General features: G+C 64.5%; 41 protein-coding genes. 24 read left to right on the top strand and 17 right to left on the bottom strand.

The window, feature by feature from the left end:
- Positions 1–118: 118 nt before the first annotated feature.
- On the top strand, positions 119–334 hold the full coding sequence (locus U4Y90_RS33375; RefSeq protein ID WP_321801197.1) for a hypothetical protein: 216 nt from the start codon (positions 119–121) through the stop codon (positions 332–334).
- On the opposite strand, the gene U4Y90_RS33380 is transcribed toward U4Y90_RS33375, so the two are convergent.
- The 7 genes from U4Y90_RS33380 to U4Y90_RS33410 form a co-directional block, all read right to left on the bottom strand.
- Complete coding sequence (locus U4Y90_RS33380) at positions 318–1,007, bottom strand: hypothetical protein (protein ID WP_321801134.1); 690 nt, start codon at positions 1,005–1,007, stop codon at positions 318–320. The two genes, U4Y90_RS33375 and U4Y90_RS33380, sit on opposite strands and share 17 nt — an antisense overlap.
- Positions 988–1,971: a type VI immunity family protein gene (locus tag U4Y90_RS33385; RefSeq protein WP_321801135.1), complete on the bottom strand. Its 984-nt coding sequence runs from the start codon at positions 1,969–1,971 to the stop codon at positions 988–990. The genes U4Y90_RS33380 and U4Y90_RS33385 overlap by 20 nt, the downstream gene beginning before the upstream one ends.
- Positions 1,884–2,732 carry a DUF4150 domain-containing protein gene (locus U4Y90_RS33390; protein WP_321801136.1) on the bottom strand — a complete coding sequence of 283 codons (849 nt, stop codon included), beginning with the start codon at positions 2,730–2,732 and terminating at the stop codon, positions 1,884–1,886. Before U4Y90_RS33390 ends, U4Y90_RS33385 begins: the two co-directional genes overlap by 88 nt.
- Before the next feature lie 16 nt (positions 2,733–2,748).
- Complete coding sequence (locus U4Y90_RS33395; RefSeq protein ID WP_321801137.1) at positions 2,749–3,810, bottom strand: beta-ketoacyl synthase N-terminal-like domain-containing protein; 1,062 nt, start codon at positions 3,808–3,810, stop codon at positions 2,749–2,751.
- A 4-nt stretch (positions 3,811–3,814) separates the two neighbouring features.
- On the bottom strand, positions 3,815–4,834 hold the full coding sequence (locus tag U4Y90_RS33400; RefSeq protein ID WP_321801139.1) for a DUF2169 domain-containing protein: 1,020 nt from the start codon (positions 4,832–4,834) through the stop codon (positions 3,815–3,817).
- Positions 4,835–5,042: 208 nt separating this feature from the next.
- On the bottom strand, positions 5,043–6,413 hold the full coding sequence (locus U4Y90_RS33405; protein WP_321801140.1) for a hypothetical protein: 1,371 nt from the start codon (positions 6,411–6,413) through the stop codon (positions 5,043–5,045).
- 17 nt (positions 6,414–6,430) lie between these two features.
- Entirely contained in the window at positions 6,431–6,934 is a 504-nt protein-coding gene (locus U4Y90_RS33410; protein ID WP_321801141.1) for a DUF6484 domain-containing protein, read from the bottom strand.
- Positions 6,935–7,474: 540 nt separating this feature from the next.
- On the opposite strand from U4Y90_RS33410, the gene U4Y90_RS33415 reads away from it, so the two are divergent.
- The 4 genes from U4Y90_RS33415 (at position 7,475) to lhpH (ending at position 12,189) form a co-directional block, all read left to right on the top strand.
- Positions 7,475–8,374 (top strand): LysR substrate-binding domain-containing protein, encoded by a 900-nt coding sequence (locus U4Y90_RS33415; protein WP_321801143.1) that lies wholly within the window; start codon positions 7,475–7,477, stop codon positions 8,372–8,374.
- A 143-nt stretch (positions 8,375–8,517) separates the two neighbouring features.
- Entirely contained in the window at positions 8,518–9,813 is a 1,296-nt protein-coding gene (locus tag U4Y90_RS33420; RefSeq protein WP_321801145.1) for an MFS transporter, read from the top strand.
- 9 nt (positions 9,814–9,822) lie between these two features.
- The gene (locus U4Y90_RS33425; protein ID WP_321801147.1) at positions 9,823–11,082 is read left to right on the top strand and encodes a metal-dependent hydrolase family protein; all 1,260 of its coding nucleotides are present in this window, start codon (positions 9,823–9,825) and stop codon (positions 11,080–11,082) included.
- 99 nt (positions 11,083–11,181) lie between these two features.
- Entirely contained in the window at positions 11,182–12,189 is a 1,008-nt protein-coding gene (gene lhpH, locus U4Y90_RS33430) for a trans-3-hydroxy-L-proline dehydratase (RefSeq protein WP_321801149.1), read from the top strand.
- 37 nt (positions 12,190–12,226) lie between these two features.
- On the opposite strand, the gene U4Y90_RS33435 is transcribed toward lhpH, so the two are convergent.
- The 6 genes from U4Y90_RS33435 to U4Y90_RS33460 all read right to left on the bottom strand — a co-directional run bounded on the left by U4Y90_RS33435 (position 12,227) and on the right by U4Y90_RS33460 (position 18,614).
- Complete coding sequence (locus U4Y90_RS33435; protein ID WP_321801151.1) at positions 12,227–12,721, bottom strand: MaoC/PaaZ C-terminal domain-containing protein; 495 nt, start codon at positions 12,719–12,721, stop codon at positions 12,227–12,229.
- Between the two features lie 51 nt (positions 12,722–12,772).
- Entirely contained in the window at positions 12,773–13,930 is a 1,158-nt protein-coding gene (locus tag U4Y90_RS33440) for a dihydrodipicolinate synthase family protein (RefSeq protein ID WP_321801153.1), read from the bottom strand.
- 5 nt (positions 13,931–13,935) lie between these two features.
- On the bottom strand, positions 13,936–14,787 hold the full coding sequence (locus U4Y90_RS33445; protein WP_321801154.1) for a shikimate dehydrogenase: 852 nt from the start codon (positions 14,785–14,787) through the stop codon (positions 13,936–13,938).
- Positions 14,788–14,795: 8 nt separating this feature from the next.
- Positions 14,796–16,400 (bottom strand): acyl CoA:acetate/3-ketoacid CoA transferase, encoded by a 1,605-nt coding sequence (locus U4Y90_RS33450; protein WP_321801156.1) that lies wholly within the window; start codon positions 16,398–16,400, stop codon positions 14,796–14,798.
- 50 nt (positions 16,401–16,450) lie between these two features.
- On the bottom strand, positions 16,451–17,794 hold the full coding sequence (locus U4Y90_RS33455; protein WP_321801158.1) for an MFS transporter: 1,344 nt from the start codon (positions 17,792–17,794) through the stop codon (positions 16,451–16,453).
- A 61-nt stretch (positions 17,795–17,855) separates the two neighbouring features.
- Positions 17,856–18,614 (bottom strand): enoyl-CoA hydratase/isomerase family protein, encoded by a 759-nt coding sequence (locus U4Y90_RS33460; protein WP_321801160.1) that lies wholly within the window; start codon positions 18,612–18,614, stop codon positions 17,856–17,858.
- A 323-nt stretch (positions 18,615–18,937) separates the two neighbouring features.
- Here U4Y90_RS33460 and U4Y90_RS33465 point away from each other — a divergent pair, with 323 nt between their 5' ends.
- The 16 genes from U4Y90_RS33465 to U4Y90_RS33540 all read left to right on the top strand — a co-directional run bounded on the left by U4Y90_RS33465 (position 18,938) and on the right by U4Y90_RS33540 (position 34,771).
- Positions 18,938–19,585 (top strand): TetR/AcrR family transcriptional regulator, encoded by a 648-nt coding sequence (locus tag U4Y90_RS33465; RefSeq protein WP_321801161.1) that lies wholly within the window; start codon positions 18,938–18,940, stop codon positions 19,583–19,585.
- 78 nt (positions 19,586–19,663) lie between these two features.
- Entirely contained in the window at positions 19,664–20,710 is a 1,047-nt protein-coding gene (locus U4Y90_RS33470; RefSeq protein ID WP_321801162.1) for a Gfo/Idh/MocA family oxidoreductase, read from the top strand.
- Positions 20,707–21,522, top strand: coding sequence for a shikimate dehydrogenase (locus U4Y90_RS33475; protein ID WP_321801164.1), 816 nt, complete (start codon positions 20,707–20,709; stop codon positions 21,520–21,522). Before U4Y90_RS33470 ends, U4Y90_RS33475 begins: the two co-directional genes overlap by 4 nt.
- 64 nt (positions 21,523–21,586) lie before the next feature.
- Positions 21,587–22,615: a LacI family DNA-binding transcriptional regulator gene (locus U4Y90_RS33480; RefSeq protein WP_321801166.1), complete on the top strand. Its 1,029-nt coding sequence runs from the start codon at positions 21,587–21,589 to the stop codon at positions 22,613–22,615.
- 187 nt (positions 22,616–22,802) lie between these two features.
- Positions 22,803–23,789, top strand: a complete 987-nt coding sequence (locus U4Y90_RS33485; protein WP_321801167.1) for a TRAP transporter substrate-binding protein — start codon at positions 22,803–22,805, stop codon at positions 23,787–23,789.
- An 82-nt stretch (positions 23,790–23,871) separates the two neighbouring features.
- The gene (locus tag U4Y90_RS33490; protein WP_321801169.1) at positions 23,872–24,375 is read left to right on the top strand and encodes a TRAP transporter small permease; all 504 of its coding nucleotides are present in this window, start codon (positions 23,872–23,874) and stop codon (positions 24,373–24,375) included.
- Entirely contained in the window at positions 24,372–25,637 is a 1,266-nt protein-coding gene (locus U4Y90_RS33495) for a TRAP transporter large permease (protein ID WP_321801170.1), read from the top strand. Before U4Y90_RS33490 ends, U4Y90_RS33495 begins: the two co-directional genes overlap by 4 nt.
- The gene (locus U4Y90_RS33500) at positions 25,613–26,407 is read left to right on the top strand and encodes a 3-ketoacyl-ACP reductase (RefSeq protein ID WP_321801172.1); all 795 of its coding nucleotides are present in this window, start codon (positions 25,613–25,615) and stop codon (positions 26,405–26,407) included. The genes U4Y90_RS33495 and U4Y90_RS33500 overlap by 25 nt, the downstream gene beginning before the upstream one ends.
- 32 nt (positions 26,408–26,439) lie before the next feature.
- On the top strand, positions 26,440–27,606 hold the full coding sequence (locus U4Y90_RS33505) for a dihydrodipicolinate synthase family protein (RefSeq protein WP_321801174.1): 1,167 nt from the start codon (positions 26,440–26,442) through the stop codon (positions 27,604–27,606).
- 10 nt (positions 27,607–27,616) lie between these two features.
- Positions 27,617–28,375, top strand: coding sequence for an enoyl-CoA hydratase/isomerase family protein (locus tag U4Y90_RS33510; protein WP_321801175.1), 759 nt, complete (start codon positions 27,617–27,619; stop codon positions 28,373–28,375).
- A gap of 12 nt (positions 28,376–28,387) precedes the next feature.
- Positions 28,388–29,206, top strand: a complete 819-nt coding sequence (locus tag U4Y90_RS33515) for an aldo/keto reductase (protein ID WP_321801177.1) — start codon at positions 28,388–28,390, stop codon at positions 29,204–29,206.
- 13 nt (positions 29,207–29,219) lie between these two features.
- Positions 29,220–29,684, top strand: a complete 465-nt coding sequence (locus U4Y90_RS33520) for a MaoC family dehydratase (RefSeq protein WP_321801179.1) — start codon at positions 29,220–29,222, stop codon at positions 29,682–29,684.
- 1 nt (position 29,685) lies between these two features.
- Positions 29,686–31,209 carry an acyl CoA:acetate/3-ketoacid CoA transferase gene (locus U4Y90_RS33525; RefSeq protein ID WP_321801180.1) on the top strand — a complete coding sequence of 508 codons (1,524 nt, stop codon included), beginning with the start codon at positions 29,686–29,688 and terminating at the stop codon, positions 31,207–31,209.
- A 20-nt stretch (positions 31,210–31,229) separates the two neighbouring features.
- On the top strand, positions 31,230–32,390 hold the full coding sequence (locus U4Y90_RS33530) for an acyl-CoA dehydrogenase (protein ID WP_321801181.1): 1,161 nt from the start codon (positions 31,230–31,232) through the stop codon (positions 32,388–32,390).
- A 13-nt stretch (positions 32,391–32,403) separates the two neighbouring features.
- Positions 32,404–33,999: an acyl CoA:acetate/3-ketoacid CoA transferase gene (locus U4Y90_RS33535; protein ID WP_321801183.1), complete on the top strand. Its 1,596-nt coding sequence runs from the start codon at positions 32,404–32,406 to the stop codon at positions 33,997–33,999.
- Positions 33,992–34,771 (top strand): enoyl-CoA hydratase/isomerase family protein, encoded by a 780-nt coding sequence (locus U4Y90_RS33540; RefSeq protein ID WP_321801184.1) that lies wholly within the window; start codon positions 33,992–33,994, stop codon positions 34,769–34,771. The genes U4Y90_RS33535 and U4Y90_RS33540 overlap by 8 nt, the downstream gene beginning before the upstream one ends.
- Before the next feature lie 16 nt (positions 34,772–34,787).
- Here U4Y90_RS33540 and U4Y90_RS33545 read toward each other — a convergent pair whose 3' ends face one another.
- On the bottom strand, positions 34,788–35,633 hold the full coding sequence (locus U4Y90_RS33545) for a sugar phosphate isomerase/epimerase family protein (protein WP_321801186.1): 846 nt from the start codon (positions 35,631–35,633) through the stop codon (positions 34,788–34,790).
- Positions 35,634–35,641: 8 nt separating this feature from the next.
- The gene (locus U4Y90_RS33550) at positions 35,642–36,409 is read right to left on the bottom strand and encodes a 3-ketoacyl-ACP reductase (RefSeq protein WP_321801187.1); all 768 of its coding nucleotides are present in this window, start codon (positions 36,407–36,409) and stop codon (positions 35,642–35,644) included.
- A 208-nt stretch (positions 36,410–36,617) separates the two neighbouring features.
- Between U4Y90_RS33550 and U4Y90_RS33555 the strand changes: the two genes are divergently transcribed.
- The 3 genes from U4Y90_RS33555 to U4Y90_RS33565 all read left to right on the top strand — a co-directional run bounded on the left by U4Y90_RS33555 (position 36,618) and on the right by U4Y90_RS33565 (position 40,290).
- Positions 36,618–37,031 carry a thioesterase family protein gene (locus tag U4Y90_RS33555; RefSeq protein ID WP_321801189.1) on the top strand — a complete coding sequence of 138 codons (414 nt, stop codon included), beginning with the start codon at positions 36,618–36,620 and terminating at the stop codon, positions 37,029–37,031.
- Positions 37,032–37,368: 337 nt separating this feature from the next.
- Positions 37,369–38,484 carry a transglutaminase domain-containing protein gene (locus U4Y90_RS33560; RefSeq protein ID WP_321801191.1) on the top strand — a complete coding sequence of 372 codons (1,116 nt, stop codon included), beginning with the start codon at positions 37,369–37,371 and terminating at the stop codon, positions 38,482–38,484.
- A 141-nt stretch (positions 38,485–38,625) separates the two neighbouring features.
- Positions 38,626–40,290, top strand: a complete 1,665-nt coding sequence (locus U4Y90_RS33565; RefSeq protein WP_321801193.1) for an alpha-amylase family protein — start codon at positions 38,626–38,628, stop codon at positions 40,288–40,290.
- 118 nt (positions 40,291–40,408) lie between these two features.
- Here the strand turns inward: U4Y90_RS33565 and U4Y90_RS33570 are convergent, their stop codons facing one another.
- Positions 40,409–41,719 carry an MFS transporter gene (locus tag U4Y90_RS33570; RefSeq protein ID WP_321801194.1) on the bottom strand — a complete coding sequence of 437 codons (1,311 nt, stop codon included), beginning with the start codon at positions 41,717–41,719 and terminating at the stop codon, positions 40,409–40,411.
- A gap of 25 nt (positions 41,720–41,744) precedes the next feature.
- Positions 41,745–42,006, bottom strand: a 262-nt coding sequence (locus U4Y90_RS33575; RefSeq protein WP_321801196.1) for an electron transfer flavoprotein subunit alpha/FixB family protein, incomplete at its 5' end; no start/stop codon positions are given.

The raw sequence follows: 42,006 nt of genomic DNA on the forward strand, positions 1-42,006 counted from the left end.
ACTACTTAGCGGCAACCCCGACGTTTGAACTTAGCAGCAACACTATGTGTCAGAGCTTTTTAGTAATGTCGGGTTTGGGGGGGTGCGGCGGATTTCTTGGACTATCAGGAGCTAGTCCATGTCTTCGTACGAAGACCGCATCCGAGCATTGAAGCTCTACTTGACGCTTGGGAAGCGCCTGACCGCGACCGTTCGTCAATTAGGCTATCCCACAACGAAATCTCTTGAACGCATCAAGGTGATCGAGGCGGTGTGCGAGCATCGGCTGGCGATGGTCCGGGCGGCCGAACGACTCGGTCTGATGTCGAAACACCTGATCACGATTCGAACGTGATCGCTTCAATCGGACGCCGTTGATGGAGCCGCACCCCCAACCAAATCACGAAGTCGAGGCACTCAAAGCCCGCAGCATAGCCGGTGATCTCGCACTCGATCACGCTCGGACTCAACAGACGAACGACGCAATCACTTGGTTCTTCCCAGAGTTCTTCTGGATTGAACGCGTCAACGAGCATCTTCCAAAGCGTCAATGCACGAAAAATCGCTTGTCGATCATTGGAGGTCAGCGGCTCGCGGAACTCGATCTCCACTCTGACCGCCGCGTGCAGATCATCGACTTGATTCACCTCGAATGGGAGCGAGAGCGGTAAAGAAGGAGTGGGTACACCATCGTCTCTCGTATCGACGACACCGGTTTCCTGTCGTATGTCGAGCGTGTCGACCCGACACTCACCGACCGCTGACCAGCATTCGATGATTCTTGAGAACGCTCGAAACGCCGTCCGCGATACCCGCCTGCAGCTCAGGTAGAACGCGATTGTCGAGCTTCGCGTTCTCCGTATGTCATCGAGCCGGATCTGGCAGGGTCCAAAGTAGCCGATTTCCACCGCGCGCAGCCAGCGGGCGACACACTCCTCCAGCGCCGCAGCGTCGGAGTCGGCGGCCTGAGCCAGCGAAATAACAATCTCGACGGTCCCGCTCACATCGTCATGTATCGAATCGTGCAAGCCAGGCCTCCGATTCTTCTTCATCCAGACCGGTCAACTCTGTTGCCGGCCCCCCAGCACGATATTTCCGCAAATACGAGCCAACCCTTCGGTATAACGGCAGATCATCCGCGCGATTCCGATCGCCGAACTGCGGACGCTCACCCGCCCTGATGCATGCGCCCGGACCCATTGGCATAACGGTGATCGCATCGTCGGACAGATCGCGCGCGACCTGATCCAACCCGCCCAATTCCTTCAGCAGGTCCGGTCCGATCATCGTCAACCAGTTCACGGGCGCCAAATTCTGACTGCAAAGTGCAAACGGATTGCCCAGCGACAGTCCCGGATATCGCTTGAGCAACGGACCGATCAGCGCCGACACTTCAGCGTCCCTGTCCACGGACATGTCGTTCCAGCACAGCGAGTATCCGACGTGCCCGTAGCGAAAAGGGAAAGCGGCAGCCAGGCGATTCAATATTGCCAACAGCTCCTCCCAGCACTCTGCCATCGAGTTTTCGAGATGAATCTGCAGGCAACTGTAGGTCCCATCGCTTAACGTCGCAAAAGCCGGCGGCAAATAGTCGAGCATGCCATCGCCGCAGAATACGCGATAGAACGGAAGGGCAAACTCCGGGTCGGGCTCCTGACAAAGGGTCGGGAACACGTCTACATATTTCTGTGAGAACTTCTTCTCCCTGCGCATCGAACTGGCAAGAAACCATCGCAGGGAAGGTTCATATCGCTCGAGAAACAGTGCATAGCAATCAACAGGTCCCGTCACGAGTTCCTCCTTGGGCCTATCCGTATACAGCGCGATCTCCAGGGACAGCGTGAACACCGTCCCGTCTTCATCGCGCTGCGTGAACTTGCTCAGTGATCTGTTGCGTTCCGCAGTCATTTCTTCTTCGCCTTGGATTTGGCCTTCGCTTTTGCCTTGGCCTTCGCTTTGGGCTTCGCCTTGGCCTTCGATTTCTTGGCGCATCCGCACGTCTTCGGTGTCACCTTTATATAGTCGCCCTTTCGGTGCGGCCTGTGTCGACCCTGCCCCAACTCCTCGTGAAACACTCTCTGCCGCGGCGTGAAAGCCTCACCCACCGCCTTGAGTTCTACCATTACTTTTGTAACCTTGTTGTACAAGTCAGGAATGCATATCCCCCCTCCCTTTGCCTTCAACTTGAATCGCTTTTGCCGCGTCCAGTTTCGCTTTCCTTTGATAAACCGTTTCTCCGCCCGAGCACTCTGGCCTCGGCCCTTTCCCTTCTTGTAGAACGCGCAAATCGCCTTGCACAGCTCTTTGGCCACCTTCGGCCCGATCGCATCCTGCAGCTCTTTCATCGTTGCAGCGTTCACCGGGCTGCCGCCGTTGTTGCCCATCGCGTCGCCGAGGAGCTGAATATTCTTCCCCTCGGCTTTCACATCCATCGACCCTGGCGCCAGCCACTCCGTCTTGCCCTGAGTCTTCGAGGAGATGATGCCTCCGCCCGTCCCCTGGCTCGCCACGTCGCCGGAAGGCTGGCTCATGAAATACGAACCCTTGATCGCTACCTTCTTTCCTTCGAACCTGACAGTCGTGGTTGCGTCAGTCAGCCGGTCGCCTGAGGTTCCGAGGTTCGGCAGCGGCGTGGGAACGAACGGCGCCGGAGGCCCCGGCATCTTGCAGACGTTCGGCGTTGTCGCCAGCGATCGGCCTTGACTGCCCTCCGTCACAGGCGTCTTGGGCGGATTGACAGAGATGCTGGACATCGTTCGCTGCCGCCGCTCAGAGTGGGGTGTGCACCACGGCCGCGGCGCGTTCGCCCCCTTCCGAACTCGCCCACAGTAGCGTGAGCGGCCCCTTGGCGTATCCCCGGGCTGCGGCTTCGACCGCCAGATTCACGAAAAGCGGTCCGGATGCCGCCCCGACGTCGCCCCAGCAATCGGCAGGCGTGACAAAGCGCGTCGCGTCCACGAAGGCCAGTTGCGTGCGCAACACGGTCAACGCAAATTCCTCCGACCGGTATGGCTCCCCGTTGAGATCGCAGATCGAATTGTCGAAACGCTCGTCGGGCAGCTTGAGCGATGCGCTCGCACGGCGAATCGCCTGCGAAAGTCCCAGACCGACGCAGATGGTGGAAGTGCGAATCGGGCTGGGCTCTTGCGCAATCTCCACAGCGTGCAACCACCCCACGACGTCCAGCCCCATCAGGCGCGCGGTCGCGCCGGTTGTCAGAAGACAGAAGCCCGCCGCCTCTCCGGGAGGAAATCCGTTCCGGTTAGCCGGACTCTTCAGCATGCCGACTTCATCCATCCATTCGAGCGAATCGGCCATCAGGTACGAGTCCACACCGCCTACCAGGCAGAAGCGACTCGCTCCTCCAAGCAAGATGTCGCGCGAATGCTTCAACGCCAGAAGACCGGAAGCACTGCCGTTGGGAAAAAACCTGATATCCGCCTTGCCCGACGTGTACTTCGTGATAGCCATGACGTCAATTAACGCGTCCTCGATGTCGGCAGGCAATCCCGGTCTTGCACCGGGTAACCCGATCATCGCGGGCACCGTCTCGGGCGATGCGTTGATGCGAGTGAGCACAGCCAGCGCTTCCGTGAGCGCAGGAGCCGCCAGGTGTGCAAATCGTCGCGCATCCTGCAGCCCCGGATCGAGCGTGGGCTCCGGCGCGACCATCATTGGCGCGCCGACCTTGTCCAGCAGCCAGGCATGCTCGCGAAGTCCCGAGATGCCTGCCCGTACCGCGGCTGCGGCAGACTGGCTCGCGAGCCCGACGGCGCACCGCACGCCTGCCCCGACAATAGCGATCGATGTGTTGGGATCGAGCGGGTCCATGAGCTCAGAAGTACAACTTCTCGCGAATGACTGTCGTGTCGAGATCGTCGAGTTCGTGATGACAGTCGAGGCTCGTCTGCCAGACCATGATCACGCGCCTCGCGTCAGGCTCGATGATGACCGTCTGCAGTGACGCGCGATGCTCCACCACCTCGCTGCCAAACCATGTGGAAAAAGCGAGATACACCTTGGGCAAGCGAAACTGCCATCGGCCGGACTGCGTGAGATTGACCAGCACTGCGATCTCGCCACCTCGCAAGTAGCCGACCGTCTGCTGGTCGGTGGGCGCGCTCTGATAAAAGCGATCGTCGAAGTCATCCGGCAGAAGCGGAAACTTGTTCTCCATCCACTCGTCGTCGTACGTCCCGCCGCATTCCAGCCGTGGCGACCAGTAACTCGCGATCGCGCCAAAGCCGGCGGGCGAAGGCCGATCTCGCCAGCTCGAAATAAGCTGTCCGGGATACTCGACATTGGGCAGCAGATGCCCGTTCAGTTGGCCAGCCGACATGGCAAACCCCGCACCCACGGGATTGCTCGAATACAGACGCTGCCTGCTCGGGTCCGGGTCGCTCTTATCCCAACCTCCGAAGGCCCGTTCATACGTGATCGGCATGCGCTCGAACGCCAAGGGCGAGCTTGCCCGCAGGCCACCCGTATAGCCCGTGTACCAGAGACGGTCACCCCAAACCCGCAGACGCTTCGTCAAGGCGCCAATCCGAAATCCGACGTCCACAGACTCAGCGGGTTTGCCAGCCGGTGCATATGCCTGTCCGTTGATGAGGATGTCCGTCGTCGCCTTCGTGGCGATGAGGTCCGCCTCGTAGAGCATGCTGGACCTCCCGGGCTCGCGCGAGTACTCAGGCGAATAGAGCGGTGGCAACTGGTGCGCTGCCAGCTCGACCGTACCGTCCTCCTGCACGAGATAGGTCGCCTTGACGACCACCACCCAACTCTTTTCGCCGTCCTTGTCCATCACGATGGTGCGTTCGGCGGCGAATGGGGTATCGTTTTCGAGTTGGAGCATCGTCTCTTGGCGTCGGTCTGGTACCGCCCGGCTGACGCAACGGAAGCGAAACCCCTCGGCATCGTTCCCGCGAGTCTGGTCGAGCATTGAATCTAAGACGACGCAAAGGCGGAGATTTTGCAAGGGCTGGTGTGCAAAGGGGGAAGGCAAAGCGCGCACACCGTCCGCGGCACACGGAGCGTCTCGGGCAGTCGTCGCAGAGAGCGTTTCAGACCTCTTGCTCAAGCCATCGTCGCTGCCGCCACGTCGGCGCGCTGATCGGAAAGAGCGTTTTATCGCGTTGCAAAGCGCACAGGTATTCGGCCGCCATGCGTCGATGCCCCTGTCTTCCCACGGCGAGAACGCGTCGGCAGTGAGCGGGCGTAACCACTTCGCCGAGCAGTAAGCGCGCATTTGGCTGAAAGCGCGCCCGGCGAGTCTCCCACCACGTGCGTATCGATTGCTCGTCGGGCCACGGAAGATCAGTGTCCTCGTCGGATTCACGCTCTGCCGGGGGCGCGTCCTGCGAGCCCCCGGCTTCGAATCCGTCAGGCGGTGAACCGTCGAGGTCACCGGAGGCTGTGGCGGGAACGGCTTCGGAACCGGTCAGCATGGCCGGTGCAAGAGGCTCGCGATCGAGTTTTTCGCGCGCGATGTCGCATCCCGTAACGAGCGCAAAGGATTCGCCCGCGAGACGCGCAAGACGCGGATCGCTCATTTGTCCGATAAGCCAGTCGATGTGGCGAACATCGCCCATCGCGCCGAGGCCGCGCAGCATCATGCGCCGGTCGTTGCGGTTTTGAGCGACTCGTTTGAGCAGCGCCAGTCCCTCGGACGCGTCGAGAAACATGAGCGCCAGGCGCAACGCGGCGCCGTCATGCGCTTGAGCATCGTCCAATACGAGCTTTGAAAGCGCTTCGAGAGAACGCGTGCGCTCACCCATGAGAACGGCGGAGCGCGCCGCCAGAAAAGCACACTGGGCATTGTCGTCGCAAAGCGCCTCCAGGCATGCCGGAAGAAGATCCCGGCGCTGGCATTCGCCCGCGCTTCGCAATGCGCGCGCCCGGAGCCTTGCATCGGTTGCGGTCATGGCTGCTTCGAGTGCTGCGCCCGGCTCCAATCGATGCATGACACAAGCGGCAAGACCGATTTCCCGCCAAAGCGGGTCGGCCGTACTCAGCAGCCGAGGCACCAGTGTGCGAAGCCGATTCCCGGACACCCAGCCAAATGCGGCAAAAGCCCCGCGCTGAGCGCTTGGCCGCGCCGCGGCCAACGCCATGAGCTGGCGCAGCATATCCTGGTCCGCCGATTCCAGCGCGACAGCCGTTCCCATGAACAGCTCGCCCGCACCGGGATCTTGCTGGGCCGCCCTGCTTCGTTCGCGCCCGAAATCGCCCGCCACCGCAATTCCGTCGAGATGAGCAGCGATTCGTTCGTCGAACCGCCCGAGCTCCGAAAGACTCGCCTGGGATGCATGCACGAGCACCGATCGCGTATCGTGCAAGATCGCCGCTTCGCTCACGTGCAGATCGACGATCCATCCGATGTGCGGATGAGGCCCGAAATCATCCGGCCTCGTATCATGCGCGTGATGCGTCATCGCGCCGGGGCCTCATGCTAGTTGATGTGGACCGAACCGCCCTTGATGCGATTCACGGCGCGCGCGCGGCTCAGCACCTGGTCACCCTGAATGAGCACCGAACCCGAACGAGTCAGGATGATGCTGGCACTACCGCAGCGAAGCACGAGCCGCTCTTTAGCGGTTACGACGAGCCGCTCGCCGTCTGCCTCGACCGTCGCCGCTGCCCTGCCCGCTGCGCCATCCTCCGGCCAATTGGATGCTTCGCGCAACACGCCGAACACAATGGGTGTCATCGGGTCGGCGTTTTCGAGAAGTAAAGCCACCGTGCGTCCGATGTGTCGCTCGTGCAATTCGATCATCGTTCTGGCCGCTCGCGCGGCCGCGTCAGCCTCGCCATTCAGGACCACGAGCGCGGTCAGACCATCGTCGGCGAGTCCGACGAGTTCTCCCAATGCGAGCTTGATTCCCCCTGTCACTGACTGCGTCTCTTCAAGACCAGGTAAGCTCAAAAGCGCATCAGTCACATCTCTGCCGCTCATCGCAACTCCTCCGCACGCTTGCCGTACTCATCCAATGCATGCAATCCGCGACTGCAATCTCACAGACCGCGTACGCATTGCCGTTCCCGTCCTTCCATGCCTTACCCGTCGCCGCATCTCGTCGCCTCTGCGACGCCCGATAACGCGCCACCACTCGCCTCTTCGCCTCGCTTCTGAACAGCAGCGGCTCCACGCCTGTCGCGATGCTTCCCTCGCCCGTTGGTCAATGAGCGCGTCGGGCACCTGTAGAACGAATTCAGCCCAGCGGTTTTTAAGGCTTGCGGGATCGCGCCACACGCTGAGCGAGCGACCGGTCCGCAAATCACGATTGAAGGAAGTGCTTATAGCGCGTTCAAGACAAACGGCGATCGACCAGATGCGGTTGATAATCCCGCGGGTTCTCGACACGAATCCCTCACTGCGAGGTACAGCGGATGCATCCGGTAGACGCAGCGCGCGCAGCACCTGTCCCCATGCCGGAGCCGCCCGGGCAGTAGAGTATGCTGGGGTATTTCCTTTCACGGCATCGCCTCGCCACACATGGCTCTTTCTCCTTTGCCGCCCCTCGCTTGTCTGCAAGCTTTTGAAGCCAGTGCCCGTTACCTGAGCTTCACTCGGGCGGGACAGGAGCTCCATCTTTCGACGAGTGCGGTGAGCCGCCAAATTTCACAGCTGGAGACTTTCCTCGGGCGCCGGCTGTTCGTGCGTGAGCACAATGCGCTGCGACTGACGCCGGCTGGGGAAACGTATGCAGTCGATGTGCGCCGCATGCTTGAACTCTGCACGAGCGTCACGTCGAGCCTGATGGCTCGGGTCGTCAAATCCCGCTTGACCGTGTCGTGCACCGCGGGACTTTCGACGCTCTGGCTGGCGCCCAGGATTGGCGCGTTCATCGACGCAAACCCCGACGTGGACCTCAGAATCATCGTTCGAGACCATTTCGGGGTGGTCTCGCCAGCCGAGTACGACGTCGGAATATTCTATCTACGCAATCCCGAAGTGCCCGGCACGGACACACTCAAGCTCTTCGATGAAGAGGTTTTCCCCGTTTGCGCGCCAGGCTACGCCGACGGTCGCACATGGACGCCCGCCGAACTGCTCTCCTGCACATTGCTCGTGCTCGAAGACGCGGAACGCAGCTGGATGTCATGGCACAGCTGGTTCGAGCGCGTCGGGCTCGAACGCCCGAGCTTCAGTCAGACCATCATCGTGAACAGCTACCCGCTCATCGTGCAGCTTGCCACCCATGGCAAAGGCGTCGCGCTCGGATGGAACGGCGTCATCGACCCGCTTCTCGAACACGGTGCGCTCGTCCGCGCATCCGATGCGCACGCCACCATGGGCGGGGCCTATTACGTCACGCGGCCGGCAGAGCGCGCAGAGACCTCCGCAGCGCGCCGGTTCCGCGAATGGACGCTTGCTCAGGCAGGAAATCCCTAGCTCCGCGCCCTTCCCCGGCGGCTTGCGTTTCTTGCAACCGCGCTTGCGAAATTAGCGTTATGTCATCGTCACGCCAAAAATTACATTGATCACGTGACGAATCGCGAACGCTCACCTCGCTCAACGAAACCGGGGATGAATGAATGGATACAGGTGCATCGAATCACTTCGTGGTCGGCGAACCGCCCGCCCCTATGACGACGCGACGGAAAGCGATCTTCGCGACCGTCATCGGCAGCGGGCTCGAGTGGTTCGACTTTTCCGGATACGCCTTCTTCGCCGCAATCATCGGCAAGCTCTTTTTTCCTGCGGGAAACGAAACGACGTCGCTGCTGCTGGCGCTTGCGACTTTCGGCGTAGGCTTCGTGATGCGTCCGCTCGGAGGCATCGCATTCGGCATCTATGCCGACAAGGTCGGCAGAAAGCGCGCGCTTTCTCTTGCGATGCTCGTGATGGCGCTCGGCTCGGCCATCATCGCGTTTGCCCCCACGTATGAGTCGATCGGCATCGCGGCGCCGTGCCTCATCGTCGTCGCCCGGATGTTGCAGGGGCTGTCGGCGGGTGGCGAGATGGGCGGCGCTACCGCCTTCCTGACCGAACATGCGCCCGCGAATCGCAGGGCGTTCTACTCGAGCTGGATTCAGACGAGCGTGGGCTTCGCCGTGGTCATCGGCAGCATCACGGGCGCGGTCATCACATCGAGCCTGTCGCCCGAGTCGCTGACCGCCTGGGGATGGCGCGTTCCGTTCTTCATCGGCATGCTCGTCGCGCCGGTCGGGTACTACATCCGCCTGAAAATCGAGGAAACGCCGGAGTTCGCATCCGAGAAGCGTCACGCCAGCACGCCGCTGCGGGATGTGATCCGCGAGTATCCGCGTGGCGTGCTCTCCAGCCTGCTGATGGTCGTGCTGTGGACGGTCTGCACCTACGTGATCCTGTTCTACATTCCGACCTACGTCGTCAAGTATCTGCACATGCCGCAGCGGGAGGGCTTCATCTCGGGCATCGTGAGCGGAGCCGTCCTCATGGCGATGGCGCCCGTCTTCGGCGCGTTGTCGGACCGTGTGGGAAAACAACGCGTGCTCACGATCGCGGCCATCGTGATCCTGATTGCCAGCTACCCGTTGTTCTCGCATCTCATCAAGTCGCCGACTTTCGGCACGTTGCTGACGTTTCAGATCATCTTCGGCGTGCTCATTGCGGCTTATACCGGCCCCATTCTGGCGCTCTTCACCGAGATGTTCCCGAGCCGCGTGCGGACGACGGGCTTGTCCCTCGCCTACAACGGCGCCGTGACCATCTTCGGCGGCTTCGCCTCGTTCATCATCACCTGGCTCACGCAGGCCACGGGAGACGCCGAGTCCGCTTCGTACTACATCATCTTTGCCGCGGTCGTGAGCCTGATCGGCACGCGGTTGACGAAGCCCTATCAGTCTTGAGGAAAATTCATGAGCAAGCTCGTACTCGGCGGCGTTGCGGTTTTCGATCCTGTCACCAGGACGCGCCGGACGAATGTCAACGTCTGCATTGCAGACGGCAAGATAGCGGCGATCGGTGATATCCCGCCGTCTTTCAGCGATGCGCGCACACTCCCTCTTTCCGGACGCACGGTCCTGCCCGGCTTTTACGACCTGCATGTGCACGTGGTCGCGGGCCATTCCAATCTGGGCCTGAGCGCCGCGATGCCCAACTTTCTCGCTGCGCTCAAGACATTGCCCGTACTGCGCGGGATGTTGAATCGCGGCTTCACGACCGTGCGAGACGCGGGCGGCGCCGACTTCGGAATGTGCGAGGCGGTCAATAGCGGCGTGCTGTGGGGACCGCGCATCCTGTCGTCGGGAAAAGCGTTGTCGCAAACGGGCGGACACGGCGATTTCCGTCAACGCAATGACAAGCTGGACGATGCGTGCGGATGTCTCGGACGACAGGGTTCGATCTCGCGAGTCGTGGACGGTGTCGATGCAATGCGGCTCGCGGTGCGCGAGGAGCTGCTCAAAGGTGCGTCCCAGATCAAGGTGATGGCATCCGGAGGCGTCGCGTCTCCGAACGACCCCATCACGAACACGCAGTATTCCGAGGATGAGATTCGGGCAGCGGTTCAGGAAGCGGAGGCTGCCGGCACTTACGTGATGGCTCACGCATACACCGCGCGCGCGATCCGGCGCGCGGTTGCGTGCGGCGTCAAATGCATCGAGCATGGCAATCTCATCGACGAGGATACGGCCCGGCTTCTCGTCGAACTCGATGTCGCCGTCGTTCCCACGCTGTCGACGCTCGACCGGCTCTCGGAGAAAGGGCCGGCGCTGGGTTTCCCCGCCGAGTCGCTCGCGAAGATAGACGGAGCGCGCTCGGTCGGCCGGGAAGCGCTGGCGCTGATGGCGCGCGCAGGTGTGAAGGTCGGATTCGGCTCCGACATGCTCGGGGAACTGCACGCCTTCCAGTCCGATGAATTCACCGTTCGGGCTGAAGTGCTCGGCAACGTGGAAGCCATCCGCTCCGCGACCTGTGTCGCCGCGGAAATCACGCGAGAGCCGGGCCTGCGCGGCACGCTCGCGGCCGGCGCTGTGGCGGACCTCGTGGTGGTCGACGGAGATCCGGTGGAAGATATTGCCCTGCTGCTGGGTCAGGGCGAGCACATTCCGGTCGTCATCAAGGGCGGCGTGGTCATGAAGGAAGCCGGGCGTCTGCTCGAACCCGCTGCCGCTTGATGTCGGGCCTATCGCTCGCTGATGATCGAGGCTCGAAGCAGACGCGGGCCTCGCGCTGAACCCACTCTTCCCTGCAAGTATCGAAGACGCCGGACACACATGAAAATCACTCGTACGATCTCGACCGTTGAAGTGCACACGGGAGGTGAAGCCTTTCGCATAGTCACGAGCGGACTACCGCGCCTTCCGGGCGACACCATCGTGAAACGCCGCGCGTGGCTGAAAGAGAATGCCGACGAAATTCGCACGGCCCTGATGTTCGAGCCGCGAGGCCACGCCGACATGTACGGCGGGTATTTGACGGAGCCTGTCAGTCCCAATGCGGATTTCGGAATCATCTTTCTTCACAACGAAGGCTATAGCGACCACTGCGGGCACGGCGTGATCGCGCTGTCGACCGCTGCGGTCGAATTGGGCTGGGTTCAGCGCCAGATTCCGGAGACGCGCATCGGCATCGACGCGCCGTGCGGCTTCATCGAAGCATTCGTGCAATGGGACGGGGAGCATGCAGGAAACGTTCGCTTCGTGAATGTGCCGTCGTTCATCTGGAAGCGCGACGTTACCGTCGAGACGCCGTCGTTCGGAACGGTCAGGGGCGATATCGCCTTCGGCGGGGCGTTCTACTTTTACACCGACGGCGCGCCTCATGGACTCGAAGTTCGCGAGTCTTCAGTGGAAGACCTGATTCGATTCGGCGCCGAGGTGAAGCAGGCTGCAAACGAGGCTTACCCGGTCGAGCATCCGGACATTCCGGAAATCAACCACATCTACGGCACGATCATCGCGAACAAGCCACGCCACGAGACGTCCACGCAAGCAAACTGCTGCGTGTTCGCCGATCGTGAAGTGGACCGCTCGCCGACAGGCTCGGGCACGGGCGGCCGCGTCGCTCAACTTTATCTGCGCGGCGAGCTTGCCAGTGACGAGGTCCTCGTGAACGAGTCCGTCATCGGGACCGTGTTCAAAGGCCGCGTACTCAGCGAGACAACCGTTGGCAACTTCAAGGCGGTCATCCCCGAAGTCGAAGGCAACGCATATGTCTGCGGTTTCGCCAACTGGATCGTCGACGCGCGCGATCCTCTGGCCTACGGGTTCCTCGTCCGCTGACCGGCATGCGTCGCGCGGACAGGATGTTTGAAAAAAGCTAGGCCCGATTCGCCATCAGCAGTAGCGTTTCGCCGTCCTGCACGACGTTCCCCCGTTGATTCAGCACGCGCAGCCTCAGCGTCGCGATTCCCCGGTCGATGCGTTTCGTCACCCGTTTGCCGACGACCTCGATTTCGACCTGAATCCGGTCGCCGATATGAATCGGCGCCCGAAACGACCAGTTCCAGCCCAATGTCGCCAGAGCGCTCATGCGTACGGGCGAGCGCGTTTTCAGGCCGTCGGTGAGCGCGAGGCCGAGCAGCCCGTGCGCGATCCGGCCGGGAAATCCCGCCTGTTGCGCGGCGACGTCGTCGAGATGGATGTCGTACAGGTCGCCCGAGACGCCGGCGAAATTGACGATGTGCGCTTCCGTCACCGTCATGCCGGAAGTGACGAAATGATCTCCCACCTCGATGTCGTTCAGGTCGTACATGCCCGGCGCAAGCAAACGCCCGCACCGTACGGAAGCATCTTCGTTCTGCAATTGCGTCATGTCTCCTCTCTGTCCTTGTGCTGTTTCGGTTCAGTGCTTCTTCGTAGGCGTTCAAAGCCCGAGCGTCTGCATGACGAGCCGCATCCGCTGAACCGCGAGATCGGGATTGCGCAGCAGGCCGGCCGCATCGGCGAGACGAAACACATCCGCCAGATAGACCGGCGGACGTGCGCCGTGATGACCGCCGAGCATGAAGAAATGCGGCTGGAACCCGTTCAGGTACGCGAGAAAGACGACGCCCGTCTTGTAGTACTGCGTCGGCGCCCGAAAGATGTGGCGCGAGAGCGCCACCGTAGGCGCGAAAACCCGCTCGTATCGCGCGAGATCGCCGGCGGCGAGTGCGGCGAGCGCCTGCGACGCGGCCGGCGCGATCGCATCGAAAATGCCGAGCAGCGCGTGCGAGTAGCCTTCCTCATCGCCCCTGATGAGCGACGGATAGTTGAAATCGTCGCCGGTATACATCCGGACGCCTTCGGGCAGGCGGCGCCGCAGGGCAATCTCGCGGGCATCGTCGAGCAGGGAAATCTTGATGCCGTCGATCTTGCGCGCGTTCGCCGCGATGACGGCAAGACACGCGTCGGCCGCTTCATCGAGATTCTCGCTGCCCCAGTATCCCTTCAGCTCGGGATCGAACATGTCGCCGAGCCAGTGAAGGATCACGGGCCGGTCGCACATCGCGAGCACCTCGCCGTACACGCGCAGATAGTCGTCGCGATGCCGCGCCACGCGCGCCAGCGCGCGGCTCGCCATCAGGATCACCCGGCTGCCCGTGCGCTGAATCGCTTCGATCTGCGTGGCATAGGCGCGGATGACGTCGTCGCACGACGTGGCCGAATGCGCGGGAAGATGATCGGTGCCGCAGCCCGATGCGATCCGTGCATCGCGCATGTCGCGCGTTTCCTGCATCGTCCGCTCGACGAGTTCGAGCGCCGTGTCCCACGCGAGGCCCATGCCGCGCTGCGCGGTGTCCATCGCCTCCGCGATGCCGAGCCCCTGGCCGATCAGATAGCGCCGGTATTCGATCGTGCGCGCCCAGTCGAGCGCGGCGGGCCGATTCAGCTCGCCGCTGCGAAGCGGATCGGCCACGACGTGAGCCGCGGAATAGGCGATGCGGTTGAATGGCGAGCCCGCCGGCGCGCCGGCGATCGGATCGCCTTTCAGCGTGTAGTTTTCGAACTCGCCCGAAGCGGTCGGAAGCACGATATGCATGGTAGTCAGGTCCGGGAGTGCGCGTCGGAAAGGCTTGTGAGCGAGGCGGGAATTTCGATGCCGAAGAACGTCGCGAACGCCGCAAGCTGCCCTTCGATCATCGGCCGTCCGTTGGTCGCGCGACAGCCGCACTGCCGCGCATGTTTCAGCAGCGGCGTCTCGGCGGGCGTCATGATGATGTCGACGACCTGCATCGCGGCGGCAAAGGCGCCGAAGGAAGCAGGCATGCCATCGCCCGGCTTCATGCCTACCGGCGAACAGTTGACGAGCAGATCCACGCCCGCGACATTCGCCGGATCGACATCGACGCTCGCCGCGCAGTCCGGATAGAAGCGGTTCAGACGCGCCGACAGATGCTCGGGCAGCTCGCGTTGCGGATCGCTCAGCGCGATGCCCGCCGCGCCCGCCTCCGCCAGCGCGTGCGCCACCGCGGCGCCCGCCCCGCCCGCGCCGAGCTGCTTCACGCGCTTGCCGCGCACCTCGAAGCCGAGCCGGGTCAGTCCCTGCACCAGGCCCGAGCCGTCGAACATGTCGCCGAACCACGTCCCGTCCGGCTGTTGCCGCATCACGTTGATCGCGCCGACGCGCCGCGCCGTGTCCGACATGTCGTCGACCATCGCCATCGCGCGGACCTTGTGCGGCACGGTGACGACGAGGCCGTCGAGATTGCCGAGCGCCTGAAGCCCGGCGACGGCCGGCTCGAACACGTTCACGGGCACATCGAACGGCAGGCACGCCGCATTGATGCCGCTGGCGTCGAAGAGCGCGTTCATCAGTTGCGGCGTCTTCACCTGCGTCACCGGACTGCCGACGATGCCGAACAGCCGCGTCGATCCATCGATTCGAAGAGCTTGCAATTCACGCTTCACCGCTGGCCCTCCGCGAACCCGGCAAGTCGCGGATGGCACGGCCAGCCTTGCGATGCCATCGCGGCGTCGAGGCCCATCGGCTCGGGACGGAACAGCCGCTCGTCCATCAGCCTGAGATCGGGCGAGATGACGGGGCTGAACGCCATGTGCGCGAGCACGTCGCGTTCGAGATCGATGCCCGGCGCGATTTCGATCAGTTCGAGCGCCCCGTCGATGGCGCGGAACACCGCGCGCTCGGTGACGAAGAGCGTCGTCTGTTTGCGTTCCTGCGCAAACGGCCCGCTGTACGACACCTGCTGCAGCTTCGACACGAACTTGCGATGCGCGCCTTCCTTCAGGATCTGCAGCTTGCCGCCTTCGCAGGACACTTGCAGGCTGCCCGCCGTGAACGTGCCGCCGAAGACCATCTTGCGGGCGTTCTGGCTGATGTTGATGAAGCCCCCCACGCCGATGAGCTTGTTCGCGAAGCGGCTGATATTGACGCTGCCCTGCGCGTCGATCTCGACCGCCGACAGAAACGCGATATCGATGCCGCCGCCATCGTAGAAGTCGAACTGATACGGCATGTCGACGATCGCGCTGTAGTTGCGCGCGGCGCCGGCATCGAGTCCGGCCGCGGGCGCGCCGCCGATCAGACCTTGCTCGTTGGTGAGCACGATGTGATGCAGCACGTCCTCTTCCGCCGCGACCAGCCCGATGCCCGTGCAGACGCCCGAGCCGACGTTGCACACCGCGCCCATGCTCAGTTCCATCGCGAGACGCCGCGCGATGATCTTGCGTTCGTCGAGCGCAAGGCGCGGAAAGCCGCCGAGCGGAATGCGCATCTCGCCGGTGAACGACGGATCGTAAGCGGTCTGATACGTCACCGGCTGATCCTCCTGAACGACTACCGCGTCGACGAGCATGCCGGGAATCTTCACCGTCTTCGCGGGCAAGGTGCCGCGCTTCGCGAGCCGCTTGACCTGCACGATCACGAGGCCGCCGTTGCGCCTGGTCGCCTGCGCCATCGAGAGCATGTCGCCGAATACGGCCTCGTGCTCCATCGATACGTTGCCGTCTTCGTCCGCGGTCGTGCCGCGCAGAAAAGCGACATCGACTTCGAACGGCTTGTAGAACAGCCACTCGCGGCCTTCGAGCTCGACCAGGCTGACGAGCTTGTCGTCGCTCGGCGCACCCTGCAGGCCGCCGTCGTTGCGCGGATCGACGAAGGTATGCAGTCCGACATGACTGACGAGCCCCGGCCGGCCCGCCGCCATCTCGCGCGTAAGCTGCGAGAGCGCGCCCTGCGGCAGCGTCCACGCCTCGATTTCCTTGTTCAGCGCCATTTGCGCGAGCGCCGGCGAATCGACCAGCGTGCCGCACACGACGCGCTTGAGCAGACCCGCATGCGCGAGACGCGAGGCGCCGCGCTCGCCGCGATCGCCGAGACCGACCGGATGCACCGAAGTGATCCGGCGCGGCTCGCCGTGCGCGAGAAAGCGCCGCTCGAGCGCCTCGATCAGCGCTTCCGGCACGGCGTGTCCGCTTCCCGATCCGCCGATCATCAAGGTGTCGCCATCCTTCAGCAGGGATGCAGCCTGGTCGGCGGTCAATATTTGCATGTCATCTACTCCGGTTGCTGTCTGTGTATGCTTCGGTGCCCGCGTCGGCGTCAGATCGCCGAGCGCGATTCCTGGAACAGGGGGGAATCGTCCCGATGACGCGAGAGGTGTTTGCCGAACAGCGCCGCGATCAGCGTGAGCAGGCAGAAAACAGCGAGGAACACCATCACGTAGGTCGGCTTGCCGTGCGCGTACGCGACGAGCGCGGTCGCGATGAACGGCGTCGGTCCGCCGATGAGCGCGCCGGAAAACTCGCGGCACATCGCGATGCCGGAGAAGCGATACTGCGTCGGAAAAAGATTCGACAGGAACGCACCCTGCGCGCCGCACGTGCAGCCCCAGCTGATTCCATAGACCGCGCTCATCGCGATCGTGGCGAGCACGACGTCCTTCGAATCGATCGCCTGGAACAGCGGCCACACGAGCGCGAGCGCGATCATCGCGCCGGCCGCGAACACGTTGCCGCTGCCGTACTTGTCCGCGAGCATGCCGCCGACGGGCGCGCAGAAGAGCGAGAAGCCGAGCGCGATGATCAGCACGACGAGGCTATCCGATTTCGCCATGCCGACCGTGTTGGTCATGTAGCTCAGCGCGAAGGTGTTGAGCACGTAGCTGAGCGCCTGATGGCCACCCATCGCGAAGAAGCCGCACAGCAGCTCGCGCCGGCTGTTGCGGAACAGGTCCGCGACCGGCACTTTCTCGGCCTTGGCCTTCGCGCTCGCCTTCTCCATCGCGGCGACGTATTCGGGCGTCTCATCCAGTTTCGACCGGATGTAGATCGCGACGCCGAACAGCGCGAGCGACAGGATGAACGGCACGCGCCACGCCCAGGTGAAGAGGATGTCTTCCGGCACGTACGAGATCATCAGGAACGTCGCGATCGCGATCATCACGCCGAAGTTGGTGGCTGCGTTCGGAATCGACGTGAAGAACGCGCGCCGGCTCGGCGGCGTGTACTCGGCGATCAGCGTGATCGCGCCGGCCAGCTCGGCGCCCGCGCCGAAGCCCTGCATCATGCGCAGCAGCACGAGCAGGATCGGCGCGATCACGCCCGCCTGCTGCCAGGTCGGCAATATCCCCAGCCCGACGGTCGCCGCGCCCATGATCGTCACGCAGAACACGAGCGCGGGCTTGCGGCCGTATTTATCGCCGATATGCGAAATGACGATGCCGCCGAGCGGCCGGATGATGAAGCCGACCGCGAACGTCGCGAACGCCGCGAGCGTGCCGGCGAGCGACGACAACTGCGGAAAGAACAGCTTGTTGATGATGAGGCCCGATGCCGCTGCATAGAGCCCGTAGTCGTACCACTCGATGATGGTGCCGAGCGTCGACGCGAACACGGCGCGTCGGATGTTCCTGCGGTCTGCTTTCCGCGCATGTGCTGCTTGCATGGCGCTGTCTCCTGCTTCTCTTTGATATGGTTATGTTCGACGTGACGGACGTGTCCGCGGGTCAGTTACGGCTTGCGCGATTGCCGAATGCGTTGGCGCCCTCCTCGTAATTGCCCGAGGCGAAACACAGCGACGTCAACTCGTTCTCGTAGCGAATGCCCTGTTCGACGCTCATCGAAAGCGACGCGCGCACGGCCGCCTTGACCGACTGCGTCGCGATCGGGCTGAACCCGGCCATCTTCCGGCACAGCGCCATCGCGGTTTCGACGACGGCCGCATCCTCGACCACCATCTCGACGAGTCCGATGCCGAGCGCTTCGTTCGCATCGATGGTGTCGCCGGTCAGCAGAAGGCGCATCGCCTGCCCATAGCCGACGAGGCGCGGCAGCATCTGCGACGCGCCGCCGCCGCCGACCCACCCGCGCACCACCTCGGGCGCGCCGAACTTCGCGCTTCGTCCGGCGACACGGACATCGGCGCCGAGCATCATCTCGAGGCCGCCGCCCAGCACCCAGCCCTTCAATGCCGCGACGACGGGCTTGGTGAAGTCGCGGACCACCATCGCGTAATCGGTGCGGGCGCGAAACTCCCATGCCGTGCGATACGTCTTGAGCGAATGCAGATCGCTTCCCGCGCTGAATGCGCGTTCGCCTTCGCCGCGCAACAGCACCGCGCGGATCGCGTCGTCGCGCTCGATGTCCTGCCGGATGCCGACGAGCGTCTGTGTCATCTCGGGTGTGATCGCGTTCATCTTGGCAGGCCGATCGATGACGATCTCCGCAACCGCGCCGTGTTTGCGCACCACCATGTGTTCCTGCATCGTGCCTCCTTTTTCTACTGCCGAAGCAGTGCCGTCCCATTCGAGTTTTCCCTTATACTTACTTACTAGTAAGTACAATGGACGGACATTAACACCAATGTCGAACGGCAGGCAACGAAATTTTTGAGGAGAGACGAATGAGACGCGCGCAGTCGTTTGCGGAGGAGCCGGCGAAGAGATCGATAAATGGGGGTCGTGTAAAATCAGCCGCGGAAATGCGCCGGATCGACGATCGCGGCGCGCTCCGTTGCACATCAGCTCCGTCCGATGCTTCGCCCCGCTCGAGGCCAAGTCCACAGTCCGATCCTCGCCGAGGTGAACCGTTGAGTCAGAACGACAAAGCCGACAAAGCCAGCGCCGCGCCGAAAAGAGCGCCGATGTACGACAGCATCAAGGATCTGGCAAAGAAACTGCTGATCGCGCACGGCTATCACAAGACAACGTTTGGCGTGATCGCCAAAGAGCTCGGCATCACCACGACCAACATCCACTATCACTTCGGCAACAAGAACAGCCTCGTCGAGGAAGTGGTGACGGAATACGTGGCCGGCGCCATCGCGGGACAGAAGAAAATCTGGCTCGACGAGTCGATGTCGCTGCAGGAGAAGGTGCAGGCGGAAGTCGCCTATAACCGCAACCTGTTCCGCAAATACAACCCCGGCGGCAGGACGCGCAAACCGTGGAGCCTGATCGGACGTCTGCGTCTCGAAAGCGACGTCCTGACCGACGAGGCGCGCGCGGCGCTCGCGGGTTTCACGATCGAGATCCACGCGGCCATCGAAAGCGCGGTCGAGCATGCGAGCCGCACCGGCGAGCTGAAGCGCGACACGCCGAAGGAAGACCTGATCTTCCTGCTGACGCATCTGGTCGATAGCCTTTCGGTGTTCGCGCAGGACGCGGGCGGCTTCGAGCGCGTCGAGCAGTTCATGAACTCCTTCTCTGTCGTGGTGCTCGCGAAGTACACGAAGTGAATTTTCACCGCCGGCGCACATCGGCGGCTGGACAATTAGATCGATCTACCTTATTGTCTTTCGACGGAGACAACAGACATGAACGAGACCGGCTTCAACCTCGCCGTGGTGGGCGCGGGCATGGCATCCGCGCCGCATCTGGCGAGCCTTCTGGCATTGCGGGACCGCGCGACCGTGCGGCACGTCGTCGCCCGGTCCGAGGAACGCGCGAGCGCGTTCGCCCGGCAGTTGCCGCATGCGCGCGTGACGCTGGACCTCGACACCGCGCTCGCCGACGAAAACGTCCACGGCGTGCTGCTGATGACGCCGCCCAACACGCATCTCGAACTCGGCGCAAAGATCGCGGCGGCCGGCAAACATCTGCTGGTCGAGAAACCGATCGACGTCACCACGTCCCGCGCGCGTGAACTGGTCGCGCTATGCGAGGGACGCGGCATCGTCGCGGCGGCGGTGCTGCAACATCGCACGCGCGACGCGGCGCGCAAGCTGCGTCAACTGCTCGACGCAGGCGCGCTCGGCGAAATCCACAGCGCGAGCATCGCCGTTCCTTGGTGGCGTCCGCAGTCCTATTACGACGAACCCGGACGCGGCACGCGCGCTCGCGACGGCGGCGGCGTGCTGATGACGCAGGCCATCCACACGCTCGATCTATTCCTGTGGCTGGTCGGCCTCCCGGACGAAGTCTTTTCCTACGCGATCACCAGCCGCGCGCACCGCATGGAGTGCGAAGACACCGTGGCGGGCGTCATGAAATATCGAAGCGGCTGCGTCGCATCGCTGCACGCGAGCACGGCCATCTTTCCGGGCTTTCCCGAGCGCATCGAAATCAGCGGCAGCAACGGCAGCGCCACGCTCGGCGGCGGCAGGCTCGTCGTGCAGTACATGGATGGCACCGCGCTCGACGAAGGCGAAACGGCTTCGCTCGGTTCGGGCGCGAACCCGATGGCCTTCTCTCATCACGCGCACCAGGCCGTTATCGCCAATTTCATCGACGCCGCCGCGCGCGGAACCGAGCCGGTCGCCTCATTGCGCAGCGCGCTGGACGTTCATCTGCTGATCGACGCGCTGATCGCCTCGTCGGCCAATCATCGACCCATGATCGTCAACCCGGACTCGCCATCATGACTTCCGTGCTGAATGCCGCCGTCGGCGGAGACACCCGCCTCTTCGCCATCGTCGGCGACCCGATCGCGCAAGCGCGCTCGCCGCTGGTTTTCAACGAGATATTCCAGCGCATGGGCGTGAATGCGGTGCTCGTGCCGATGCAGATTCCGGCCGCTTCGCTCGAGACGGCCATCGCCGGGCTGAAGCAGGTCGGCAATCTCGACGGCATCGTCGTCACGGTGCCGCACAAGATATCGATGACCGGCCTCGTCGACCGGCTGCTGCCCATCGCGCAGAAAGCGGGCGCGATCAATTGCATGCGCCGCGTCGAATCGGGCGAATGGGTCGGCGAGATGTATGACGGCGAAGGCTTCACGCGCGGACTGCGCAAACAGGGCCACGAGCCGCGCGGCATGTCGGTGTTTCAGGCCGGCGCCGGCGGAGCCGGAAAGGCGCTGGCGCATGCGCTGGCGAGCGCGGGCGTGAAAGCGCTGCAATTGATCGACGTCGACCGCGCGAAGCAGGACGCGCTGATCGCGGAGCTCGCGCACGCTTATCCGGATGTGAGCGTGTCGGCCGGCACGCCCGAACCCGAGGACGTCGATATGGTCGTCAACGCGACGCCCTGCGGCATGGCGGCCGGAGATCCGTTGCCGTTCGACCTCGCCCGGCTCGAACGCCGCGTCCTGGTGGCGGACATCATCATGAAGCCGGAACGGACGCGGTTGCTGCGTCAGGCCGAAGAACGCGGCCACCGCATCCATCTCGGGCGCCATCTGCTGGAGAATCAGGCGGAGATCGTCGCCGAGTTCTTCGGCCTCGGGCATGGCTGACCGAAAAGCGAGCCTCGCCGCCGATTCGGATACACTCCGGGCATACGACTCATCGACCGTTCCAATGACCCGAGGCAAACCTGGTTCTCCCGTCACGCTGCTGGATATCGCCAACGATCTCGGCCTGTCCAGGGCAACGGTCTCGCTCGTCCTGCGCAACAGCCCGCGCATCTCCGAAGCCACGCGCGAACGCGTGCTGGAAGCGTTCAAGCGCAAAGGCTACGTCTACAACCGCCACGCGGCGGGCATGCGCAGCAATCAGACGAACACCGTCGGCGTCGTCGTCAACGACCTCGCCAATCCGTATTTCACGATGCTGGTCCGCTCCATCGAGGCGAGCCTGAGCACGCAGGGATTCATCACGCTGCTCGGCAATACCGACGAATCGCTCGAACGGCAAAGCCGCTTCCTCGACACCGTGCGGCAGCACAACATCGACGGCCTCATCGTCTGTCCGACCGAGTCGACCACGGCGGCCCAGATGCGTCAGGTGCTGGCGTGGGGTATCCCGTGCGTCTTCGCTTCGCGTTACGTCGCGGGGCTTCAGGCCGATTACGTCGGCGTGGACAATCGTCGCGGCATGGCGCTCGCGACCTCGCATCTGATTTCGCTCGGGCACAAACGCATCGCGATGATCGGCGGCGTCATGCGCGCCTCCACCGGCAGCGACCGCGCCGAGGGCTATCGCGACGCGCTGCGCGCCGCGAAGATCAAACTCGACGAAAGGCTGCTCGTGCCGTCGCCGCTGACGCGCCACGACGGCAAGCGCATCATCACCGAACTGCTTGCGCTGAAGAATCCGCCGACGGCCGTGGTGTGCGGCAACGACATCGTCGCGTTCGGCGTGATGCTCGGATTGCGCGCCCACGGCATCGAACCCGGCGCGGACTTCGGCGTCGTGGGCTTCGACGACGTGCCCGAAGCCGAGCTCTGGGAGCCGCCGCTGACCACGGTCCAGGTCTTGCAGGACGACATCGGCCGCGCCGCCGCCGATCTGTTGCTCAAGCGCATGACGGAGCCGTCGCGCACGCCCACGCGCATCGTATCCGAGCCCGTTCTCGTCATCCGCGGAACCTGCGGCGCGCGCAAATAAGCCCTTCACATCCCGGACGCACTCCGTTCGGGTTTCCCTTATGAAAATCTCCTTGCACCGTATCCGCTCAGCTTTTACCCTGTAGTAGATCGATCTAACAGATTTTCGCAGTCGCATCCGGCAGTGTCTCCTCGTGCCGTTTCCGTCGCAGTGCAATATGGACATCAGACCCATAGGAGTCCGATATATGCGTGACTATCTGCTCTCTCGCCGCAAGATGTTGATGCTCACGGCTGCGTCCGCGGCCGCTGGCTGCCTGCCGCGCCTCGCCAGTGCGGACAGCCCGACGATCCGTATCGGCGATGTCGTCGACCGCCACAATCCCGAGGTCATCACCGAGAATCTGATGGCCAAGCGCCTGAAGGAAACGACCGGCCTCGACGCGCGCGTGTTTCCGGACGGCGTACTCGGTTCCCACACGCGCATGAACGAGCAACTGCGCAACGGCACGCTCGAAGTCACGGTGACGAACGTGGCGGACCTCGAAGGCTACGACAAGCGCCTCGGTCTGTTCGCGATGCCGTTCGCGTTTCCCGATCGGAAGTCGCTCTTCGCGGCGCAGGACGGCGCGCTCGGCAAGGCTTATGCGGGCATCCTCGACAATCTCGGCTTCGTGCTGCTGGGCTGGTTCGACTCGGGCTTGCGCAGCGTCTACAACCGCACGCGTCCGATCAACGAACCCGGCGATCTGAAAGGCCTGAAGATCCGTACGCAGGGCAACCAGATCATGATCGCGACGTTCAACCAGCTCGGCGCGCAGGCAACGCCGCTCGACACGACCCAGATCTATTCCGCGCTGCAGCAGGGTGTCGTCGACGGCGCCGAGAACTCGGTCACCTTCTTCGTCCAGCAGCACCACAGCGAAGTGGCGAAGCACTACTCGTACACGAATCACTTTTTCTCGATCGATCCGATGCTGGCGAGCAAGAAATGGTTCGATGCGCTCGACCCGAAAAAGAAGGACGCCGTCATGGAAGCCGCCGCGCAGGCTCAGCGGCACGAGCGCGATCTGTGGATGGCTTCCGATGCGAAATATCTCGCCGAAGCGAAGAAGGCCGGCGTGGCGTTCAACGACGCGAATCTTCCCGCGTTCCAGGCAGCGGTCAAGCCGATCTACACGAAGTACCGCGCGAACTTCGCGGAACTGGGCAGCTACCTGCCCGCCCTCGGATAACCAGCGGAGGTTCCCCGACATGAAACCCGATCCGTGTTCGCGCGCGCCACGGGACAGCATCAACAAGATTGCGGCGTTGCGCATGCTCGCGAGCGTCGAAGACATGTTGATAGCGGTCCTGGTTTTCGCGATCTTCTGCGTCGTTCTGGCGGGCATCCTGTCCCGCTTCGTCTTCCACGTCTCGCTGTCGTGGAACATCGAGGTCAGCGTGACCCTGATGATCTGGATGACCTTCATCGGCATCGCGGTCGGGGTGCGCGACAAGGTGCATGTCGCCTTCGAGCTCTTCGAAGACAAACTGAGCGGCCGCTGGCTTGCGCTGGCGTCGTTCGTCCAGATGCTGCTGATGGGCTTCCTGCTCATCGCGCTGGCCTGGGGCGGCTGGCAGTTCATGCAGCTCGGGCTCGACCAGATGACGCCGAGCGGCATCCCGCAATGGATATCGTTCGCCGCGATCCCGGCCGGCAGCGCGCTCGGATTGCTCCATCTGCTGGCCCACGCATGGGACCTGGCCGTCAATGTCGATCTGGACGCCGGCGCGCAGCACGGCCACGGCCACGGACATACCGAGACGAGGGCGCAATGATGCTGACAGTCGGACTTCTCGCACTATTCGTCGTCGCCGGCGCGCCGATCATCGCGTCGCTCGGCGCGGTCGGCACCATCGACGGCCTGATGCAAGGCCTGCCGCTGACCAACATCGCCCAGGCGATGTATCACGGCGTCGACTCGTTCACGCTGCTCGCCGTGCCGCTGTTCATCCTCGCCGGCGAAATTCTCTTCCACTCGGGCTCGGCGGGACGCCTCGTCAACTTCATGAATCTGCTGGTGGGCCGCGTGCCCGGCGGGCTCGGCGTCTCCGCCGTCGCCTCGACGATGGTGTTCTCGGGCCTGAGCGGTTCCGTCAACGCGGACGCCGCGGCGATCAGCTCGGCGATGCTGCCGTCGATGGAAAAGGCCGGCTACCGCAAGGAATGGTCGTCCGCGATCATCGCGGCGGCGGCCGGGACCGGAATCCTGATTCCGCCATCGATCACCATCATCGTGCTGGCGACGGTCGCGAACATGTCGGTCACGAAGCTGTTTCTCGCGGCGACGCTGCCCGCCCTGCTGGTCGGCATCACGAAGATGCTCATCATCATGTACCGCGCGCGCTCGGAGCCGCCGGTGGCGCCGGTCCACTTCAGCGTGCGCGAACTGGGCCGCGCGTTCGTGCTCGCCATCCCCGCGCTGGGTGCGCCGATCATCATCCTGGGCGGGATCTTCATGGGCTTCTTCACGGCGACCGAGTCCGCGGCGGCGGCGGTGGCCTACGTGACCATCATCACGCTCCTGCAGCGATCGATTCCGAATCGCGCGTGGCTCGGGATTCTGATCAAGGCCGGCCGCACCAGCGCGATCGTGCTGTCGCTGGTCGGCGTGGCGCAGATTCTCGGGTACATGCTGGCGTACAACTCGGTGGGCGAGCAGGTCGCCGAGTTCGCTTCGCAACTGACCGGCAACAAGTTCGTCTTCACGGTGTTCATCGTGGTGGTGTTCTGGCTGCTGGGCGCCCTGCTCGACGGCATTCCCGCGCTCATCCTGCTGATTCCGCTGTTCCTGCCGATCGCGCAGGACGCCGGCTTCAGCGACATCCATTTCGCGATCCTGGCCATCGCCATCGTCGGCATCTCGCTCGTGACGCCGCCCATCGGCACGGCCTGTTTCATCGTCACCGGCGTCGCCAACATCAAGATGGTGAATCTGGTGCGGCCCATGCTGCCATTCATGGCCATCATGTTCGTGACCATCCTGCTGCTGGCTTTCGTGCCGGCGTTCTCCGAATGGCTACCTCATCTCCTGTACTGACTTCGGCCCGCGTCCGGCCGCTGGCGCTCGTCACGGGCGCGCGCCGCGGCATCGGCGCAAGCATCGCGGCCGAGCTGGGCAAGCGCGGCTTCGATCTCGCCCTGATCGACATCGATGACGACGGCGCAAACGAAACGATGGCCGCCGCCGAATCGCACGGCGCGCGCGCACGCTTCTACCAGCACGATCTGGCCGATAGCGCCGCGCATCGCGCGCTCGTCGAGCGCATCGTTTCGGGCTGCGGGCCGATCGCCTGTCTCGTCAATAACGCAGGCGTGGCCGCCGGACAGCGCGGCGATCTGCTGGATGTCGACGAGCCGTCCTACGACCGCGTCGTCGACATCAACATGCGCGGCACGTTCTTTCTCACTCAGGCCGTGGCGCGCCACATGGCCGCGACCCAAAGCGACGACGCGCGCAGCATCGTCACGGTGTCATCGGTCAGCGCCGAGCTGGCGTCGACGGAGCGCGGCGAATACTGCATGTCCAAGGCCGGGCTGGGCATGCTCACCAAGCTGTTCGCGCTGCGCCTCGCGCCGCTCTCGATCGGCGTTTTCGAAGTGCGGCCCGGCATCATCCGCACGCCGATGACGGAAGGCGTCGCCGCACGCTACGACGAACGCATCGGCGACGGCCTCGTGCCGATGCGGCGCTGGGGCGTGCCGCAGGACGTCGCCTCGGCGGTCGCGGCGCTGGTCTCCGGACAGATGGCGTTCGCCACGGGCAGCGTGCTCAACGTCGACGGCGCGCTGGCCATTGCGCGCCTGTGAAGCACGCTCACGTTCACTCAAACCCTCCCGATATGCACATCCTACAACTGCCGACGCCTGCCGGCGCGCTGGAACGCTACACGCTCACGGGCACGCCGCTTCAGGGCATCCGCCCGGCCGCCCCTTTCAACCGGATCGCGCTGTCGGCGGCGCACGTGGTCGCCGATCCGTTCGCGGACGTCGATCCGTCCGGCGGCGGCAAGATCGACTGGGACAAGACGCTGGAATATCGCCGCTACCTGGCCGGCCTCGGCCTGGGCATCGCCGAGGCGATGGACACCGCGCAGCGCGGCATGGGCCTCGGCTGGCAAGAGTCGCTGCAACTGATCCGGCGCACGCGCGCGGAACTCGCCGACAGCCGCGTGCCCATCTTCAACGGCTGCGGCACGGACCATCTCGATCCCGCTTCGGTCGATTCGCTCGACGCCGTCGTCGACGCCTATCTGCAGCAGGTCGATGCGATCCAGACCGCGGGCGGCCGTCTGATCCTGATGGCGAGCCGTGCGCTCGCGCGCGTGGCCCGCTCGCCCGACGACTATGTCTCGGTGTATCGCCGCGTGCTCGCGCAAGTGGATCAGCCGGTCATCCTGCACTGGCTCGGCGACATGTTCGATCCGGCGCTCGCCCGCTACTGGGGCACCGGCGACCTGAGCGCCGCGCGCGACATCGCACTGCAGGTGATGACCGAGTCCGCGACGAAGGTCGACGGCATCAAGGTGTCGCTGCTCGACAAGCAACGCGAGATCGACATGCGCCGCCTGTTGCCGCACGGCGTGAAGATGTACACCGGCGACGACTTCAACTATCCCGAGCTGATCGCCGGCGACGAGCAAGGCTATTCGCACGCGCTGCTCGGCATCTTCGACGGCATCGCGCCCGCCGCTTCCGCCGCCTTGGGCGAACTGGCGGCCGGACGGCGCGAGCGCTTCCTCGAGATTCTCGCGCCCACGGTGCCGCTGTCGCGCCACATCTTCCGCGCGCCGACGCGCTTCTATAAAACCGGCATCGTGTTCCTCGCCTTCCTGAACGGCCATCAATCGCACATGACGATGCTGGCCGGACATCAGGCCATGCGTGCGCTGCCGTATTTCGTCGATCTGTTCAGACTGGCGGACGTGGCGGGACTGCTCAGGCAGCCCGAACTCGCGGTCGCGCGCATGAAGACGTTCCTCGCTGGCTACGGCGTGTCGCAAGACTGAGGAGGCATCGATGGGGCAGATTCTTTCGCACCGCGAGGGCGCGGTGCTCACGCTGGAACTGAGCAATCCGGGCAAGGCCAATGCGCTCGACTTCGCGATGCTCGCCGCGCTCGACGAGCACATCGCGCAAATTGGCCGGGACGACGGCATTCGCGCCGTCGTGCTGCGCGGCACGACGGGCGGCGTGTTCTCGTCCGGCGCCGATATCCGCGAATGGTCGGCGCTGGACCCGCAGGCATTCGCGACCCGATGGATCGGCGAAGGCAACGCGGTGTTCCGGCGCTTCGAGCGGCTGCGCTGCCCGACCGTGGCGGTCATCGAAGGTCTGTGCTTCGGCGGCGGCCTGGAGCTCGCGTTGTGCTGCGATCTGCGGCTCGCGAGCGCCGGCGCGCGGCTGCGCTTTCCGGAAGTCGCGATCGGCGCGATTCCCGGCTGGGAGGGCGGCGACCGGCTGCAACGCATCGCGGGGCGCGGGCGCGCGCTCGAAGCGGTACTGCTGTCGCGTGAAATCGATCCATCGACCGCGTTGCAGTGGGGCATCGTCAATGCCGTCTGCACGCCTGAGGACGTGGCGGCCCGACTGGAAGAATGGACCGCGCGCCTGTGCCGGATATCGCCGCGCGCCGCCGCATCGGCCAAGGCCCTGATCGTCGATGACGACAAGGACCCGCACGCGGCCTATCCGGCGGCGGCGCTCGCGGTGCGCACGAGTTCCGACGCGGAGCTCGGCATCCGCGCGTTCTTCGCGAAGACCGCCGCCGCATTCTGATGCCATGACGCCATGAACATATTTTTCGAACGCACCCATCAACGATCGTTCGGCACCTGGCCGCTGAACGGGCAGCGGCTGCTGGACGCGCTGCAAAGCGCCATCGACATCGGCTATCGCGCGATCGATACCGCGCAGCTCTACGACAACGAGATCGGTGTCGGCACGTCGCTGCGCACCATCGGCATTGCGCGCGACGAGCTGTGCATCACGACCAAGATCGCGCCCGCCAACGATTCCGACGAACGCTTCATGCCTTCGCTGCGAGAGAGCCTGGCGAAGCTGAAGGTCGATCGGGTGGATGTCCTGCTGCTGCACTGGCCGCCGGCGAACGGCGATGTCGCGCCTTCCGTGCGACGCCTCGAACAAGCGGCGCGCGCCGGCCTGACGCGTCATATCGGCATCAGCAATTTCAACGCCGCGATGATGCGCGCCGCGAAAGCCGCGACGGCGCTGCCGCTCGTCGCCAATCAGGTCGAGTTTCATCCGCTCCTGAACCAGCGTGTATTGCTGGAGACGGCAAGCGAGACCGGCATTCCGCTCTCGTCCTACTGCTCGGTCGCGCGCGGCGAGATCTTCAGATATCCGCTCTTCGACGAGATCGGCGCGCGCTACGGCAAGTCGGCCGCGCAAGTCGCGCTGCGCTGGATTCTCCAGAAAGGCGTGGCGATCAACACGATGTCGACGCAACGCAAGAACATCGAGTCCAACTTCGACGTGATGGACTTCACGCTCTCCAGCATCGACATGAACCGCATCGACGCGCTGACCGGAACGAACTACCGCATCGTCAATCGCGAGCGGGTTCCGTATGCGCCCGAGTTCGACTAATAAGGACACCCTCATGAGCGATCCCCTGCTCTTCGACGACATCGAACCCGGTCTCGCCTTCACGACGTCGGGCATCGTCGTCACCGAAAGCCATGTCGTGCAGTTCGCGGGCATCTCGGGCGATTTTTTCGACGTCCACATGGACGACGAATTCGCGCGTGGCGTCGGCTTTCCCGGCCGCGTCGCGCATGGTCTTCTGTGCCTCGCGATAGTGGACGGCCTCAAGAACCGCGCGGCGACGCGCTTCGCCGCCGTCGCGACGCTGGAGTGGACGTATCGCTTCCACAAGCCGGTGCTCATCGGCGACCGGGTCCAGGGGCGCATCGGCGTGCTGGACAAGCGCCTGACGCGCCGCGCCGATCGCGGCATCGTGCGTTTGCAGGTCGAAGTACACAACCAGGACGGCGTGCTGATCCAGGACGGACTCAACGTGCTGATGGTCCGTGCGGGCGCACGGACGGGCAACGAGGAAAAATGAAATGAAGCGTGCACACCTGACCGATGCGGATTTCATGGCGGCGGCGATCTTCGACGGCGCGGTCGTCGTACTGAGCGGCTCGGGCGGCGGACTGGTCGAGCCCGATCACATCACCGAGGCCATCGAGCGCCGCTTTCTCGCGACGGGCCATCCGTGCGATCTCACGCTGATCCACGGCCTCGGTATCGGCGACGGCGTGAAGAGCGGCATCAGCCGCTTCGCGCACGAGGGCATGGTGAAACGTGTCATCGGCGGCCACTGGACCTGGTCCAGGCCGATGCAGAAGCTCGCCCGCGAGGAGCGCGTCGAGGCCTACACGCTGCCCGCCGGCGTAATCCAGACGCTGATCCGCGAAGCGGGCGCGGGCCGCCACGGCCTCGTCACGCACATCGGCCTCGATACCTTCGCCGATCCGCGTCACGGCGGCGGCCGGGTCAACCTCCGCGCACGGGACGATCTGGTGGAAGTCGTCACGCTGGGCGGCAAGGAACTGCTCTGGTACAAGCCCTTCGCAATCGACTTCGCGATCGTGCGCGGCACCACGGCGGATATGCAGGGCAATCTGACATCGCGCGAAGAGCCCGCCGACATCGACGCGTTCGCCGCCGCGCTCGCCGCGCACAACAGCGGCGGGCGCGTGTTCGCGCAAGTGCGCGACGTGTCCGCGACGCCGATCACGCCGGCGCGCGCGGTCACCGTGCCGGGCGTCCTCGTCGACGATATCTGCGTGTACGCCGGCCAGAAGCAGACCACCGCCCTCGACTACGACCCGGCCATCAGCGGCGAGATGCCGGCGCCCGGCACGCGCACGCCGCCGCCGCTGCCCGAGGGCATCCGCTACATCATCGCGAAGCGCGCCGCGAAGGAGCTGGAGCCCGGCGCGTGCGTGAACTTCGGCTACGGCCTGCCCGACGGCATTCCCGCAGTGGCGCATGCGGAGGGCGTGGACATCAGCTGGACCGTGATCGAGCAGGGATCGCACAACGGCGAGCTGCTGGGCGGCGACCTGTTCGGCGCGACGCGCCATGCCAGCGCGATCCTGAAATCGAACGATCAGTTCGACCTGTTCAGCGGCGGCGGCATCGATATCGCCTTCCTCGGCATGGGGGAGCTGGACGCGCAAGGCAACGTCAACGTCTCATGGCTGGGTGAGAACATCGTCGGTCCGGGCGGTTTCGTCGACATCACGCAGCGCACGCGCAAGGTGGTCTTCTGCGGCACTTTCGAGGCGAAGGGGCTGGAGGCCGAACTGGAAGACGGGCAGGTGCGCATCCGGCGTCACGGCGCGGTCCCGAAGCTGGTCGAGCAGGTGCGCCACATCACGTTCAGCGGCAAGCGCGCCCGCGCGGACGGCCAGCAGGTGCTCTACGTCACCGAGCGCGCCGTCTTCGAGCTCGCGGCCGAGGGCTTGCGGCTGATCGAGGTCGCACCGGGCGTGGACCTCGTCCGGGACGTGCTCGAACGCATGCCCTTCGAAGTATCACTGCACCCGTCGCTGCGTGTCGCTGCGACCAGCGCGGGCTGAATCGCGAATCGGAGAGATCGATGGACTTCACGCTGAGCGACACCCAGAAAATGATGATCGAGACCGCGCGCCGCTTCGTCCGGTCCGAGTTGCAGCCGCTCGAACAGCAGGTGGAAGACGAAAGCGCGCTCGCGCCCGAGATCGCGCGTGGCTTGCAGGCGCGGGCCCGCGCGCTGGGCCTGTATGCGGTGAACATGCCCGCCGAGCTCGGCGGCGGCGGTTTGAGCACGGTCGATACGATGCTGTGCGAGGAGCAGTTCGGCCACAGCTCCGACATCCTCGTGCGGCGCGCCTTCGGCAACGTCTACGACGCGCTGCTCGCCTGCGAGGGCGAACAGATCGAACGCTGGCTGAAACCCGCGATTCAGGGCGCGCGCACCTGCGGACTCGCGATCACCGAAACGGGAGCGGGTTCGGACGCCCAGGGCATCGAAACCACGGCGCGCAAGACCGCGTTCGGCTGGGTTTTGAACGGCAGCAAGCACTTCATCAGCGATGCGCAATGGAGCGATTTCTTTCTGGTGTCGGCCCGCACCGGCGAGCAGGAAATCTCGCTCTTCGCGGTCGACAAGAATCTGCCCGGTTTCACCGTCGGCCGCGATCAACGGATGATGGGCCTGCGCGGCACGCCTCATCACGAACTCTTTTTCGACGACGTCCCGCTGGAGCCGATGGCCCTGATCGGGCGCCAGGGCGACGGCTTCAGGCTGGCGATGAACATGCTCGGCCGCGTGCGCCTCGCGTTGATCGGCGCGCGCGGCATCGGCAAGGCGACGCACGTGCTCGAAATGATGATCGGGTACGCCGGCGACCGGCGTCAGTTCGGCACGCGCATCGGCGACTTCCAGATGATTCAGCAGCTCATCGCGGACAGCGTGATGGAGATCAACGCGGCGCGGCTGATGCTGCTCAACACCGCCAGCATGATGGACGCGGGACAGGACGCGCGCGACTGGATTTCGATGGTCAAGGTGCAGGCCTCCGAGACGCTCGGGCGCGTGGTCGACCGCGCGGTGCAGGTCTTCGGCGGCATGGGCTTCTGCAAGGAGCTGGCCATCGAGCGCTATTACCGCGATGCCCGCGTCTACCGCATCTTCGACGGCACCTCGGAGATTCATCGCGGCATCATCGCCCGCAATGCGATGAAGCGCGGCGCAGCGCTGTTCGACCTCCATCGCTAGGCGGGCATTCGACATGAGCAAGATCATCACTGCGCAAGCGGCGGCCCGGCTGGTGCGAACCGGCGACGTGCTCAGCATCAGCTCCTCGAGCGCGCTCGGCTGCCCCGACAAGGTTCTCGCGGCGATCGGCGAGCGCTTCGAGCGCGAGGGACAGCCGCGCAACCTCACGACCCTCAACCCGATCGCCGCGGGCGACATGTACGGCGTCAAGGGCATCGATCATCTCGCCCGGCCCGGTCTGCTCGCGCGCACGCTCGCGGGCTCGTATCCGAGCGGCCCGTCGTCGCTGCCCATGCCTGCCATCTGGCGCATGATCGTCGACAACGAAATCGAGGCCTACAACATCCCGAGCGGCATCCTGTTCGACATGCACCGCGACGCCGCCGCGAAGCGTCCCGGCGTGCTGACCAAGGTTGGCATGGGCACGTTCGTCGATCCCGATTTGCAGGGCTGCGCGATGAACGCCGCCGCGGCCGCGCGGCCGATCGTGCGCAAGGTGCCCTTCGACGGCGAAGACTGGCTCTACTTTCCGGCGATCGCGCCGCGCGTGGCCATCATCCGCGCGACCACGGCGGACGAAGCGGGCAACCTCGGCTACGAACACGAAGGCGCGCTCTTGGGCGGCATCGATCAGGCGCTGGCCGCGCGCAACAACGGCGGCATCGTGATCGCACAGGTCAAGCGCGTGGTGAAATCCGGCACGCTGCGGCCGCACGACGTGCGCGTGCCCTGCACGCTGGTCGATTACGTCGTCGTCGATCCGGACCAGTGGCAGACCACGCAGACGCCCTACGACCCGGCCATCAGCGGCGAAATCACGCTTCCGATGGATGCGTTCGAGCCCACGCCCTGGGGACCGGAGAAGGTCATCGCCCGCCGCGCGGCGATGGAGCTCGCGCACGGCTGTGCGGCCAATCTGGGCTTCGGCATTTCCGCCAACGTGCCGCGCATCCTGCTGGAGGAAGGCCTGCACGGCGAAGTGACCTGGGCCATCGAACAGGGCGCGGTCGGCGGCATGCCGCTGCTCGGGTTCGCCTTCGGCTGCGCCTCGAATGCGGACGCGATCGTCGCCTCGCCGAATCAGTTCACCTATTTTCAGGGCGGCGGCTTCGACATTGCGCTTCTTTCCTTTCTGCAAGTCGACGCCGACGGCAGCGTGAACGTCTCCCGGCTCGCGTCGAAACCTTATCTGACCGCGGGGTGCGGCGGCTTCGTCGACATCACCGCGCATGCGCGCCGCATCGTGTTCTCGGGCTTTTTCACGGCCGGCGCGCAACTGGAAGCCGGCGGCGGCAGGCTCGACATCGTCCGGGAAGGCCGCACGCGCAAGTTCGTCCGGACGGCCGAGCAGATCACGTTCAGCGGCCGCGTCGGGCGCGACCGAGGGCAGCGCATCACTTACGTGACCGAACGCTGTGTCGTCGATCTCCTCGATGACGGGCTGACGGTGCGCGAGATCGCACCCGGCGTGGATTTGCAGCGCGACATTCTGGATCAGGCCGAGGTCGCATTGAAGGTCGCCCCGGATCTGCGCCCGATGGATGCGGCGCTCTTCACCGATGCGCCCCTCGGACTCCGACTCAAACCCCGCGAGGCACGCCATGACTGATCGCTTCGTTTCCATCGTCCGCGATGCGGCCGTCGCCATCGTCACGTTGGACCGGCCGGCCAGGCTCAACGCGCTGACGCCCGCGATGCTGGACCGACTGGAAGATGCCGCCCGCGAACTGGAGGCCGACGACCGGACGCGCGTGGTCATCCTGACGGGCGGCGGCGTGAAGGCGTTCTGCGCCGGCGCCGACATCGACGAATGGGCCGCGCTCAAACCGCTGGACATGTGGCGCCACTGGGTGCGTCGAGGTCATCAGGTCTTCGACCAATGGGCGCGGCTGCGCCAGCCCGTGATCGCGGCGATCAACGGGCATGCCTTCGGCGGCGGGCTGGAACTGGCCATCACCGCCGACGTGCGTATCGCGGCAGGCCAGGCCTGTTTCGCGCTGCCGGAGGCATCGATCGCGACGTGCCCCGGCTGGTCGGGCACGCAACGGCTGGTGCGCTTGATCGGCGCGAGCCGCGCGAAGTATCTCGCCTTGAGCGGCGCGCGCGTGACAGCCGCCGAGGCGCAGGCGTGCGGCCTCGTGCACGAGGCCGTGCCGCAGGAGCGCGTGCTGGAGCGTGCGCATCGACTGGCGCTGGACATGGCGGCGCGCGCGCCGGTGTCGCTGCAACTGACCAAGCAGTTGATCAATGCGGCCAGCGGCGAGGAAACCGGCTCGACACTGGAAGCGATGGCGGGCGCGCTCGCGGCCACCACCGAGGACGCGGCGGAGGGCATCCGCAGCTTTCAGGAGAGGCGGCCGCCGGTCTACGCCGGGCGCTGAGGCGCTCCGGTGTTCTTCAGCAGCACTCGAACAGGCGCTCGCGGCAGATCCGCAAGGTCTCGTCGGCCGGGCGCGTCCACCAGTCGAGCCGCGAGAAAATCTCCACTTCGACGGGGCCGTCATAACCGGCTGCTTCCACGGCCGCGCGCAGCCGCTTGAGATCGATGACGCCATCGCCCATCATCCCGCGGTCCTGCAACGGGTCGCGGGTTTCGACCAGCCAGTCGCACACGTGCAGCGCGAGGATGCGCTCACCCGCGCGGGCGATGGCGGGCATCAGCGCCGGGTCCCACCAGACGTGGTAAGCGTCGATGGCCACGCCGAAGCTTCCCTCGCGCGACGGGTCGAGCCGGTCGCACCAGTCGAGCGCCTGATCGAGCGTATTGAGCAGGCTGCGATCGGCCGCGTACACCGGATGCAGGGGTTCCAGCGCGATGCGCACGCCGGTCTCGTTCATCGTCGGCTGCAAGGCGGCGAGGCCATCGAGGATCTGCTCGCGTGCATCGTCGATGTCGCGCGAACCGGGCGGCAACCCGCCGACGACGGCGACCAGCACCGGCGCGCCCAGCACGGCCGCCGTCTCCAGCGCGCGGCGGTTGGAATCGATCGCGGCGCGACGGCCGGCGGCGTCGTTGGCCGCGAAATACGCCGTGCGGCAATACGCGCCGACCTTCAGGCCGGCCGCGCGGATCGCGCTGGCGGCGGCTTGCGGCTTGTTCTCGTCGATCTCCTGACGCCACGGCGTGATCCAGCCGAAGCCCTGCTCGGCGATGCGTCCGGCCGTCACTTCGATCGGCTCGCGATAGCCGAGCGTGCCTGTGTTGATGCAGCAGAGATCGCCGCGCCCGTTGAGCTCACGCATCGTTCACCTCAAAAACGTTGGATCATCAGGCCGCCGTCGACGCGAACGTCCTGCGCCACGGTATAAGGCAGCAGGCCGGCCGCCATCGTGCGGATCACGCGCGCCACGTCTTCCGGCTGGCCCCAGCGCGGCGTCGCGGTCATGCCCTCGGCGATCAGTTCGTCGTACTTCGCCTTCGACGGCGCGGTCATCCCGGTCAGGATCAGGCCAGGCTGCACCTCGAACACGCCGATGCCGTGAGGCGCGAGACGCAGCGCGAACAGGCGCGCCGCCATCGACAGCGCGCTCTTCGACATGCAGTATTCGCCGCGCTCGACGGTAGCGACCACCGCATTCGACGACGTCACGAACACGATGCTGCGCGCGCCCTCGCCCGCCGGCGCCTGCGCCGTCATGAGCCGGGCCACGGCCTGCGTCAGAAAAAAGGTGCCGCGCGTGTTGATGTCGAGGCAGCGATCGTAGCTTTGCGCGCTCACGTCGAGCAGGTCGCCGCGACTGAGCACCGAGACGCCGGCATTGTTCACCAGACAGTCGATGGCGCCGAAGCGTTCGACGATCGCGGCCAGCACGCTCGCGTGGGCGTCGATGTCGCCGATGTCCAGATCGACGGGCAGGCACGCCCGGCCGAGCGCCTCGACCTCGGCGACGAGCGTATGAAGCCGGTTCGCGTCGTCGAGCGCGATGGCGGCGATGTCGAAGCCTTCGGCGGCGAGCGCCAGCGCCGCAGCGCGGCCGATTCCGCGCGAAGCGCCGGTTACGACAGCAGTCCTTTTCATGTTCATGCCTTCAGCAGTAGGCCCGCGATGATGATGTGCGGAATCCGGTCACGAAACTTTAAGCGAAGTAGATCGATCTAGCAAGTAGCCGGCAACGGCGTTACGATGACGGGCCGGGCTATCATGCGGCGCATGTGCGCAATGTCGTGCGATTCGCAATCGGACGTGGCAATACGCCGGTTCAACCTTCGGCTAATCGGGCAGACCAGTGACCAAGGAAACGATTTTTCGTGTCGACGTGCAGTTCGGCGATTGCGATCCGGCGGGGATCGTCTTTTTCCCCAATTTCTCTCGCTGGATGGACGCCGCATCTCATGACTATTTCCTGCAGTGTGGTTTGCCGCCCTGGCGGGAAATCGCGTCGCTCCCCGGATGCGTGGGCGCACCGCTGCTGGAGATCCACAGCCGCTTTCACACATCGGCGACTTACGGGGAAACGCTCGACATTCACACGTCGACTGAAGAGTGGCGCGGCAAGGTCTTTATTCAGCGGCACCGGATCGTGCGCGGTGAGGCGCTGATCTGCGAGTTTCGCGCGACACGCGCGCTGTGTATCAAGCAGGCCGATGGAAAACTCAAAGCCGTCGAGATACCCGAGTTCATGCGCGCGGCGTGTGCATGAGCGATAAGGGCGGCAACTCTTCATGCGGCTGCACTCGCGGCCAGTTGATCGATGCGCCACTGAAGAACTGAAGAGACTCGGGAGAAATGTGTCCGGACGCCGCCAACAGATAGCGCGCGTCCGTTGGTCTGCGGAAACCACCGGGCCGTCGCAGCACGCGATATCGAGCGAAAATTTCCCGTGCAATCAACGACCTGGAGCGTCGATGCAAATTGGCACGTCGCATGCAATGTTGGTTCAAACCCGCGTTGCCTTACGCCGAATGGCCTGAACCGGCATGAGAGGCTTCCGTTCACCGGGCACGTTGGCGCCCGGTGCGGCTTTCAGGAGTCAACCCATGCCGCTCGCCCGCCTGCTCGTCTGCCTTCTCCAGTTCTCGTTAGCAGCCGCGGTGCTGTTGCCCGCCGTCGCGGGCGCCGCGGACCTGCCCGCAGCATCGCAACGCGATGAACCCGGCACGCGTGACGCGGGCGCCAGCGATACGGCCACACCTCAAGCGCTGAGAGCCGGCATCGAGCGCCTGCGCACCGGAACGTGGTGGGAAGCGAATCGCAAGATGCGCCCGGAACTGGCGCAAGTCGGCGACCTGATCTTCCTGCTGCCGCTGGCCGACAGGACGCTCGAACCATCGTCGGAGGCGATCGGCCGCGTCGGGCGTCTGCGCGAAGCGCTGCGCATCCACCAGACGCGCGAGCCCGCCGGCTGGACCCGGCTCGTTGCGCAGGTGAAGGGCGAGCGCTCGAAGGCCGGCGACCTGTCAGCCGTGCTGCTCGCCGACGCGCTCGTCAACGAGATCCGCTACCGCGACGGAACCGACGGCAGCTACTACGCGCCGGCGCGGTTCTTTATCGAAGGCGGCGTGTGCAAGGATTTCGCCGTCGCCAAATACCTGCTGCTGCGCGACGCGGGCTTCGACATCGCGCGCATGCGTCTCGTGGCGCTCGCGCCGCGCTACAAGAACACGCCGGACGACTGGCACGTCATTCTCGTCGTGCAGATAGAAGGCGCGAGCGAACCGCTCACACTCGATTCACCGAGCGCGCCCCCCGCGAAGCGTGCCGACGATACGACCAACGAAGCATCGCCGTCGAGTGGCCCGTCCGCGCTGCTTGCCGCGATCCTCGCCGGCCGCAAGCCCGCCGACGCAGTGCTGCGCGCGCCCGAAGGACCGCTCGCCGCGCCGCTCAGCCGGTCGGGCCAGGCGCGGCGGCCGCTCGCGACCGTCTTCAACGAGCAAGGCAGCCGGTCGTTCGAACGCGATGCGCCGGACGCGCTGCGCCGGACATCGGCGGCCGGGCGAGGCGCGGGCGCGATATACGTCGACGAAATGGGTGAGCCGTGGAAAGTGGACAGCGCCGGGACGTTTCCGAAGTGGCGCGTCGCCGCGGACCAGGCAGACGCGCCCGTCAAGCCGGGTCCGGCGGCCAGGCTGATACGCGTGGCGGCGCGCTGACCGACTCATGCGCGGCGCGCTCCGATGGCGCCACAAGTCATATCAAAATGCGATGCGGCCGGAACGCTTCTTGCACACCACAAACGGCAATGCAAGGACGAGCCGTCTGGTTCACCCGTTCATCAACTTCACGCGATCGGCATGGTCAACGATCTCTGGTACAAGAACGCGATCATCTACTGCCTGTCCGTCGGCACGTTCATGGACGCGAACGGCGATGGCGTCGGCGACTTCCGGGGCCTGCTGCGGCGGCTCGACTATCTTCAGGGACTCGGCATCACCACGATCTGGCTGATGCCCTTCCAGCCGTCGCCCGGACGCGACAACGGCTATGACATCACCGATTACTACAACGTCGATCCGCGCTACGGCTCCCTCGGCGACTTCACGGAGTTCACGCACGCGTGCCGTCAACGCGGCCTGCGCGTGATGATCGATCTCGTCGTGAATCACACGTCGGATCAGCATCCGTGGTTTCGGGAGGCGCGCCGCGATCCCGAATCGAAGTATCGCGACTGGTATGTCTGGTCGAAGAAGCGGCCGGCAAATGCGAAGGATGGCGTGGTCTTCCCCGGCGTGCAGAAGTCGACGTGGACCTACGACAAGGAAGCGGCCATGTGGTACTTCCACCGCTTCTACGATTTTCAGCCCGACCTGAATACGGCCAATCCTCTGGTGCAGGCCGAGCTGCTCAAGATCATGGGCTTCTGGATCCAGCTCGGCGTCTCGGGCTTTCGCATGGACGCGGTGCCGTTCGTCATCGCCACCAAGGGCGCGCAGGTGAAACGGCCGGTCGAACAGTACGACATGCTGCGCACGTTTCGCGAGTTCCTGCAGTGGCGCAAGGGCGACGCGATCATTCTCGCCGAGGCGAACGTGCTACCCGACACCGACATGAAATACTTCGGCGACGCGGGCGAGCGATTGCAGATGATGTTCAACTTTCAGGTCAATCAGAACACGTTCCATGCGCTCGCGAGCGCGGACGCCACCCCGCTCAAGAACGCCCTCGACGCGACCAAATCGCGCGCCGCAACCGCGCAATGGGGCGTATTCCTGCGCAACCACGACGAACTCGACCTTGGGCGGCTATCGCCCACGCAGCGTGAAACCGTGTTCGCGGCGTTCGGCTCCGAGCCGGATATGCAGCTCTACAAGCGCGGCATCCGCCGCCGTCTCGCGCCGATGCTCGACGGTGACCGTCATCGGCTGGAGCTTGCGTATAGCCTGATGCTGACGCTGCCGGGAACGCCCGTCGTGCGCTACGGCGATGAAATCGGCATGGGCGACGACCTGCGCCTGCCCGAGCGCGAAAGCGTGCGCACGCCGATGCAGTGGTCGACCGAGCCGCACGGCGGCTTCACGAAACATGCGCGCCCCGTTCGCCCGGTGATCTCGGGCGGACCGTACGGCTACGAACGTGTGAATGTCGCGAGTCAGCGCCGCGATCCGAACTCGCTGCTGAACTGGATCGAGAGAATGATCCGCATGCGCAAGGAAGTGCCCGAGATAGGCTGGGGCGACTTCGCGATTCTCAAGGCATCGCGCGACGACGTGCTTGCGCTGCGTTACGACTGGCGCAACAACTCGGTGGTCTGCCTGCACAACTTCAGCGCCGCGGCGTGCACCGTGAAGTTCCGGGTCGGCCTCGGAGCCGGCGAGAACGACGTGCTCGTGAACCTGCTTTCCGACGATCACAGCCGGGGCAATGCGAAGGGACTGCATACCGTCGTTCTGGAACCGTACGGCTATCGATGGTTCCGCGCGGGCGGTCTCGACTACCTTCTCAAGCGCAGCGAAGTGTGACCTCGGGGAGCCGATAGGAACGGCCGCTTCATTCATCCGCCGGATGCGGTCGGTCGATATCCGAGCCACGAGACACACGATGCCGGGCAGCGCCGTCGGCTTCCATCGACCTTTGTCATCACTCCGGGCGAGCCATCGAACCGACTCCCGTGAAGCGATGTTCATCGGATCGCGCGGACGGCCGCAGCACACGCATGATGATCCATGCAAGAACATAGGCCGACGCGCATATCGCGAACAGCACGTTGTATCCGCCGTTCAGATTGCCGAGCGCATTGAAGCGATCGAGCAGCGCGCCGACGAGCAACGGAAACAGCGTCCCGCCGACGGCCCCGGCCATGCCGCCGATGCCCACCACCGAGCCGACGATATGCTTGGGAAACATGTCCGACGCGGTCGTGAACAGATTGGCCGACCATCCCTGATGCGCGGCCGCGACCAGACTCAGGAGACCGACCATTGCCCACATGTCGTCGATCCACGACGAGAACGCGATCGGCACGACGAGCAGCGCGAGAACGAGCATCGCGGTCTCGCGTGCGCGCCGCACGTCCCAGCCGCGCGCGATCAGCATCGACGAGAACCAGCCGCCGGAGACGCTGCCGATCGATGTCGCGACATAGACCACGACGAGCGGCAGGCCCAGGTTCTTCATGTCGAGGTGATAGCGTGACGAGAAGTAGGACGGCAGCCAGAAGAGCATGAACCACCAGATCGGATCGGTCATGAACTTGCCGACGATGAACGTCCACGTCGAACGCAGCCTGAGCAGCGAGAGCCAGCTTTCTGAGTGCTGCGCGGCGGGCGCATCGGCACGGCCTTCGGAGATATAAGCGAGTTCGCTGGTCGACACCTTCGCGTGCTTGCCGGGCGCGTAGTACATCACGTACCAGAATCCGAGCCAGACGAAGCCCGTCAGACCCGTGATCAGAAACGCCGATTGCCAGCCGTGATTCGCCGCGAGCCACGGGACGATCGCGGGCGCCGCCACTGCCCCGATGCTCGTTCCCGATGTCAGGATGCCGACCGCCAGCGCTTGCTCCTTGCGCGGAAACCACTCCGACACGGCCTTGACCGCCGCCGGGAAATTGCCGGATTCCGCGAGTCCGAGCAATCCGCGCATGAACGAAAACCCCAGCATATTGCGCACGATCGAATGACCGCACGCCGCGATGCTCCATACGAGCACGCACAGACCGTAGCCCAGCTTCACGCCGAACCGGTCCACGAGTTTCCCGGACAGAATCAGGCCGATTGCATAGCACGCCGTGAATACGACCACCATGTAGCTGTATTCCGTCTCGGACCAGTGAAAGCGCAGCGCCAGATCGGGCTTGAGCAAACCCAGCACCTGACGATCGAGGTAATTGATCGTCGTCGCGAAGAACAGCAAAGCGCAAATGCGCCATCGATAACGGGTTCGATCCATCTTCAGTCTCTCGGAAAATTGAATGTCAGGCGAGCGCGGTCAGTTCAGGCACGACAGCGAACAGATCGCCGACGAGACCGTAATCGGCCACGCTGAAGATCGGTGCTTCGGGGTCTTTGTTGATCGCGACGATCACCTTGCTGTCCTTCATGCCGGCCAGATGTTGAATCGCGCCCGAGATACCGACCGCCACATACAGCTGCGGCGCGACGATCTTCCCTGTTTGACCGACCTGAAAGTCGTTCGGGACATAGCCCGCATCGACCGCTGCGCGCGATGCGCCCAAT

The organism is Caballeronia sp. J97 (genome assembly GCF_905220305.1).
In the GTDB taxonomy this organism is placed as follows: domain Bacteria; phylum Pseudomonadota; class Gammaproteobacteria; order Burkholderiales; family Burkholderiaceae; genus Caballeronia.

Excerpts from the sequence above, each read along its gene's own strand:
- U4Y90_RS33375 (WP_321801197.1), top strand. The coding sequence starts at position 119 with ATGTCTTCGTACGAAGACCGCATCCGAGCATTGAAGCTCTACTTGACG.
- U4Y90_RS33385 (WP_321801135.1), bottom strand. The coding sequence starts at position 1,971 with ATGCGCCAAGAAATCGAAGGCCAAGGCGAAGCCCAAAGCGAAGGCCAA.
- U4Y90_RS33390 (WP_321801136.1), bottom strand. The coding sequence starts at position 2,732 with ATGTCCAGCATCTCTGTCAATCCGCCCAAGACGCCTGTGACGGAGGGC.
- U4Y90_RS33395 (WP_321801137.1), bottom strand. The coding sequence starts at position 3,810 with ATGGACCCGCTCGATCCCAACACATCGATCGCTATTGTCGGGGCAGGC.
- U4Y90_RS33400 (WP_321801139.1), bottom strand. The coding sequence starts at position 4,834 with ATGCTCCAACTCGAAAACGATACCCCATTCGCCGCCGAACGCACCATC.
- U4Y90_RS33405 (WP_321801140.1), bottom strand. The coding sequence starts at position 6,413 with ATGACGCATCACGCGCATGATACGAGGCCGGATGATTTCGGGCCTCAT.
- U4Y90_RS33410 (WP_321801141.1), bottom strand. The coding sequence starts at position 6,934 with ATGAGCGGCAGAGATGTGACTGATGCGCTTTTGAGCTTACCTGGTCTT.
- U4Y90_RS33415 (WP_321801143.1), top strand. The coding sequence starts at position 7,475 with ATGGCTCTTTCTCCTTTGCCGCCCCTCGCTTGTCTGCAAGCTTTTGAA.
- U4Y90_RS33420 (WP_321801145.1), top strand. The coding sequence starts at position 8,518 with ATGGATACAGGTGCATCGAATCACTTCGTGGTCGGCGAACCGCCCGCC.
- U4Y90_RS33425 (WP_321801147.1), top strand. The coding sequence starts at position 9,823 with ATGAGCAAGCTCGTACTCGGCGGCGTTGCGGTTTTCGATCCTGTCACC.
- lhpH (WP_321801149.1), top strand. The coding sequence starts at position 11,182 with ATGAAAATCACTCGTACGATCTCGACCGTTGAAGTGCACACGGGAGGT.
- U4Y90_RS33435 (WP_321801151.1), bottom strand. The coding sequence starts at position 12,721 with ATGACGCAATTGCAGAACGAAGATGCTTCCGTACGGTGCGGGCGTTTG.
- U4Y90_RS33440 (WP_321801153.1), bottom strand. The coding sequence starts at position 13,930 with ATGCATATCGTGCTTCCGACCGCTTCGGGCGAGTTCGAAAACTACACG.
- U4Y90_RS33450 (WP_321801156.1), bottom strand. The coding sequence starts at position 16,400 with ATGCAAATATTGACCGCCGACCAGGCTGCATCCCTGCTGAAGGATGGC.
- U4Y90_RS33455 (WP_321801158.1), bottom strand. The coding sequence starts at position 17,794 with ATGCAAGCAGCACATGCGCGGAAAGCAGACCGCAGGAACATCCGACGC.
- U4Y90_RS33460 (WP_321801160.1), bottom strand. The coding sequence starts at position 18,614 with ATGCAGGAACACATGGTGGTGCGCAAACACGGCGCGGTTGCGGAGATC.
- U4Y90_RS33470 (WP_321801162.1), top strand. The coding sequence starts at position 19,664 with ATGAACGAGACCGGCTTCAACCTCGCCGTGGTGGGCGCGGGCATGGCA.
- U4Y90_RS33475 (WP_321801164.1), top strand. The coding sequence starts at position 20,707 with ATGACTTCCGTGCTGAATGCCGCCGTCGGCGGAGACACCCGCCTCTTC.
- U4Y90_RS33480 (WP_321801166.1), top strand. The coding sequence starts at position 21,587 with ATGACCCGAGGCAAACCTGGTTCTCCCGTCACGCTGCTGGATATCGCC.
- U4Y90_RS33485 (WP_321801167.1), top strand. The coding sequence starts at position 22,803 with ATGCGTGACTATCTGCTCTCTCGCCGCAAGATGTTGATGCTCACGGCT.
- U4Y90_RS33490 (WP_321801169.1), top strand. The coding sequence starts at position 23,872 with ATGCTCGCGAGCGTCGAAGACATGTTGATAGCGGTCCTGGTTTTCGCG.
- U4Y90_RS33495 (WP_321801170.1), top strand. The coding sequence starts at position 24,372 with ATGATGCTGACAGTCGGACTTCTCGCACTATTCGTCGTCGCCGGCGCG.
- U4Y90_RS33500 (WP_321801172.1), top strand. The coding sequence starts at position 25,613 with ATGGCTACCTCATCTCCTGTACTGACTTCGGCCCGCGTCCGGCCGCTG.
- U4Y90_RS33505 (WP_321801174.1), top strand. The coding sequence starts at position 26,440 with ATGCACATCCTACAACTGCCGACGCCTGCCGGCGCGCTGGAACGCTAC.
- U4Y90_RS33510 (WP_321801175.1), top strand. The coding sequence starts at position 27,617 with ATGGGGCAGATTCTTTCGCACCGCGAGGGCGCGGTGCTCACGCTGGAA.
- U4Y90_RS33515 (WP_321801177.1), top strand. The coding sequence starts at position 28,388 with ATGAACATATTTTTCGAACGCACCCATCAACGATCGTTCGGCACCTGG.
- U4Y90_RS33520 (WP_321801179.1), top strand. The coding sequence starts at position 29,220 with ATGAGCGATCCCCTGCTCTTCGACGACATCGAACCCGGTCTCGCCTTC.
- U4Y90_RS33525 (WP_321801180.1), top strand. The coding sequence starts at position 29,686 with ATGAAGCGTGCACACCTGACCGATGCGGATTTCATGGCGGCGGCGATC.
- U4Y90_RS33530 (WP_321801181.1), top strand. The coding sequence starts at position 31,230 with ATGGACTTCACGCTGAGCGACACCCAGAAAATGATGATCGAGACCGCG.
- U4Y90_RS33535 (WP_321801183.1), top strand. The coding sequence starts at position 32,404 with ATGAGCAAGATCATCACTGCGCAAGCGGCGGCCCGGCTGGTGCGAACC.
- U4Y90_RS33540 (WP_321801184.1), top strand. The coding sequence starts at position 33,992 with ATGACTGATCGCTTCGTTTCCATCGTCCGCGATGCGGCCGTCGCCATC.
- U4Y90_RS33545 (WP_321801186.1), bottom strand. The coding sequence starts at position 35,633 with ATGCGTGAGCTCAACGGGCGCGGCGATCTCTGCTGCATCAACACAGGC.
- U4Y90_RS33550 (WP_321801187.1), bottom strand. The coding sequence starts at position 36,409 with ATGAAAAGGACTGCTGTCGTAACCGGCGCTTCGCGCGGAATCGGCCGC.
- U4Y90_RS33560 (WP_321801191.1), top strand. The coding sequence starts at position 37,369 with ATGCCGCTCGCCCGCCTGCTCGTCTGCCTTCTCCAGTTCTCGTTAGCA.
- U4Y90_RS33565 (WP_321801193.1), top strand. The coding sequence starts at position 38,626 with ATGGTCAACGATCTCTGGTACAAGAACGCGATCATCTACTGCCTGTCC.
- U4Y90_RS33570 (WP_321801194.1), bottom strand. The coding sequence starts at position 41,719 with ATGGATCGAACCCGTTATCGATGGCGCATTTGCGCTTTGCTGTTCTTC.